This window comes from Novosphingobium kalidii (genome assembly GCF_040534015.1).
Lineage (GTDB): Bacteria > Pseudomonadota > Alphaproteobacteria > Sphingomonadales > Sphingomonadaceae > Novosphingobium > Novosphingobium kalidii.
In genome coordinates this window covers 1-57,228 of record NZ_JBEWLY010000012.1, presented here as the reverse complement: position 1 = coordinate 57,228, position 57,228 = coordinate 1, and the positions used below count along the sequence as shown (strand labels likewise).

General features: G+C 63.6%; 51 protein-coding genes (1 of these 51 only partly in view). 36 read left to right on the top strand and 15 right to left on the bottom strand.

Translation table 11 applies throughout. From position 1 onward, the window contains the following. The 10 genes from ABVV53_RS06570 to cobA all read left to right on the top strand — a co-directional run. A protein-coding gene (locus ABVV53_RS06570) for a CmpA/NrtA family ABC transporter substrate-binding protein (RefSeq protein ID WP_353983593.1) crosses the window boundary here: on the top strand, window positions 1-803 show its 3' portion. Its footprint begins 619 nt before the window's first position; 803 of the gene's 1,422 nt are visible here — the last part of the coding sequence; its start codon lies off the left edge, out of view; it ends in the stop codon at window positions 801-803. Between the two features lie 22 nt (window positions 804-825). Next, on the top strand, window positions 826-1,860 hold the full coding sequence (locus ABVV53_RS06565) for an ABC transporter permease (RefSeq protein WP_353983592.1): 1,035 nt from the start codon (window positions 826-828) through the stop codon (window positions 1,858-1,860). A gap of 12 nt (window positions 1,861-1,872) precedes the next feature. Continuing rightward, on the top strand, window positions 1,873-3,555 hold the full coding sequence (locus tag ABVV53_RS06560; protein WP_353983591.1) for an ABC transporter ATP-binding protein: 1,683 nt from the start codon (window positions 1,873-1,875) through the stop codon (window positions 3,553-3,555). Between the two features lie 162 nt (window positions 3,556-3,717). Continuing rightward, complete coding sequence (locus tag ABVV53_RS06555) at window positions 3,718-4,959, top strand: alginate export family protein (protein ID WP_353983590.1); 1,242 nt, start codon at window positions 3,718-3,720, stop codon at window positions 4,957-4,959. A gap of 14 nt (window positions 4,960-4,973) precedes the next feature. Next, a complete protein-coding gene (locus ABVV53_RS06550; protein WP_353983589.1) occupies window positions 4,974-5,810 on the top strand; it encodes a formate/nitrite transporter family protein in 837 nt (278 codons plus the stop codon). Window positions 5,811-5,869: 59 nt separating this feature from the next. After that, window positions 5,870-6,313 carry a cyanase gene (gene cynS / locus ABVV53_RS06545; RefSeq protein WP_353983588.1) on the top strand — a complete coding sequence of 148 codons (444 nt, stop codon included), beginning with the start codon at window positions 5,870-5,872 and terminating at the stop codon, window positions 6,311-6,313. A 226-nt stretch (window positions 6,314-6,539) separates the two neighbouring features. Beyond that, window positions 6,540-9,041 carry a nitrite reductase large subunit NirB gene (gene nirB / locus ABVV53_RS06540; protein ID WP_353983615.1) on the top strand — a complete coding sequence of 834 codons (2,502 nt, stop codon included), beginning with the start codon at window positions 6,540-6,542 and terminating at the stop codon, window positions 9,039-9,041. Continuing rightward, window positions 9,041-9,397: a nitrite reductase small subunit NirD gene (gene nirD / locus ABVV53_RS06535; protein WP_353983587.1), complete on the top strand. Its 357-nt coding sequence runs from the start codon at window positions 9,041-9,043 to the stop codon at window positions 9,395-9,397. Before nirB ends, nirD begins: the two co-directional genes overlap by 1 nt. Beyond that, entirely contained in the window at window positions 9,394-11,970 is a 2,577-nt protein-coding gene (locus ABVV53_RS06530; protein WP_353983586.1) for a nitrate reductase, read from the top strand. Before nirD ends, ABVV53_RS06530 begins: the two co-directional genes overlap by 4 nt. Then, on the top strand, window positions 11,967-12,770 hold the full coding sequence (gene cobA / locus ABVV53_RS06525) for a uroporphyrinogen-III C-methyltransferase (RefSeq protein WP_353983585.1): 804 nt from the start codon (window positions 11,967-11,969) through the stop codon (window positions 12,768-12,770). Before ABVV53_RS06530 ends, cobA begins: the two co-directional genes overlap by 4 nt. Here the strand turns inward: cobA and galU are convergent. After that, window positions 12,759-13,643, bottom strand: a complete 885-nt coding sequence (gene galU, locus ABVV53_RS06520) for a UTP--glucose-1-phosphate uridylyltransferase GalU (RefSeq protein ID WP_353983584.1) — start codon at window positions 13,641-13,643, stop codon at window positions 12,759-12,761. The two genes, cobA and galU, sit on opposite strands and share 12 nt — an antisense overlap. Before the next feature lie 196 nt (window positions 13,644-13,839). On the opposite strand from galU, the gene murA reads away from it, so the two are divergent. Both murA and ABVV53_RS06510 read left to right on the top strand, forming a co-directional pair. Beyond that, entirely contained in the window at window positions 13,840-15,123 is a 1,284-nt protein-coding gene (gene murA, locus ABVV53_RS06515; RefSeq protein WP_353983583.1) for a UDP-N-acetylglucosamine 1-carboxyvinyltransferase, read from the top strand. 67 nt (window positions 15,124-15,190) lie between these two features. Continuing rightward, window positions 15,191-15,430, top strand: a complete 240-nt coding sequence (locus ABVV53_RS06510; protein WP_353983582.1) for a hypothetical protein — start codon at window positions 15,191-15,193, stop codon at window positions 15,428-15,430. A gap of 116 nt (window positions 15,431-15,546) precedes the next feature. On the opposite strand, the gene katG is transcribed toward ABVV53_RS06510, so the two are convergent. From katG to ABVV53_RS06490, 4 genes are all read right to left on the bottom strand, one after another. Then, window positions 15,547-17,829 carry a catalase/peroxidase HPI gene (katG, locus tag ABVV53_RS06505; protein ID WP_353983581.1) on the bottom strand — a complete coding sequence of 761 codons (2,283 nt, stop codon included), beginning with the start codon at window positions 17,827-17,829 and terminating at the stop codon, window positions 15,547-15,549. 182 nt (window positions 17,830-18,011) lie between these two features. After that, window positions 18,012-18,236, bottom strand: coding sequence for a ribbon-helix-helix domain-containing protein (locus ABVV53_RS06500; RefSeq protein ID WP_353983580.1), 225 nt, complete (start codon window positions 18,234-18,236; stop codon window positions 18,012-18,014). Between the two features lie 50 nt (window positions 18,237-18,286). Next, window positions 18,287-19,009 (bottom strand): acetoacetyl-CoA reductase, encoded by a 723-nt coding sequence (phbB, locus tag ABVV53_RS06495; protein ID WP_353983579.1) that lies wholly within the window; start codon window positions 19,007-19,009, stop codon window positions 18,287-18,289. Window positions 19,010-19,146: 137 nt separating this feature from the next. Next, entirely contained in the window at window positions 19,147-19,896 is a 750-nt protein-coding gene (locus ABVV53_RS06490) for a hypothetical protein (RefSeq protein WP_353983578.1), read from the bottom strand. A 230-nt stretch (window positions 19,897-20,126) separates the two neighbouring features. On the opposite strand from ABVV53_RS06490, the gene ABVV53_RS06485 reads away from it, so the two are divergent. The 5 genes from ABVV53_RS06485 (at window position 20,127) to ABVV53_RS06465 (ending at window position 26,285) form a co-directional block, all read left to right on the top strand. Beyond that, window positions 20,127-20,609, top strand: coding sequence for a DUF3576 domain-containing protein (locus ABVV53_RS06485; protein ID WP_419956756.1), 483 nt, complete (start codon window positions 20,127-20,129; stop codon window positions 20,607-20,609). Between the two features lie 40 nt (window positions 20,610-20,649). After that, window positions 20,650-23,172 (top strand): leucine--tRNA ligase, encoded by a 2,523-nt coding sequence (gene leuS, locus ABVV53_RS06480; protein ID WP_353983576.1) that lies wholly within the window; start codon window positions 20,650-20,652, stop codon window positions 23,170-23,172. Further along, entirely contained in the window at window positions 23,169-23,693 is a 525-nt protein-coding gene (gene lptE / locus ABVV53_RS06475) for an LPS assembly lipoprotein LptE (protein ID WP_419956754.1), read from the top strand. Before leuS ends, lptE begins: the two co-directional genes overlap by 4 nt. A 10-nt stretch (window positions 23,694-23,703) precedes the next feature. Next, entirely contained in the window at window positions 23,704-24,741 is a 1,038-nt protein-coding gene (holA, locus tag ABVV53_RS06470) for a DNA polymerase III subunit delta (protein WP_353983575.1), read from the top strand. Window positions 24,742-24,884: 143 nt separating this feature from the next. Continuing rightward, complete coding sequence (locus ABVV53_RS06465; protein ID WP_353983574.1) at window positions 24,885-26,285, top strand: sugar transferase; 1,401 nt, start codon at window positions 24,885-24,887, stop codon at window positions 26,283-26,285. Window positions 26,286-26,409: 124 nt separating this feature from the next. Here ABVV53_RS06465 and ABVV53_RS06460 read toward each other — a convergent pair whose 3' ends face one another. The 3 genes from ABVV53_RS06460 to ABVV53_RS06450 are packed head-to-tail and all read right to left on the bottom strand — an operon-like array spanning window position 26,410 to window position 28,214. Next, window positions 26,410-26,940 (bottom strand): LptA/OstA family protein, encoded by a 531-nt coding sequence (locus tag ABVV53_RS06460; RefSeq protein ID WP_419956753.1) that lies wholly within the window; start codon window positions 26,938-26,940, stop codon window positions 26,410-26,412. Then, window positions 26,937-27,584, bottom strand: a complete 648-nt coding sequence (locus ABVV53_RS06455) for an LPS export ABC transporter periplasmic protein LptC (RefSeq protein ID WP_353983573.1) — start codon at window positions 27,582-27,584, stop codon at window positions 26,937-26,939. The genes ABVV53_RS06460 and ABVV53_RS06455 overlap by 4 nt, the downstream gene beginning before the upstream one ends. Before the next feature lie 6 nt (window positions 27,585-27,590). Continuing rightward, a complete protein-coding gene (locus ABVV53_RS06450) occupies window positions 27,591-28,214 on the bottom strand; it encodes a ribonuclease D (protein WP_353983612.1) in 624 nt (207 codons plus the stop codon). Window positions 28,215-28,266: 52 nt separating this feature from the next. On the opposite strand from ABVV53_RS06450, the gene ABVV53_RS06445 reads away from it, so the two are divergent. Beyond that, the gene (locus ABVV53_RS06445; RefSeq protein WP_353983572.1) at window positions 28,267-28,968 is read left to right on the top strand and encodes a uracil-DNA glycosylase; all 702 of its coding nucleotides are present in this window, start codon (window positions 28,267-28,269) and stop codon (window positions 28,966-28,968) included. A 31-nt stretch (window positions 28,969-28,999) separates the two neighbouring features. On the opposite strand, the gene ABVV53_RS06440 is transcribed toward ABVV53_RS06445, so the two are convergent. The 5 genes from ABVV53_RS06440 to ABVV53_RS06420 form a co-directional block, all read right to left on the bottom strand. Then, a complete protein-coding gene (locus tag ABVV53_RS06440; RefSeq protein ID WP_353983571.1) occupies window positions 29,000-29,308 on the bottom strand; it encodes a putative quinol monooxygenase in 309 nt (102 codons plus the stop codon). 60 nt (window positions 29,309-29,368) lie between these two features. Next, window positions 29,369-30,802 carry a glutamate synthase subunit beta gene (locus ABVV53_RS06435; RefSeq protein WP_353983570.1) on the bottom strand — a complete coding sequence of 478 codons (1,434 nt, stop codon included), beginning with the start codon at window positions 30,800-30,802 and terminating at the stop codon, window positions 29,369-29,371. A gap of 111 nt (window positions 30,803-30,913) precedes the next feature. Continuing rightward, window positions 30,914-35,551, bottom strand: coding sequence for a glutamate synthase large subunit (gene gltB / locus ABVV53_RS06430; protein WP_353983569.1), 4,638 nt, complete (start codon window positions 35,549-35,551; stop codon window positions 30,914-30,916). A gap of 241 nt (window positions 35,552-35,792) precedes the next feature. After that, complete coding sequence (locus ABVV53_RS06425; RefSeq protein ID WP_353983568.1) at window positions 35,793-37,268, bottom strand: hypothetical protein; 1,476 nt, start codon at window positions 37,266-37,268, stop codon at window positions 35,793-35,795. Between the two features lie 50 nt (window positions 37,269-37,318). Next, window positions 37,319-38,563, bottom strand: coding sequence for a TIGR04063 family PEP-CTERM/XrtA system glycosyltransferase (locus ABVV53_RS06420; RefSeq protein ID WP_353983567.1), 1,245 nt, complete (start codon window positions 38,561-38,563; stop codon window positions 37,319-37,321). Window positions 38,564-38,628: 65 nt separating this feature from the next. Between ABVV53_RS06420 and ABVV53_RS06415 the strand changes: the two genes are divergently transcribed. From ABVV53_RS06415 to ABVV53_RS06360, 12 genes are all read left to right on the top strand, one after another. After that, window positions 38,629-38,790 (top strand): hypothetical protein, encoded by a 162-nt coding sequence (locus ABVV53_RS06415; RefSeq protein WP_353983566.1) that lies wholly within the window; start codon window positions 38,629-38,631, stop codon window positions 38,788-38,790. Beyond that, on the top strand, window positions 38,787-40,157 hold the full coding sequence (locus ABVV53_RS06410) for a DUF5935 domain-containing protein (RefSeq protein ID WP_353983565.1): 1,371 nt from the start codon (window positions 38,787-38,789) through the stop codon (window positions 40,155-40,157). Before ABVV53_RS06415 ends, ABVV53_RS06410 begins: the two co-directional genes overlap by 4 nt. A gap of 160 nt (window positions 40,158-40,317) precedes the next feature. Then, window positions 40,318-41,013: a response regulator transcription factor CtrA gene (gene ctrA, locus ABVV53_RS06405; RefSeq protein ID WP_353983564.1), complete on the top strand. Its 696-nt coding sequence runs from the start codon at window positions 40,318-40,320 to the stop codon at window positions 41,011-41,013. A gap of 263 nt (window positions 41,014-41,276) precedes the next feature. Then, a complete protein-coding gene (gene rpmI, locus ABVV53_RS06400; RefSeq protein ID WP_007012839.1) occupies window positions 41,277-41,480 on the top strand; it encodes a 50S ribosomal protein L35 in 204 nt (67 codons plus the stop codon). A 13-nt stretch (window positions 41,481-41,493) separates the two neighbouring features. Further along, window positions 41,494-41,853: a 50S ribosomal protein L20 gene (gene rplT / locus ABVV53_RS06395; RefSeq protein WP_353983563.1), complete on the top strand. Its 360-nt coding sequence runs from the start codon at window positions 41,494-41,496 to the stop codon at window positions 41,851-41,853. Between the two features lie 142 nt (window positions 41,854-41,995). After that, window positions 41,996-43,078, top strand: coding sequence for a phenylalanine--tRNA ligase subunit alpha (gene pheS, locus ABVV53_RS06390; protein WP_353983562.1), 1,083 nt, complete (start codon window positions 41,996-41,998; stop codon window positions 43,076-43,078). Window positions 43,079-43,094: 16 nt separating this feature from the next. Beyond that, on the top strand, window positions 43,095-45,503 hold the full coding sequence (gene pheT, locus ABVV53_RS06385; RefSeq protein ID WP_353983561.1) for a phenylalanine--tRNA ligase subunit beta: 2,409 nt from the start codon (window positions 43,095-43,097) through the stop codon (window positions 45,501-45,503). A gap of 11 nt (window positions 45,504-45,514) precedes the next feature. After that, window positions 45,515-46,402 (top strand): aldose 1-epimerase family protein, encoded by an 888-nt coding sequence (locus ABVV53_RS06380; RefSeq protein WP_353983560.1) that lies wholly within the window; start codon window positions 45,515-45,517, stop codon window positions 46,400-46,402. Between the two features lie 87 nt (window positions 46,403-46,489). Further along, a complete protein-coding gene (locus tag ABVV53_RS06375) occupies window positions 46,490-48,019 on the top strand; it encodes a peptide chain release factor 3 (RefSeq protein WP_353983559.1) in 1,530 nt (509 codons plus the stop codon). 99 nt (window positions 48,020-48,118) lie between these two features. Continuing rightward, the gene (locus ABVV53_RS06370) at window positions 48,119-48,823 is read left to right on the top strand and encodes an endonuclease/exonuclease/phosphatase family protein (protein ID WP_353983558.1); all 705 of its coding nucleotides are present in this window, start codon (window positions 48,119-48,121) and stop codon (window positions 48,821-48,823) included. Between the two features lie 148 nt (window positions 48,824-48,971). Further along, window positions 48,972-49,310 (top strand): P-II family nitrogen regulator, encoded by a 339-nt coding sequence (locus ABVV53_RS06365; protein ID WP_353983557.1) that lies wholly within the window; start codon window positions 48,972-48,974, stop codon window positions 49,308-49,310. A 13-nt stretch (window positions 49,311-49,323) separates the two neighbouring features. Further along, window positions 49,324-50,682 carry an ammonium transporter gene (locus ABVV53_RS06360; protein WP_353983556.1) on the top strand — a complete coding sequence of 453 codons (1,359 nt, stop codon included), beginning with the start codon at window positions 49,324-49,326 and terminating at the stop codon, window positions 50,680-50,682. Window positions 50,683-50,826: 144 nt separating this feature from the next. On the opposite strand, the gene ABVV53_RS06355 is transcribed toward ABVV53_RS06360, so the two are convergent. Then, entirely contained in the window at window positions 50,827-51,258 is a 432-nt protein-coding gene (locus ABVV53_RS06355; RefSeq protein WP_353983555.1) for a protein tyrosine phosphatase family protein, read from the bottom strand. Between the two features lie 251 nt (window positions 51,259-51,509). On the opposite strand from ABVV53_RS06355, the gene ABVV53_RS06350 reads away from it, so the two are divergent. From ABVV53_RS06350 to queC, 6 genes are all read left to right on the top strand, one after another. Then, the gene (locus ABVV53_RS06350; protein ID WP_353983554.1) at window positions 51,510-52,280 is read left to right on the top strand and encodes a cold-shock protein; all 771 of its coding nucleotides are present in this window, start codon (window positions 51,510-51,512) and stop codon (window positions 52,278-52,280) included. 136 nt (window positions 52,281-52,416) lie between these two features. Continuing rightward, on the top strand, window positions 52,417-53,607 hold the full coding sequence (locus ABVV53_RS06345; protein ID WP_353983553.1) for an aspartate aminotransferase family protein: 1,191 nt from the start codon (window positions 52,417-52,419) through the stop codon (window positions 53,605-53,607). Next, entirely contained in the window at window positions 53,604-54,533 is a 930-nt protein-coding gene (gene argF / locus ABVV53_RS06340; RefSeq protein WP_353983552.1) for an ornithine carbamoyltransferase, read from the top strand. Before ABVV53_RS06345 ends, argF begins: the two co-directional genes overlap by 4 nt. Next, window positions 54,512-55,441, top strand: a complete 930-nt coding sequence (gene hslO / locus ABVV53_RS06335; RefSeq protein ID WP_353983551.1) for an Hsp33 family molecular chaperone HslO — start codon at window positions 54,512-54,514, stop codon at window positions 55,439-55,441. The genes argF and hslO overlap by 22 nt, the downstream gene beginning before the upstream one ends. 130 nt (window positions 55,442-55,571) lie before the next feature. Continuing rightward, a complete protein-coding gene (locus ABVV53_RS06330) occupies window positions 55,572-55,985 on the top strand; it encodes a DUF3617 domain-containing protein (RefSeq protein WP_353983550.1) in 414 nt (137 codons plus the stop codon). A 57-nt stretch (window positions 55,986-56,042) separates the two neighbouring features. Further along, window positions 56,043-56,738: a 7-cyano-7-deazaguanine synthase QueC gene (gene queC / locus ABVV53_RS06325; protein ID WP_353983549.1), complete on the top strand. Its 696-nt coding sequence runs from the start codon at window positions 56,043-56,045 to the stop codon at window positions 56,736-56,738. Window positions 56,739-56,860: 122 nt separating this feature from the next. Here the strand turns inward: queC and ABVV53_RS06320 are convergent. Further along, the coding region (locus ABVV53_RS06320; protein WP_353983548.1) for an OmpA family protein at window positions 56,861-57,228 on the bottom strand (368 nt) is incomplete at its 5' end.

Here is a 57,228-nt window from a genome sequence, read left to right as displayed (position 1 = left end):
GCTACTACACGCCCGGCGATACCGGCGGCACCGTCGGCGCGGACGTCCAGCTTTCCGTTACTCCGCCGCCGCAGATGCCTGCAACGCTCGAGGCGGGCACGATCGAGGGCTACAGCGTCGGCGAGCCGTGGAACCAAGCGGCCGTGCAGAAGAAGATCGGGGTGCCCGTCGTCACCGATGACCAGATCTGGCACGACAATCCCGAGAAGGTGCTGGGGCTGCGCGAAGACTTCGCTCAGAAGTACCCCGCCACGACCGCGGCCATGCTGCGCGCGATCATCAAGGCGCAGCAGTGGCTTGATGCTGACGGCGGCAAGAACCGGGCCGAAGCAGTCAAAATCCTCAGCCAGTCCAACTACGTAGGCGCGGACCCTGAAGTGATCGCCGCATCGATGACCGGCAAGTTCACCTTTGCGCCGGGCGACACGCGTGACGCGAAGGGCTTCAACATCTTCTTCGACAAGAACGCAGGCTACCCGTTCTACTCTGATGCGATCTGGACGATGACTCAGATGCGCCGCTGGGGCCAGATTCCTGCGGATCACGAAGACAGCTGGTATCTGGAGAAGGCCAAGGCGGTCTATCGCCCGGACCTCTACCTCGCCGCCGCCAAGCCGCTCGTTGAAAAGGGGGTGATCCCTGCCGAGGCGATCCCGCAGACCGATGGCTTCAAGCCGGTCGACAACGGCTTCATCGATAAGGTGCCCTACGATGGGCACAAACCCAACGCCTACATCCAGTCGCTCAAGATCGGCCTCAAGCAGGGCCAGAAGGTCACGGCTGCCGGCGTGACCGGCTCCTGAACGCGACCAGAGGAGAAAACTGATGGCAACCGCATACGCGAACATCGCCGAACCCGCCGACACCCAGGCGGCTCCGAGCGCTGCAAGCGCGCCCCAGACTGCGCGCGCGCCTGAGGCTGCGTCCTCCAGCGAGCCATCGGCGGCGCTGCAGGCGTTCGTCGCCCGGTTCGGCCTGACTCTGCTGGCGCCGCTGCTGGGAATCCTGGCCTTCTTAGGCCTGTGGGCCGCGCTGGCGCCGCAAGTCGACACATCGCTTGGCGCACTGCCCGGTCCGGTCGAAGTGGCCGAGCAGGGTGCCGTGCTGTTCGAGGAGTGGCAGGCGTCGCGCATCAACGCTGCGCAGTTCTATGCGGAACAAGACGCGCGCATCGCCGCGGGAACGCAGACGATGTCCTTCGATTACGCAGGGCCGCCCACGTTCCTCGATCAAGTCATCACATCGCTGGAGACCGTCGCGCTGGGCTTCGGGTTGGCCAGTCTGGTCGCGGTGCCGCTGGGCCTTGCCGCTGGCCTCTCGCCGATGTTCAGCGCCGCCATCAACCCGCTGGTGCAGATCATGAAGCCGGTCAGCCCGCTCGCCTGGCTGCCGATCGTAACCATGGTGGTCTCGGCCACCGTTTCCAGCGCCGACCCGATGCTCGCCAAGAGCTTCGTGATCTCGGCCATCGTTGTCATGCTCTGCTCGCTCTGGCCGACGCTGATCAACACTGCGATCGGCACCGCCTCGATCGACAAGGACTTGCTCAATGTCGGACGCGTGCTGAAGCTGGGCACGTTTGCCAAGCTGACCAAGCTCGTCCTGCCGAGCGCGCTGCCTTACATCTTCACCGGCATGCGCCTTTCGCTGGGCGTGGGCTGGATGGTGCTGATCGCAGCGGAAATGCTCGCGCAGAACCCGGGGCTCGGCAAGTTCGTGTGGGATGAGTTCCAGAACGGCAGTTCGCAGAGCCTCGCCCGCATCATGTTCGCGGTGATCGTGATCGGCCTGATCGGCTTCCTGCTCGATCGCCTGATGATGCTTTTGCAGAGCTTCGCCAGCCGCAACCGCGTAGCCTGAGGACAAACAACCATGGCCACGATCCTCTCGCTTCAGGGCGTCAGCAAGAGCTACATCGGAAACTCCGGCGCGGTCACCCGCGTGCTCGATGGCATCGACCTCGACGTGGAGGAGGGCGAGTTCATCGCTATCCTCGGCTTCTCCGGCGCGGGCAAGACGACGCTGATCTCGGCGATTGCCGGCCTGGTGAAGCCGGACGCGGGCACGATCCTGCTGCACGGCCAGCCCGTCGATGGGCCGGGCAAGGACCGGGGCCTCGTCTTCCAATCGTATTCGCTCTTCCCTTGGCTGACGGTGGAGAAGAACGTCGCGCTTGGCGTTGACGCCGTCCACAAGGACCGCTCCGCCGCCGAACGTGCCGCCCTCGTGAAGCAGAAGGTCGAGCTTGTCGGCCTTGGCCATGCGATGGACCGCAAGCCGGCGCAGCTTTCGGGCGGCATGCGCCAGCGCGTCTCGGTGGCGCGTGCTCTGGCGATGGAGCCGGAAATCCTGCTGCTGGACGAGCCGCTTTCGGCACTCGATGCGCTCACCCGCGCCAAGCTGCAGGATGAGATCGAGCGCATTCGCAAGGAAGAGAAGCGCACGATCATCCTCGTCACCAACGACGTGGACGAAGCGCTGCTTCTGGCTGATCGCGTAGCCATCCTGACACCGGCGCCGTCCGCACGGATCGGCCGTATCGTCACCGTCGACGTTGCGCGCCCCCGCGACCGCGAGGCTGTGAATGACGACGCGCACTTCCAGTCCTTGCGCCGCGAGATCGTGGGCTATCTTGGCATGCTGAACGCGGGCGGCACTGTTGGCGAGAGCGGCGTGCCACTGCCGCAAGTTACGCCCATCGATCTGTTCGCGGGCACTTTGCCCAAGGCCTATCAAGACGCGGCAAAGTCAGCCGTGGAGCGGCGCTACCTAGAGTTCTTCAAGCTCAACAAGGTCTATCCTACCCCGAAGGGACCGCTCACTGTGGTCGAGGATTTCAACTTGCTGATGGATAAAGGCGAGTTCGTTTCGCTCATCGGCCATTCCGGTTGCGGCAAGTCGACCGTGCTGACGATGGCTGCGGGGTTGAACCCCATCAGTTCCGGGGGCGTCGTGCTGGACAACCGCGAGATCAGCACGGCCGGGCCGGACAAGGCCGTGGTGTTCCAGGCGCCCAGCCTGATGCCCTGGCTCACCGCGCGTCAGAACGTGGCGCTCGGAGTGGAGCGGGTTTACCCCCACACGACGAAGGGTGAGCGGCGCGACATCGTCGATTACTACCTCGACCGCGTCGGCCTTTCCGATGCAAAGGACAAGCTGGCCGCCGAAATGTCGAACGGCATGCGCCAGCGCGTTGGCATCGCCCGCGCCTTCGCTCTCAGTCCAAGGCTGCTGCTGCTGGATGAGCCTTTCGGGATGCTCGACAGCCTGACGCGCTGGGACCTTCAGGACGTGCTGGTCGAAACCTGGAATCGCACGAAGGTGACAGCGATCATGGTCACGCACGATGTCGATGAAGCAATTCTGCTGGCTGATCGTGTGGTGATGATGACCAATGGTCCGAACGCCACCATCGGAAAGATCCTAAAGGTCGACTTGCCGCGCCCGCGTGATCGCAAGGCGCTGCTGGAGGATGACAGGTTCTACCAGTACCGCCAGGAAGTCCTGCGCTTCCTTGCCGAATACAATCATGGGCCCGCCGCGAAGGCGGCCTGAACAGGGATAAGCGCCGGGCGGGCAATGATGTCCGTCCATAAAGGCAGCCAAAATCGGGCGTGAGGGAGCGCCCGGACAGCGGCAGGCAAAGAAGTCTGCCTTCCGGTCCCATCCGGGACCTGGCGGTGCGTTCATGCGCCCGCCGTGAGGGAGGCAGTGTGTATGAGATCCATCCTGACCATGACTGCAGCGGCTGGCGCGCTGGCGCTTGCCACGCCCGCTTTCGCCCAGCCGGGAGACCCGGTGCAGGTGTCGGATGCGTTCAGCATCGACCCGATCATCGCGGGTAAGCTGCGGTACGAGCACGTCGATCAGCCCGATCTGGGCCTTTATGCCGATGCCGTGACGATGCGGCTGAGGGCAGGCGCCGAGTTCCGCTACCGCAACGTGTCGGTTCTGGCTGAGGGCGAGGGCACTCTGGCGATCGTCGACAACTACAACGCATTTCCCTTTCCAGTGCCCGGCTCCAGCCAGCGACGGCTGGGCTATTCGGTCGTGCCCGACCCGCAGAACGTGGAGCTGAACCGGCTGCAAGTGGCCTACAAGGTGGACGGCACCGGCGTCACCGCAGGGCGCCAACGCATCAACCTGGACGATCAGCGCTGGGTTGGCTCCGTCGACTGGCGGCAGAACGAGCAGACTTTCGATGCTGTACGGGGCGAGGGTAAGCTTGGCCCTGTCACTCTCGACGCGACTTATGCATGGAGCCAGCGCACGCTGTTCGGCACCGATGCCGGTCCGCGTCAGGCTTACGACGGCAACCTGATCTTCCTGAATGGCGGCGTGAAAGCAGGGCCTGTGCAGGTGAAAGCCTTTGCTTACCTGCTGGACTTCAACGATCCCCTGCAACTGGCGAATTCCACACAGACATACGGGCTGCGCGCTAATACCGTGCTGCCGGTCACGCCCCGGGTGAAGCTCGACCTCACCGGATCATACGCTCGCCAGTCCGACTGGCAGCGCAACCCGCGCGACTATGCCGTCGATTATGTGTTGGCGGACGGCGGCGTGACCTTCGCCGGGCTTCGCCTCGGCGGCGGCTGGGAGAAGCTGGGGTCGGACAATGGCGCCGCGCTGCAGACCCCGCTCGCCACACTGCACAAGTTCAACGGAACCGCCGACTTGTTCCTGACAACGCCCGCACAAGGGCTGCAGGATGCCTATGGCGCTGTGAGTTACGCGTTCACTCAGGTGAAGGCGCTGCCCGGCCTCAATGCAGCCGTCGTCTACCACCAGTTCGACAGTGACGTGGGCGACATCGAGTACGGCACCGAGTGGGATGCCCACGTCGCGTTCAAGCTCGGCCAGGTCGGCATTCTCGCCAAATACGCCAATTACCGCGCGGCCAATCCCCGCACCACCGACACCGAGAAGTTCTGGCTCCAAGCCGAATTTGCCCTCTGAGGGAGTAAGATCGCATGTCCTACCTCGCACCCGCCGAGTTCGTCACCAAGCTGATCGATGCTGGTGAATCCAAGATCATGATGTCCACCAAAGACACGCTAGTGCGTGCCTACATGGCGGGCGCGACGCTGGCGCTTGCCGCCGCCTTTGCCGTCACCATCAACGTGCAGACGGGGCAGCCGCTCGCGGGAGCGATCCTGTTCCCGGTCGGCTTCTGCATGCTTTACTTGCTGGGTTACGACTTGCTCACCGGGGTATTCGTCCTCGCGCCCTTGGCAATGTGGGACAAGCGCCCCGGTTGCACTTGGCGCGGCGTGTTCCGCAATTGGGGGCTGGTGTTCACCGGCAACTTCGCGGGCGCGCTGACCACGGCCTTCCTCATGGCCATCTACTTCACCAACGGCTTTTCCACCCCGCCCAGCGAAGTGGGCGCAAAGCTTGCCGGCACGGGCGTGGCGCGCACGCTGGGCTATGCCGAGTTCGGAGCCGCCGGCTGGATGACGATCTTCGTGCGCGGCATGCTGTGCAACTGGATGGTCTCGACCGGCGTCGTCGGCGCGCAGATCTCCACTTCGGTGAGCGGCAAGGTCATCGCCATGTGGATGCCGATCATGCTGTTCTTCTACATGGTCTTCGAGCACTCCGTGGTGAACATGTTCCTGTTCCCGACCGCGCTGATGCTGGGCGGTGACTTCACTGTAGGCGATTACTTCTGGTGGAACGAGGTGCCGACCGTGCTCGGCAACCTGGTGGGCGGCGTCACCTTCACCGGGCTGATGCTCTACAGCACCCACGCTCGCACTTCGCCGAAGCGCAGCGTCGGCAAGCCCGACATCAAGATCGCCGCCTGAGCTTGACGCTTCCGCCGGAGGCGCAGTGCCTCCGGCGCTCTTTCAAGGATGATTGCACGATGATGACCAAGGCCGACGTGACCGAGATGATCATGGAGAAAAAGCGCGCAGGCGGCACGACCTGGGCCGAGATCGCCAACATGGCGGGCTTGGGCGAAGTCTTCGTGACCTCCGCGTGCCTCGGCATGAACAGCCTGCCGCGTGACGTCGCGGAGAAAGTGGCAACGGGGCTGGGCCTGCCGCAGGAGGCGGCTGTGGTGCTGGCCGAATACCCCAAGAAGATGTTCGACCAGGCCGTTCCGACCGACCCGTGCATCTATCGCCTTTACGAGATCGTCGGTGTCTACGGCGAGACGATGAAGGAGCTGATCCAGGAGAAGGGCGGCGACGGGATCATGAGCGCGATCGACTTCGACATGCAGATCGAGAAGATCCCGAACGAGAAGGGCGATCGCATCGAGGTGACGATGTCGGGCAAGTTCCTGCCGTATCGAAGCTGGTAGTACGGCATATTCTTTTGCTGCACTGCAAAATCGCTTGCCGCTGAACCCGCGAATCGGTTACAAGATTCGCAAGCGATTGAGCGCCGTCCGACGAGGGACGATCAGCGCCTCGCCTACCAACTGACAGACGCGTGGCAATGAAGCCGCCCGTGTTCCCCACAGGGAACGCTGGCGGCTTTTTTCGTTGTGCGCGTCTCGGGAATGGAGACGTGATGTGAATGCACCGATGAACTTCGAGAAGGGGAAGCTTCCGGGCCAAGCTCGCGAGCGGCTCGTGGTGATCGGCAACGGCATGGCCGGATGCCGCGCCGTCGAGGAGATCCTTGCGCGCGATCGGGGTCGCTTCGACGTGACGATCTTCGGCGCCGAGCCGCGGGTGAACTACAACCGCATCATGCTCTCCCCCGTGCTTGCCGGCGACAAGAGCTTCGACGAGATCGTCATCAACACTGCCGAGTGGTACGCGGACAACGCGATCACTCTCGTCTCTGGCGATCGGGTCGACCACATCGACCGCGAGCACAAGTGCGTCGTCGCTCGCTCGGGGCGCGTAGAGCCTTACGATACCCTGCTGATCGCCACCGGCTCCGATCCCTTCATCATTCCGATCCCCGGTCACGATCTGGACGGCGTCGTCACGTTCCGCGACCTCGATGACGTCGACAAGATGCTGGCTGCCGCTGAGAAGGGTGGCGACGCTGTGGTGATCGGTGGTGGCTTACTGGGCCTCGAAGCAGCGCATGGCCTTGCGCTGCGCGGCATGAAGGTCACTGTCGTTCATCTCATGCCCACGCTCATGGAGCGCCAGCTGGATGAAGCTGCCGGGTATTTGCTCAAGACGGAGCTGGAACGCCGCGGCCAAACGATACTGACGGGTGCCAACACCAAGGCGATCCACGGCGTCGAGGGGCAGGTCGTTGGCATCGAGCTGGAGGACGGGACCCGTATCAAGGCAGACATCGTCGTCATGGCCGCAGGTATCCGCCCCTCGACCGGTCTCGCCAAAGCCGCCGGGCTGGAGTGCGAACGCGGCATCATGGTCGATGACCACATGGTCACTTCGGATTCGAGCGTGCTGGCTGTGGGCGAATGCGTGCAGCACCAGGGCCTTTGCTACGGCCTCGTCGCACCGCTGTGGGAAATGTGCCGCGCCTTGGCTGACCATGTGACGGGCGCGCCCAGCGGCTATCTTGGCTCTGTCACTTCGACCAAGCTCAAGGTCTCCGGCATCGACTTGTTCTCCGCCGGCGACTTCTCTGGCGGCGAGGGCTGCGAGGACATCGTCATGCGCGATGCCTCCCGCGGCGTGTACAAGCGCGTCGTCCTCAAGGAAGATAAGCTGATCGGCGCCGTCCTCTATGGCGATACCGCCGATGGGAACTGGTACTTCGACCTTCTTAAGAGGGGCGAAAGCGTATCGGATATTCGCGAAGGCCTCATCTTCGGACAAGCCTTCGCATCGGGGGGCGTTCTCTCGGACCCTAACGCCGCCGTTGCCGCCCTCTCGGACGAGGCCGAGGTTTGTGGGTGCAACGGCGTTTCCAAGGGCACGGTGGTCAAGTCCATCCTCGACGGTGCCTGCTCGCTCGATGCGGTGCGCTCGACCTGCAAGGCCTCCGGCTCCTGCGGCTCCTGCACGGGCATCGTGGAGTCGCTGCTCGCCCTCACCATGGGTGAGGACTACGGCGGCGCGCGTGAGGTGAAAACGCTCTGCAAGTGCACCAGCTTTGGCCATGACGATGTGCGGCGCCTGATCTTGGAGAAGGATCTGAAGGCGATCCCGCAAGTCATGCAGGAGCTGCACTGGTCGACGCCTGACGGCTGTGCCTCGTGCCGGCCCGCGCTCAACTACTACCTGCTCTGCGCCTGGCCGGGCGAGTACGTGGACGATCAGAAGAGCCGCTTCGTGAACGAGCGCATGCATGCCAACATCCAGAAGGACGGCACCTATTCCGTGGTTCCGCGCATGTGGGGCGGCCTCACTAATCCGCGCGAGTTGCGGGCCATCGCCGACGTGGTGGAGAAGTACGACGCCCCCATGGTCAAGGTCACCGGCGGCCAGCGGCTCGACATCTTTGGGATCAAGAAGGAAGACCTGCCCGCCGTATGGGCCGATCTCAACGCCGCCGGGATGGTTTCGGGCCATGCCTACGGCAAGTCGCTACGCACCGTGAAGACGTGCGTAGGTTCGGAATGGTGTCGCTTCGGTACCCAGGACTCGACGGGGCTGGGTGTCAAGCTGGAGCAGATGACCTGGGGTTCATGGATGCCCCACAAGTTCAAGATCGCGGTCAGCGGCTGCCCCCGTAATTGCGCGGAGGCGACGATCAAGGACTTCGGCGTGGTCTGCGTAGACTCCGGATACGAACTGCACGTCGGCGGCAACGGCGGCATCAAGGTTCGCGCCACGGACTTCCTGTGCAAAGTCGGTACCGAGGAGGAGGCGATGGAGATGTGCGCCGCCTTTACCCAACTCTACCGCGAGGAAGCGCACTATCTGGAACGCACCGCGCCCTGGATCGAGCGCGTCGGCCTTGAGTACATCAAGGAAAAGCTGCTCACCGATCCCGACGCTGTGCGCCAGTACGCTGCACGCTTCCGCTACTCGCAGCAGTTCTCGCAGGACGACCCCTGGGCCAAGCGCGCCCAGGGCGATCGCCGCGACCTTCACGCCCACATCGCGACTGTCCGCCCGATGGTCGTCGCACCAGAGATGGAGAACGCCTGATGATTGGCGATTGGCTCGACATTGGCCCCAAGACGCAGATCGAACCCGGCACTGCGCGCACTCTGCCCGTTGAAGGCGGTGAGGAAATCGCGGTGTTCCATACGATGCGGGGCGAGTTCTTCGCGCTGGTGAATTCCTGCCCGCACAAGCAGGGTCCGCTCAGCCAGGGCATTGTCCACGGCGACGTGGTGACCTGTCCGCTGCACAACTGGAACATCTCGTTGCGCAGCGGGAATGCGCTGGGCTCTGACGAGGGCTGTGTTCCGACGATCCCGCTCAAGGTCGATGCCGGGCGGATCTACCTCAAGCGCTCGGCGGTCCTTTCGCCCCGCGCGCTGGCGGTGCAAGCGGCGTGAAGCAGCCGATCCGCACCACTTGCGCCTATTGCGGCGTCGGTTGCGGGATCAGCGCGACCGTCACGGGCGAGCGCTCGGTGCGGATCGCCGGAGACAGCGAACACCCCGCCAACGCAGGGCGCTTGTGCTCGAAAGGCACGCACCTGGGCGAAACGGTCGGGCTGGAAGGTCGCTTGCTCCACCCGATGATTGGGGAGGAGCAGGCGGACTGGGACGATGCGCTGGATCTCGTTGCGGGGAAGATGCGCGATTGCATCGACCAGCACGGGCCAGATTCGGTGGCGTTCTACGTCTCGGGCCAGCTTCTCACCGAAGATTATTACGCCGCGAACAAGCTGATGAAAGGTTTCATCGGCTCGGGCAACATCGACACCAATTCGCGGCTCTGCATGGCGAGCGCGGTTGCCGCCCACAACCGCGCCTTTGGCGAGGATGTGGTGCCGTGCTCTTACTCCGACCTGGACGAGGCGGACCTGATCCTGCTGGTCGGGTCGAACACGGCGTGGTGTCATCCGGTGGTGTGGCAGCGGATCGAGGCCGCGCGCGAGAAGCGCGGGACCAAGCTTGTCGTCATCGACCCGCGCCGGACCGAGACGGCCGAGCAGGCAGACTTGCACGTGGCCGTTGCGCCCGACGGTGACGTTGCCCTGTTCAACGCTCTGCTGGCGACAATGCGTGAGCGGGGCCTCGTGGACGAGGCCTACCTTTCCGAGCGCGTGAACATAGACGACGGCTTCTGGGCCAGCCTACCCCGCGGCGCTGGCATGCCGGATGCGATCTTCTCGCAGCTTACCGAACTTGTCGCGGCCCATCCGCGTATGGTCACTCTGTTCAGTCAAGGCGCGAACCAGTCGGTGTGTGGCACCGACAAGGGCAACGCGATCATCAATCTCCACCTCGCCACGGGGCGCATCAACACGCCGGGCGCAGGGCCGTTCTCGATCACCGGCCAGCCCAACGCCATGGGCGGGCGGGAAGTCGGTGGGCTCGCGAACATGCTCGCCTGCCACCTCGGCTTCTCGGACGAGGAGCGCGCCGCCGCTGCCGATTTCTGGCAGGCGCCGAACATCTGCACCGGCCCTGGCCTCAAGGCAGTCGAGATGTTCCGTGCTGTCCATCGCGGCGACATCAAGTTCCTCTGGGTCATGGCGACAAATCCCGCTGTTTCGATGCCCGACAGCGCCTTCGTGCGCGAAGCGCTGGCGCGTTGCCCGACCGTGGTCGTGTCCGACGTCATCGCGGACACCGACACGGGACGCTTCGCCCATGTCCGCCTACCCGCGCTGGCCTGGGGTGAGAAGGACGGCACTGTCACTAACTCCGAACGCCGCGTCAGCCGCCAGCGCGCCTTGTTCGCGGCGCCGGGAGAGGCGCGGCCGGACTGGCGGATCGTTGCCGACGTTGCGGCGCGGATGGGCTGGGGTGTGTCCTTCAAATGGAACACGCCTGCCGCAGTGTTCCGCGAGTTTGCCGCGATGACCAGCCTTGCGGGCCAACGAGGCAAGGCCCTCGACTTCACAGCCTGGGCCGACCTCTCCGACGTTGCATACGAGACCATGGCGCCATTCCAATGGGGCGGTGCTCGCCCGCTCGCGCAGGGATACCCTACGGCCAGCGGGCGGGCTCGACTGGTCGCGGTTACGCCACCCGCACGGACGACCGATGCCGCCTACCCATTGCGGCTCAACACCGCGCGTTACCGCGACCAGTGGCACACGATGACACGCACCGGTCTGTCTCCCACGCTCTCGCAGCATCGGCCTGAGCCTTTGCTGGAGATCCATCCGGACGATGCGCTGACGCACAGCCTCTCCAATGGCGGCCTCGCTCGCGTGGAGACCGCGAGCGGTGCAAGCGTGTTCCGCGTTCGCGTCACGCCTGCGCAGCGTCCCGGTGAAATCTGCGTGCCGATGCACTGGACCGACGTCATGGCCGGTGGAGCGCGTGCCAACCGGTTGCCGGGACAGGCTGCGGACCCGGTCTCGGGGCAGCCCGGCTTCAAGAACTCTGCCGCCCGCGTGATGCCGGTCGAACCTGAATGGCGCGCGTTCCTTGCCAGCCGCGAGGCGGCCGCGCCCGCTGGGCTGCTCTACTGGTGCCGCTCTCGCGTAGGTGGTGGTTGGCTGACGGAACTGGCCGGTGACGGTCCTGTCGATCTCGATGCTTTGCTGCCGGCGGGCGAGCGGCTGGAAGTTGTCGACCTCGCGCGTGGCATGCGCCGAATTGCGGTGCGTTCACCGGAGGGCACGTTACTTGCGGCCGTCTATCTGACGCGCTCGGGCGAGTTGCCACGGCGCGAGTGGGTGGCGGCGCAATTGGGCCAGGCCGCGCAGCCCATCGAACTGCTCGCTGGACGCCCTTCCACTCCGCTGCCGGATCGCGGTGCGATCGTATGCGTTTGCCATGGAGTGGGCGAGGCGGACATCGGGCTCGTCTGCCATGCTGGCGCCGCGACAGTGGCGGCGGTGGGAGCGGCGACCAAGGCCGGCACCAACTGCGGCAGCTGCCGCCCCGCCATCGCCCGCTTGCTGCAAGCCTTGAACGAAGAAGCCGCAATGGAGGCAGCCGAATGAAGCGCGATGATTTCCCCGCCGGTTCGGTCTGGCTCGTGGGCGCTGGCCCCGGCGATGCCGAACTTCTCACGCGCAAGGCAGAGCGACTGATCGGGGAGGCCAGTGTTGTGTTTTACGACGCGCTTGTCGGCCCGGAAATACTGGACATGGCGCGCCGGTCCGCACGTCTGGTGCATGTCGGCAAGCGCTCAGGCCGGCATTCGAAGGATCAGAAGACGATCGACAAGCTGATTGTCGAGGCGGCGCTTGCGGGCGAGAGAGTGGTGCGCCTGAAAGGCGGCGATCCCTCCATCTTCGGTCGTGCGACGGAGGAACTGGAGGCTTGCCGGGAGGCGGGGCTGACGGTGCAGGTCTGTCCTGGCGTCACTGCGGCGAGCGCGGCAGCCGCGAGTCTCGCAACGTCGCTGACCCTACGCGGACTTGCCCGCAAGCTGATCTTCGTCACCGCTCATGCGCGGGCAGGGGAGCCGCTGGACCTCGACTGGACACGGCTCGCCGATCCCGAAGCCACGTTGGCGGTCTACATGGGCAAGGCAGCCGCCGGCGAGGTTTCCAGTCGGCTGATGGCCGAGGGGCTCACGGCCGACACGCCCGTCGCGCTCGTCGAATCTGCCAGCTTGCCGGAGGAGCGCGTCTTCCTGACTCGGCTGGACCTGCTGGCGCTCAGCGCGAAGACCGCGCTGGGCGATGGTCCCGCGCTGCTGCTGATCGGCGAGGCGCTGAGAAGCGCCGCACCGGCGTCGCGCGCCGTTGCGGCTCTGGAGCAGAACCGCAACGGTCTGGCGGGATCAGTTTTTTAGCAGCTTTTCCGCGATTGCACGCACGTCGGAGCCCATGTCCTTCCGGTCGAGCGCGATCGCCAGCGTCGCTTCGACGAAGCCAAGCTTCGAGCCGCAGTCGAAACGGCGGCCCTTGAAGGTGACGGCGTGGAAGGGCTGCGTATCGATCAGCTTGGCCATCGAGTCAGTGAGCTGAATCTCGCCGCCTGCGCCTTTGCCCTGCGTCGCCAGCAGATCCATGACCTCGGGCTGAAGAATGTAGCGGCCGGACACGATGAGGTTGGAAGGCGCTTCTTCAACCTTCGGCTTCTCGACCAGACCCTTGACCTCGGTCAGTGCACCCTTGCTGGCGCCAGGCGCAATCACGCCGTAGCTGGAGACTTCCTCCTTGGGCACTTCGAGCACCGAGATCAGGTTGCCGCCCACTTCGTTGTAGGCTTCCACCATCTGCGCCATGCAGCCGGGCGAGCCGTACATCAGCTCATCGGGCAGGAAGATGGCGAAGGGATCGTTCCCCACCACTGCGCGGGCGCACCAGACCGCGTGTCCCAGGCCCATCGGAACCTGCTGGCGAACGGTGGTGAGATTGCCAGGCTGCATGCGCGTAGGCTCCAGCGGATCAAGCGACTTGCCGCGCTCGCGCATTGTCGCCTCAAGCTCATACGCAACGTCGAAGTGCTCGACGATAGCGGTCTTGCCCCGTCCGGTGACGAAAACGAACTCTTCGATTCCAGCTTCACGGGCCTCATCGACGGCGTACTGGATCAGCGGGCGATCGACGATCGGCAGCAATTCCTTCGGGATCGCCTTCGTAGCGGGCAGAAAGCGAGTGCCGAGGCCGGCGACGGGGAACACGGCCTTGCGGACAGGCTTGCGGAAATTGTTCTGAGACATCGGCTTTGGTTACCCCCTGATTGTGGCCGCCAGTTAAAGCGCCTTCGCACTTGCAGCGCAATCGCTGACATAGCTGGATTGCGATCGCATGAACGTGGCGCGGGTTCGTTCGTTAAGAGATATCGGCTGGTCGGTTGCAGGCGGATTGCGGTTGCCCCTTGCTTGCCGCTCAGGGGAAACCCGCTAAAGGGCGGCGATGGACAAGATTATCATCCGGGGCGGCACGCGCCTCTCGGGCACGATTCCCGTTTCCGGCGCCAAGAACGCGGCGCTGACTCTGCTTCCCTGCGCACTGCTGACTGACGAGCCTTTGACGCTGCGCAACCTGCCGCGCCTGGCTGACATCGACGGCTTCCAGCATCTGATGAATCAGTTTGGCGTCTCCACCACCATCGCGGGCTCGCGGCCCGAAGACTTCGGTCGGGTGATGACGCTGGCGGCGACTCGCATCACCAGCAACGTCGCGCCGTACGATCTGGTGCGCAAGATGCGCGCCTCGATTCTTGTGCTGGGCCCGATGCTCGCGCGCATGGGCGAAGCAACGGTGTCGCTGCCGGGCGGTTGCGCCATCGGCAATCGGCCCATCGACTTGCATCTCAAGGCCCTGGAGGCGCTGGGCGCCACCATCGAAATGGCGGCAGGCTATGTGCGTGCGATCGCGCCTGATGGCGGGCTGCCCGGCGGGCGTTACTCGTTCCCGGTCGTGTCTGTGGGGGCGACCGAGAACGCACTGATGGCGGCGGTGACCGCCAAGGGCAAATCGACGCTCCACAACGCGGCGCGCGAGCCGGAGATCGTTGACTTGTGCAACCTGCTGGTCGCGATGGGCGCGCAGATCCAAGGGATCGGCACCAGCGAACTCACCATCCACGGGGTGCCTCGCCTGCACGGAGCCACGTACCGGGTCATGCCCGATCGCATCGAAGCGGGCAGCTATGCCTGTGCCGCGGCGATCACCGGCGGCGAGGTGACTCTGGCCGGTACCCGGATCGAGGAAATGGACGCAACCGTCCAGGCGCTGCGCAGCGCTGGAGTGCACGTTGAGCCGCGCGGGGATGACTTGCACGTCGCCGCCGACGGAAAATTGCGGCCGGTTACTCTGGCCACTGCGCCTTACCCGGGGTTCGCCACCGACATGCAGGCGCAACTCATGGCTTTGTTGTGTCGCGCCGAAGGTTCGAGCGTGCTGACCGAGACCATCTTCGAGAACCGCTACATGCACGTGCCGGAACTCAACCGCATGGGTGCGCGGATCGAGACTTCGGGCCGCACCGCCATTGTTCATGGCGTCTCGCGAATGAATGGCGCGGAAGTCATGGCAACCGATCTGCGCGCGTCCATGAGCCTGGTGATCGCCGGCCTCGCAGCAGAAGGCGAAACGCAAGTGCACCGCCTCTACCATCTCGACCGAGGCTATGAGCGGCTTGAGGAGAAACTTTCGCTGCTCGGCGCACAAGTGGAGCGCGTCGGCGGCGATTGAGACCCTCTCGGAAACTCACTCTCGGCTGGCGCGTTGAGCGCCTGTAATCCCGAGAGGAGCATTCAAGATGGGTTTGATCAGGTTGGCTGCGGTCGGCGCCGCTGGATACGCGTTCTACAAATATGCGACCCGGGACAGTGAGTCTCAGGCCGCTTTCGCAAGCCACGCAAAGGGTCCGAACGAGAACTTTTCAAAGGTGCGGGACGCTGGCGCAGACCAGATGGCGAATGCACCCAAGTCCTGGAACAAGGTCGACGAGGCCAGCGACGAGAGTTTCCCCGCCAGCGATCCGCCGGCAACTTACTGAGCCCTGTGGTTCGCTAACAAGAGGGCGGTGGGCGCGTATCCGCCGCCTTTTTTGCATGCGGCGCCAAGGGGAAAGGCGGCGCATGTTTGTGCGCCGCCTTCCTTTTTGCGTCAGCCTTAGAACCGGTCGGAGTTCATCACCTTCGCCCAAGCTGCAACGAAGTCGCTCACGAACTTCTGCTTGGCATCATCCGACGCGTAGACTTCCGAAACCGCCCGCAGTTCCGAGTTGGAGCCGAAGACGAGATCGACCGGGGTTGCTGTCCAGCGTAGCTGGCCGCTCGCACGGTCCTTGCCTTCGTACAGCCCCGGCGTTGCGCTCTTCGACCAGACGTTGTCCATGGAGAGCAGGTTGACAAAGTAGTCGTTCGTCAGCTGCCCCGGCCGCGTGGTGAAGACGCCCGCCTTTGAACTCCCGCTGTTAGCGTTTAGCGCGCGCATGCCGCCAACTAGAACGGTCATCTCCGGCACGGTGAGGTCAAGCGCATCGGCTTTGTCCACCAGTGCCGAAGCCGGGTCGATCTCCGCCTTGGCCGTGTAGTAGTTGCGGAAGCCGTCAGCCTTGGGCTCCAGGTAGGCGAACGACGCGACGTCCGTTTGCTCCTGAGCGGCATCCACGCGACCCGGCGTGAACGGCACCTTTGCCGCGTAGCCGGCCTTGGCTGCCGCCTGCTCGATGGCTGCATTGCCAGCCAGTATGATGAGATCCGCCATCGAGACCTGCCTGCCTGATTTCGCGAAGTCCTTTCGCACCGTTTCAAGCTTCGCCAGAACCTTGGAGAGCTCTGCCGGGTTGTTGACCGCCCAGCTACGCTGCGGATGGAGCCGCAAGCGCGCGCCGTTCGCACCGCCCCGCATGTCCGTGCTGCGGAAAGTCGAGGCGGAAGCCCAGGCCGTGCGCACGAGTTCAGGAACGGTGAGACCCGTCGCCAGGATCTTCGTCTTGAGCTGCGCCGCATCGGCTTCTCCGACAGGAGCGAAGCTCGCCTTGGGGAGGGGGTCCTGCCACGAGTACGTCTCGCTCGGGATATCCTTTCCGCGGTAACGGGCCTGCGGTCCGAGGTCGCGGTGAGTCAGCTTGAACCATGCGCGGGCGAACGCCTTTGCGAACAGGTCCGGGTTCTTCTTCCAGCTCTCCAGAATCTTGCGGAAGCCAGGGTCCTCCTTCAGCGCGATGTCCGTGGTGAACATGATCGGCGCGTGGAACTTGCCTTGGATGTGTGCGTCCGGAACTTGGGGCGCCATGCTCGGATCGGCAGGCACCCATTGCGTTGCACCAGCCGGGCTCTTCGCTTTCACCCAATCGAAGTTCAGCAGGTTGTCGATGTACTGCGTGGTGAAGCGCGTGGGTGCAGCGGACCATGCACCTTCGAGGCCGGAGGTGATCGTGTCTTCCGAATGGCCCTTGCCGCACTTGTTGGCCCAGCCAAGGCCCTGTGCCTCCACCGTGGCTGCGGTCGGCTCAGCGCCCATGCAGGCGTCTGGTTTGTGGGCGCCGTGGGCTTTACCGAAGGTGTGGCCACCCGCGATCAGAGCCAGCGTCTCTTCGTCGTCCATGGCCATATTGCCGAAGGCGCGGCGGATATCGGCGGCAGCGCCGATCGGATCGTGGTTGCCGTTCGGGCCTTCGGGATTGACGTAGATCAGGCCCATGGTCGTTGCCGCGAGTGAGCGCTTGAGCGTGCCATCGGGATTGCTCCGCTCTGCGCCCATCATCTTGGTTTCGGGCCCCCAGTAGACGAGATCAGGCTGCCAGGCATCCACGCGCCCGCCAGCGAAGCCGACGGTCTTGAAGCCCATGTCCTCCAGCGCGACATTGCCGGATAGGACCATCAGGTCGCCCCAGGACAGCTTGCGACCGTACTTCTGCTTGATCGGCCAAACCAGGCGGCGCGCCTTGTCGAGGCTGACGTTGTCGGGCCAGGAGTTGAGCGGGTCGAACCGCTGCTCACCACCGTCGGAGCCGCCCCGGCCATCGCCGACGCGGTACGTGCCGGCGCTGTGCCATGCCATGCGGATGAAGAAGGGGCCGTAGTGCCCATAGTCCGAGGGCCACCAGGGTTGAGACGTCGTCAGAACTTTCCGGATATCCGCTTTGACTGCTTCAAGGTCGAGGGAAGCGAACTCTTTGGCGTAGTCGTAATCGGCACCGTAGGGGTTTGACTGTGCCTCGTGCTGACGCAGTGCAGTCAAATCTAGTCGGTTTGGCCACCAGTCGCTGTTGCTCATCCCGCCCGGCTTCGCGGTGTCTGGCCGCGTCGGCTTCTCGGTGACTGTTTCTGCCTCGGTCGCGTGTGTCTTGTTCGGCTTCGTGTCGGTCGCGCTGAATGCGGGTGTCGCGAGCGCGCAGCACGCTGCACTCAACAGCAGCGCCAAATTTCGTGAGGTGATTTGGGTCATGATGTTTCCTCCTGCTTGTTTTTAGCCCCGGATCAGCTTCTGCTACTTCTGCAGGAGGGTCAGAGAGAAGCAGGGTTGAGTACACACAGATATCGAATGAACCGATTAATCCTGTCGTTAAAGTTGGCTCAGGCGATCAAACCATTAACCCATTGTAGAAAATCAGCGCGTGCCGGTGTCGCTCAGGCAGAGACCAGCCAGACGCGTATGGCGCCTGCCAGACCTGGTGGTGTTTCGGCTTCTAGTCGTGCGGCGTCGATTCGAGCGATTAGAGCGTTGATCGGCATGCTTTCCGCTGCCGCACGCGCCTTCAGCATGTCCCAGAACACGGGTTCCAGGCTGATCGAGGTCTTGTGCCCCGCGATTTCGACCGAGCGTTTGACGGGGGGGTGGAAGGGAATGGCCATGCCGAAAATTGAAGTTCGCTCCACCTCGCCCCGTCGTTAAACAGGCTAAGTCAGTACATGTGCTGGCCGCCGTTGATGCTGAGGGTGGAGCCCGTGATGAACCCCGCATTCTCGCTCGCGAGGAAGGCGACGCCGCGGGCGATCTCATAGGCGCTTCCAAGGCGGCCCACAGGGATCTTGGCTACGATCTTCTCCAGGACTGGCTCCGGCACCGCGGCGACCATGTCGGTGTCGATGTAACCGGGCGCAATCGCGTTCACCAGGACACCGAACTTGGCGCCTTCCTGGGCCAACGCCTTGGTGAAACCGTGAATGCCCGACTTGGCGGCGGCGTAGTTCACTTGCCCGTACTGTCCCGCTTGGCCGTTGATCGAGCCGATGTTGATGATCCTGCCCCAGCCGCGATCGCGCATGCCGGGGAACGTGGCCTTCGCCATGTTGAAGCATCCGCCCAGATTGATGCGCATGACCTCGTTCCAGTCGTCGAAGGTCATCTTGTGGAGGGTACCGTCACGGGTGACGCCCGCGTTATTCACAAGGATGTCTACCGGCCCGACATCCTGCTCCACCTGCTTGCAGCCAGCGATGCAGGCCTCATGATCGCCCACGTCCCACTTATAGGCGGGAATACCGTGCTCGGCGGTGAAGGCCTTCGCCTTTTCGTCGTTGCCTCCATAGTTGGCGACGACTGTGTGGCCGCGATCTCGAAGCGCGAGCGAAATTGCCGCGCCAATCCCGCGCGTGCCTCCCGTTACGATTGCTACACGTGCCATGGCGCTGCCTTTCATTCGGTGGTTCTCTCCGTCCCCTTGCTAGGAAATGGGAGAGGCTGGCACAAGCCGCCTGAATGGCCAGTCACGCAAACTTACTGGCGCGACACGCCATGAAGTTGCCGCCACAGCGAAGCGGCTCAGAAATTGAACTGGGTTCCCACGTACACGGCTTGGCTATCCTGCTTGCCGTCGGTGGTGAGAGGGGTGAGTCTTTCGCGCTCCTGCGAATAGCGCACGCCTGCAGTGACGTTCAGATTTTCGGTCACCCGGTAAGCGCCGCCAAGGTCTACCTCGCCGCCGTCGATCGCGAAAGTGCGTGGTGCCCGACCAGTGGGGGACCGCTCCTCCAAGCTGATCCTTGGCGAAAAGCGCGAATCTTCTGACCGGCGCGAAGGAGTCAGGCTGTACTCCCGCAGTTCAGGCAGCTCGTTTACGGCGGCCCGGGGTGCGTTCTGCGCAATCTCTTGTGCGAAGTTGTGGTAACCGCGAGAAACGCCAAGGCTGAAACCGGTCGGCGCAATCCGCAGTTTGCCGCTCTCATTCTCTTGCTGAGCAAGCTTCGGCCGGCCGTGCACGGTTATAGCCCGGGCGGCGACAGAATCGACCCGCACCGCGACTGTCACGGCGCGGTCCGCCTGGGACGGCGTACCCGCCGGGGTGAAGGGAAACAGCTTGCCCTTCGCGAGCGACCTGAGTGTAAGCGTCTTGCTGAAGCCGAGGGATGCGGCATCATCCACTGCCGCTTCGATCTGCGATGTCGCCGCTTCACCGTTCGAGAAGTCGGCCGTGAACGCCAGTACGGCGCTGGGAAGTGCAAGCAGGCTCACCGATCCGGCGAGCATCACACTGGCGGCAGTCCCGCTTTTGCGATCGTGCTGGCCCGTCATCCGAAAGTTCCCTGTTTGCTCCCGTGCATCCGAATCAAAAAGTGCCCTGTGCCAGCGCACCGTTTCGATCGGTCATGGCACCTTAACATAGGCTTGTGGAGGATGACAGAGGGCGGCAGGCCAGAGCCAGCAGCGGGTCACACTTGCCGCGGGACTGAGGCGGCGATAGAGGCAGAGCAACGCTGATGCTGCGTACGGGCATTCGCATGGAACAGGAACTGGGAACGACGATGACAGTCAGCACCGACATCGCGCTTGGCGCAAGGAGCGGATCGCGCGATCGGGGCCGCGCGGCAGTGCGGGTGGGGCTGGGCGTCGCTCTAGTGCTGTCGCTCGCCGCTTGTGGTGGCAAGAAAGAGATGCGTTCGCAAATGGCGGGCACGCAGGTCACTACGATCGGCGTGAACAGCTACTTATGGCGTGCGAGCCTCGATGCGATTTCGTTCATGCCGCTGCTCCAGACCGATAGCAACGGCGGCGTCATTGTGACGGACTGGTACGCCAACCCCAAAAATCCGGGCGAGCGCGTGAAGGTCTCTGTGACGATTCTCGACGCAGATTTGCGCGCCGATGCCTTGCGCGTTGCCGCCAGCCGCGAAGTCAACCAGGGCGGAACCTGGGTCGCCGCACCGGTGCAGGCGGCAACCGTGCAGAAGCTGGAAGACATCATTCTCACCCGCGCTCGCGACCTGCGGCGCAACTCAGTCGGTTGATTTTTGGCGGCTAGGTCCGCCGCAGGAGTAGACAAGCAAGATGAGCGAGCGGTTCGACCCCGCCACCGCAGACACGCGCTGGCAGCGTGTCTGGGACGAGCGCGCCTGCTTCAAGGCTGACGACTCCAGCCCGAAGCCGCGCAGCTATGTGCTGGAGATGTTCCCCTACCCCTCGGGGCGCATCCACATCGGCCACGTGCGCAACTACACGATGGGCGACGTGTTGGCGCGCTACAAGCGCATGACCGGGCACGAGGTGCTCCATCCGATGGGTTGGGACGCCTTCGGCATGCCGGCCGAGAATGCGGCGATGGAGAAGGGGGTCCACCCTGGCGGATGGACTCGCGAGAACATCGCCAACATGAAGACGCAGTTGAAGCGCCTTGGCTTCGCGCTCGACTGGAGCCGCGAATTGGCGACCTGCGAGCCGGAATACTACGGCCACGAACAGGCGCTGTTCCTCGACCTGTATGAGGCGGGGCTGGTCTATCGCAAGGAAAGCTCGGTCAACTGGGACCCGGTCGACCAGACCGTGCTCGCCAACGAGCAGGTCATCGACGGGCGCGGCTGGCGCTCGGGCGCGCTGGTTGAGAAGCGCAAGCTCAGCCAGTGGTTCCTGAAGATTACCGACTTCGCCGAGGAACTGCTCGAAGGCGTACAGAGTCTTGAGCACTGGCCAGACAAGGTCAAGCTGATGCAGGAGAACTGGATCGGCAAGAGCCGCGGCCTGCAGTTCCGCTTCGCGCCGGTGAACTTTGACGAGGAGATCGAAGTCTATTCCACGCGGCCCGACACGATCTTCGGCGCTAGCTTCGTCGCCGTTGCCGCCGAGCATCCGGTGGCGCAGGCGGTGGCCGCCACATCCGCCGAGGCGCAGGCTTTCGTCGAAAAGTGCAAGCAGGGCGGCACCACTGCAGCCGAGCTGGAAACAGCGGAAAAGCTGGGCTTCGACACCGGCCTCAAGGTCCGCCACCCCTTCACCGGCGCAGACTTGCCGGTGTGGATCGCGAACTTCGTGCTGATGGACTACGGCACCGGCGCGGTCATGGGCGTGCCCGGACACGACCAGCGCGATTTCGAGTTCTCGACCAAGTACGGCTTGCCGATCATCCGTGTGGTCGCAGCCGACTCGGCCGACGCCGACAGGCCTTTTGCCGGTGAGGCAGAGGCGGGCGATGGCGTGCTGGTGAACTCCGACTTCCTCACCGGCATGAGCGTGGCCGACGCCAACGCGCAGGTCATCGGCCGCGCCGAGAGCGAAGGCTGGGGCGAGGGCAAGACGGTGTGGCGCCTGCGCGACTGGGGCGTCAGCCGTCAGCGGTACTGGGGAACGCCGATTCCGTTCATCCACTGCGAGGCTTGTGGCGTCGTGCCGGTCCCCAAAGAGCAGCTGCCGGTCGTGCTGCCCGAGGACGTCGACTTCAAGACACCCGGCAACCCGCTGGTGCGCCATCCCACATGGAAGCAGGTCGAATGCCCAGGCTGCGGGAAGCCGGCGGTGCGCGAGACCGATACGCTCGACACCTTCGTCGACTCGTCTTGGTACTTCCTGCGCTTCGCCAGCCAGCCCGCGGACAAGGCGTTTGATCCGGAGGTCATCGCGAAGTGGCTGCCGGTCGAGCAGTACATTGGCGGCATCGAGCATGCGATCCTGCACTTGCTCTATGCTCGCTTCTGGACCCGCGCACTCGCTCGCATCGGCAAGATTGACGTGAAGGAGCCCTTCGCCAGCTTGTTCACGCAAGGCATGGTGACGCACGAGACGTACTCGCGCCTCGACGAGGGTAACGGGCAGCCGCTCTACTTCTCGCCTGCCGAGATCGACCGGACCGGCGATGGCGCGACTCTCAAGGCAGATGGGGCCCCGGTGGAAGTCGGCCGCGTCATCAAGATGTCGAAGTCGAAGAAGAACGTCGTCGATCCCGACGCGATCGTCGCGACGTACGGCGCCGATGCGATCCGCTGGTTCATGCTCTCCGACAGCCCGCCAGAGCGCGACCTTCCCTGGTCCGAGGCCGGTATCGAGGGCTGCGCCCGCTTCGCGCAGCGCTTGTGGCGGCTGTTCGGCCAATTCGATGCCTCCGCCAGTGGCGAGGACAAGGCGGTCGATCGCAAGCGTGACCAGACCGTGGCGCTCGTAGCGGAGGACATCGAGGCGCTGTCTTTCAACAAGGCGGTCGCTCGCATTTACGAGCTAACCAGCGTCGTCGAAAAGGCTGCGCCTTCGGCCAGTCGCTCGGCCGCGATTCGCACGATCTTGCTGCTCATCGCACCGATGATGCCGCATCTCGCCGAAGAAGCCTGGTCCGTCGTTGGTGAGGGGCTGGTGGCGGAAGCCGCCTGGCCGCCGGTTGATCCGGCGCTGCTGGTAGAGGACGAGGTCACCGTCGCCGTGCAGGTCAAAGGCAAGTTGCGCGACACTCTGACGGTGGCGAAGGGCACGAGCAAGGAAGAGCTGGAGGCGCTTGCGCTCGCCAGTGACAAGGTGCAGCGTGCGCTCGATGGGGCCGAGATAAGGAAAGTCATCGTGGTGCCCGACCGTTTGGTCAATCTCGTCGTATGATGCGCATCGTTCGTGCAGGCGCTTTTCGGGCGGTCGTGCTGGCCTGCTCCTTGCCGCTTGCCGGCTGCGGATTGCAGCCGATGTATGCGGGCGGTGGCGATGGCGCTGTGGCACGCGGCCTTTCCGCCATCCAGGTCGCCACGATCGAAGGCCGCGCAGGCTGGCTGGTGCGCAATGCACTGCTCGATAAGCTTTCCTTTCCTGAAGGAAGTGCGCCGCGCTACCGCCTGGATGTGCGCCTGGATGACCAGCTTGAAGCATTTGGCCTTCTGCGCGACGATACCGTTGGCCGTGAACGGCGCACTTTGCGTGCTCGCTATCAACTCGTCGACCTCGAGACCGACGCCATTCTTTTGGACGCCACGGCCGGTTCCGATGCCGGTATCGACGTGATCTCGTCTGATTACGCGACGATTGCGGCCGAACAGACGGCGCTGGAGAATCTTGCCAAGGACGTGGCGAGTCAAATCGTTACCGACGTCGCGCTGCAGCTTCGCAAGGGCGCGGCGACCAGCCCCTGATCTTCGGCCTGTGAAAGCCACTCAAAAGGATTTCGCCGGTCTCGCCGCCCGCGCAGCCGCCACTGCAAAAGTCTTCTTCTTCTGCGGTCCGGATGAGTCCGGCGCAGCAGACGCGGCACTGCGAATCATCTCGCTCCTTCCCGACCCGGGCGAGCGCATCGACTTCGCCGGCGCGGACTTGCGCAAGGATCCGGTGCGGCTCAGCGACGAAGCTCGCTCGACATCCTTGTTCGGCGGTGCCCGCCACATCTGGGTTCGTGCCTCCGGCGATGAAGCGCACGATGCTGTATCAAATCTCCTCGAGGGCGAGGTGGAGCCGTGCCCGGTGCTTATCTTGGCGACCGGCGCAACGGACAAGTCCCGTACAGCGAAGCTGCTGGCTGCGCGCGCCGATGCCTTGGTTGCGATGTTTCATCCGCCTGACCTTGGAGCCATCACAGCCGCAGTGCGCACGGAAGCCGGCGTGGCCGGCCTGCGCCTCAGCAGTGAGCTGGCGGAGCGAATCGCCCGGGGTGCAGGTCTGGACACGCGGATCGCGCGGTCAGAAATTGCAAAGCTGGCGTTGTACTGCGATGCAGCGCCCGAGAGCCCGCGCACGGTCACAGCTACCGAACTCGATGCGGTGGCGGCGCAAACTGCAGATGATGACTTTACCCCCATTGTCGATGCGGTCCTCAGCGGGCGCCGGGGGTTACTTGCGGCCGAACTGAATCGCATGCGGGCGACTCAGATCAACCCTGTAGGGCTGCTCCTGGCGTTGGAGCGCCGGACCGCCCAACTCGCGGCATTGGCCGCACGGATGTCTCCCGGCGAAAACCTGGCCCGCTTTCTCGATTCGGAAGCGAATGCTCGCCGCATCTTTTGGAGGGACAAGGCCGTGCTGGCCGAGCAGTTGCGCAATTGGCGCGGCCACAGGCTGGAGCGCCTCGCGCAGCGGCTCATGGCACTGCACCAGACAATGCTGAGTAACAGCGCCGACGGAGAGCTCTTTCTCGCGCAAGAACTCGTGACAATTACCCGTATGGCCTGTTCCACTTCGACACGCTGATCAACCGTTCCGTCGCCAGCGTCTTGAGCATTGCGTAATACTTGCTAGGTACCTATACGTGTTGCATTGCAGCATAACGGTCCCGCTTGAAATGCAGAGGCGGGGGTGTGCACGGTGAAGTTGGATTAGGGAGCCGCAAGCGAATGAACGCGCCTTTCGCAGTGCGACCCCTCGCGGGTCTCAGAAACGATGCCGGTGAACTCCTGGTAGCGCCATCGCTGGAGCGTCGCCGGCTTCAATGTTACGTCGCTCTCATGCTCGGCGACATCTTCGCGATCTTCGCGGGTTTCTGCCTGGCAGGCTATCTGGTTGCGGGACCGAGAGGCTGGTCTGATGCTCTGATCCAGAGTCAGCTGCTGCTGCCGATCTTCCTGACCATCGCCCTTTACAACGGGTCTTATTCAGTTGCGGCTCTGCTCAACTCCTGGGTCGGCATTGCTCGCTCCAATGCGGCGCTGCTTCTTGCCGTGGCCGCGGTGGTGTTCATTGCTTTCTTCGCGAAGGCATCTTCCGAGTTCTCGCGGCTCGGCTTTGGTAGCGGCACCGTATGCACGATGCTGCTGCTCACGCTCGCACGGCTGCAGATCCGCCGCTTCACCGCGTGGCATTGTGGCGCCAATCCATACAATCAATTGGTGATCGACGATGGCGGTCCGCGTGTCGACCTGCCTGGGGCAATCCGCCTATCCGCCAGTGCAATGGAGTTGCGCCCCAACTTGAACGATCCGCATGCGCTGGATCGACTCGGGTTGGCGCTGCGCAATATCGATCGTGTGATCGTGAGTTGCCCTGCGTCGCGGCGGGTTGAATGGGCGATGATGCTCAAGGGCGCCAACGTCGATGGCGAAGTGCTTGACGACGAAGTGGCGCGACTCGGCGCCCAGGGAGCCCGCGTATCGGCGGGACACGGCCTTCTGCTGGTCTCGGCAGGACCGCTGGGGTTGCGCGACAGGATCATCAAACGCCTGTTGGACGTGAGCTTCGCGGGCGCGGCAATCCTGGCATTGTCACCCCTGCTGATCGTGGTGGCACTTGCCATCAAACTGCAGGATCGGGGGCCGATTTTCTTCGTCCAGCGCAGAATGGGGCGCGGCAACCGCTTCTTCAACATGTACAAGTTCCGCAGCATGACGGTCAGCCTGTGCGACAAGGAGGGCAATGTCTCGGCCTCCAAGGACGACCAGCGCATTACCCGCGTCGGCAGGTTCATCCGCTCCACCAGCATCGATGAACTGCCGCAGCTGTTCAACGTGCTGCTGGGCGACATGAGTCTCGTCGGGCCGCGCCCTCATGCGATCGGGTCGCAGGCGGGTTCCAAGCTCTTCTGGGAAGTGGACTTGCGCTACTGGCAGCGCCACAGCCTCAAGCCGGGCCTCAGCGGCTTGGCCCAAGTCCGTGGGTTTCGCGGCGCCACCGAGAAAGAGTCGGATCTGGTCCACCGCTTGCAGTCTGACCTTGAGTATCTAGAAGGTTGGACGATCCTGCGCGACATCAAGATTATCTTCCTGACCCTCCGCGTACTGGTGCACGACCGGGCATTTTGATGGCCGGATCCGCTCTGGCAAGCGCGTGAGGGGGGCAGTGTCAGAGCAGACGGACCCCGAAGGTAGAATAGGGGCAACACCGCTCTGCGTCGAGCGGCTACCCCGGCTACACCACTTGTTCGTCTCAGTTTTGCCTTGGGACGCTGAACGTGCCGGTCACTCTGCCCTCGGCTGATGAGACGCCGCTGTTCAGATCAACGACGAAGCGATTGCCCCTAAGCGTGTCGCCATTGCGCTTGAGCGAGGCATTGCCGACCATGGTGATGATCCGCCGATTGAAGTCGTAGATTGCGACGTCGCCAGTGGCGACTTCGTTGCTCCGAGTCACCGTAACCCCGCCACTGGCTGTGATGCGCTGGATCTGCAGCGAGCCGCCGGCGTCGGTGAATTCTACAATCGTACGGGCAGCGCGCAGGCGCAAATCTCCTTGCCGGATATCGACATTACCGGCGAGAATCACGCGGTTCTGGCGGTCTTGCAACTCGATGCGGTCAGCCGCGTAATCGACGGGAGCATTGGTGTTGTGCCCCGAGAGCGCCTGCGCGCCGAGCTGCTGCGCACCGACCAGGGCGAGAGCCGCTGCCGCGCCGCTCAGCATTGCTCTCCGCAGCCGGAGCGACCGGAAGAAGAAAGGGCGCGCGCGGGTCGGCGTCATTGCGGTATCCTCAGCTTGCCTGGCGTCATCCGCAGCCGGGCGTTACCTTCAAGTTTTACGGTGCGGCCCTCCAAGTCCGCGACGATGCGGTCGGCGCTGAAGGTGCCAGTGGGCACGGCACCCGAGACGCCGCCGGAGCCTACCGCGGTCTGAGACCCAATGTCGATCGCCACGTCCTGAGTCTGCATTCGATAGCCGTCCGCAGCAACAAAATTGACTGGGCCATTCACCGCAAGCTTCTCGGCATCGTAGTTGTAGGCGCCTGACGGCGCGCGGATCTCAGCAGGGCCGTCTTCAAGTTTCATTCTGGCCACCAAGTCGTTCATCTGCACCACCGGCACTCGTGCAGTGCGCTGAACGGCATCACCTGCCATGACAACGAACGGTCGCCCCTTGTTGTCGGCCCCACGGTAGGCCGCGTCCGCCACTTGTACACGCTCTTTTGTAACTGCAACCTTATTGCGATCGAGCAGGAAGCTGATCTCGCCGCGGGGTGAGAGCGGAACCAGAATCATCACCGCGGCCAGCAACCCGATCGCCGCCGGCAGCGCCTTGGCGAGGAAGGCGATCATGCGATCGTGCCTGCCGCCGGGTGCTGCGAAGTGGCGGCGCTGGCTGCGGATCTGGGTGGCTTCCAGCGACATTGCGCGTCAGGCGGCTTCGTGGCTGAAGATGTCGTGGTCGGGCCAGCCCGCCAGATCAAGCCGGGCACGATGCGGGAGGAAGTCGAAACAGGCTTGAGCCAGCTCTGCACGGCCCTCGCGGGCGAGGCGCTCGACGAAGATGCCGTGCATGGCGTGCAGGTAGCGCACATCGGAGGCGGCATATTCCCGCTGCGGTTCAGTCAGCTCGGGAGCGCCCCAGTCGCTCGACTGTTGCTGCTTGGAAATTTCTTTTCCAAGCAGCTCGCGAACCAGGTCCTTGAGGCCATGGCGGTCCGTGTACGTACGCACCAGCTTGCTGGCGATCTTAGTGCAGAAGACCGGCGCGGCGGTGACGCCGATGTAGTGCTCGATCGCCGCAAGGTCGAAACGCGCGAAGTGGTACAGCTTAAGTCGCGCAGGATCGGCGAGCACCGCCCGCAGGTTCGGAGCGGCATAATCGCTCCCGACCTTGAAGCGGACGAGGTGCTCGTCTCCCTTGCCATCTGAGATCTGGACCAGGCAAAGCCGGTCGCGCGGAGTGATCAGTCCCATCGTTTCGGTGTCGACAGCGACAGCGCCGGGCGCGAGCACGCCCTCGGGGAGATCTTCTTCATGAAGGTGGACAGCCATAAGCCACAGATGCTTAGGCATTGCACCGGGACTTCGCAATGGGCGCGCACGAATGAGCACAGTCGATTCCGTCAGTCCGGATGCCACTTCGGTCCCGGCGAGTTGGCGCGCCGCGCTATCCGGGGTGTTAGAGACGCGAGAGGCCCGGCGCCTCGGCGGCTTCCTTAAGGCCGAGGAGGCAGCAGGCAAACGGATCTATCCACCGCAGGGCAGCCGCCTGCGCGCGCTGGAACTCACACCCCTGGACGCCGTCAAGGTCGTTATCCTCGGACAGGACCCGTATCACGGCGCGGGACAGGCCCACGGCCTTGCCTTTTCGGTGCCGGAGGGGGTGAGAGTGCCTCCGTCGTTGGTGAACATCTACAAGGAAATTGCCAGCGACTGCGGTGCGCCGGCGCCAGGGCATGGCAACCTGGAGCGCTGGGCGCGCCAAGGGGTGCTTCTGCTCAACAATGCCCTGACTGTAGAGGAGGGCCGGGCCGGCTCGCACCAGAAGGTCGGGTGGGAAGCACTCACGGACGCCGCGGTGGCTGCAGTTGCAGCCCGGGCAGAGCCGACCGCATTCATGCTGTGGGGTAACCATGCGCGCAAGAAGGCGGAGCGGGTGCCGGGTCTGACAGGTGGACCTCATCTGGTCCTGACCGCGCCGCACCCCAGCCCGCTTTCCGCGCACGCCGGTTTCTTTGGATGCCGCCATTTCAGCCAAGCCAATGACTTTCTGGAGGCGAACGGGCGAGGCGCGATCGAGTGGTAGAGCGGTTCTGCAAGCGGCGGGAAAGAGTGACTCAGGCCGATGCGCCGGGGACTGGCGTATCCATGACGTAGTGGCACATGGCGCCCCCGCAAGTGAGGTCACCCATGGCGGAACGGAAGGTCCCGAAGCTTTCGAGTTCGCGCGCCGCCGTGTGTGCTTCCAACGACGTCCACACGACGTTGAAGGTGAACTTGCTGGGATTCTCCACCCCACGCCCGAATGCCACGGAAACGACGCCCTCACACGCGGCCAACGCGGGCACGCCCGTTTCGCGCATGGCGGTCGCGAAGGCGTCTTCCTTACCTGCGCGCACTTCGATCTCTGCAATTTCCAGCAGCATTCGTCGCCTCCCGATCGCTCACCACCCAGTCGAGCCGGATGATGAGCGTCTTTTGAGTTACTAGCGTGGCAGGACGGATGCGCCCATCAGCGCCTCGTCGACGGCGCGCGCGCACTGGCGGCCTTCGCGAATTGCCCATACGACGAGGCTCTGGCCCCGACGCATATCGCCGCATGACCAGATCTTCTCATCGCTGCTCTGGTATTTGTCCGTATCTGCTTTGACGTTTCCGCGCGCGTCGAGCTCAACAGCGGACTGGTTCAGCATGCCGGCCTTAAGGGGGCCAGTAAAGCCCATGGCCAACAGGATCAGGTCGGCCTGCAGCGTGAACTCGCTGCCCGCGATCTCCTGCATCTTGCCGTCCTTCCACTCGACGCGGACGCATTCCAGACCTTTGACGTCATTGTCGCCGACGACGCGCTTGGTCAGAACGGCCCAATCGCGCTCGCAGCCTTCCTCGTGACTAGACGACGTGCGCAGCCGGAGCGGCCAGAAGGGCCAGCTGAGAGCCTTGTCTTCCTTCTCGGGCGGCTTGGGCATGATCTCTAGCTGCGTGACCGAAGCCGCGCCCTGCCGATTCGACGTGCCCACGCAGTCCGACCCGGTGTCGCCACCGCCGATGACCAGAACGTGCTTGCCGGTCGCCGTCAGCGAGCCGCGCGGTGCGGCGCGCAACTCGTCATCGCCCGCATTGCGCTTGTTCTGCTGCGTCAGAAACTCCATCGCGAAACGCACGCCCGGCAACTCTGCGCCTGGGATGTCGAGCCGCCGCGCTTCCTCGGCGCCGCCTGCCAAGACGATCGCGTCGAAGTTTTCCTTCAGCGAGTTGACCGAGACGGTCACGCCGACTTCGGTGCTGGTGCGGAACGTGACACCTTCGGCTTCCATCTGCACGGCGCGCCGATTGATGAGGTGCTTCTCCATCTTGAAGTCGGGGATGCCGTACCGCATCAGTCCGCCCAGACGGTCGTTCTTCTCGAACACTGTGACCGAGTGCCCCGCGCGGGCCAGCTGCTGCGCGCAGGCGAGGCCCGCCGGCCCGGAGCCGACCACCGCGACCGTCTTGCCGGTGCGCTGGGCAGGTACCTGCGGCGGAATCCAACCGTTCGCCCATCCCTTGTCGACGATCGCACATTCCACCGACTTGATGGTGACGGGCTGGTCGATGATGTTCAGCGTGCAGGCCGCTTCGCAAGGCGCAGGGCAGATGCGGCCGGTGAACTCAGGGAAGTTGTTGGTGGAGTGCAACACCTCGAGCGCGGTTTTCCAGTCGCTCTCGTAAACGAGGTGATTCCAGTCCGGGATCATGTTGTTGACCGGACAGCCCGTGTGGCAGTGCGGCACACCGCAGTTCATGCAGCGCGAGGCTTGCGCTTTGAGTTTCGCCTCCGGCAGCGGCACGACGAACTCCTTGTAGTTCTTCAGCCGCGCCTGAGGATCCTCGTAAGTCCGGTCATGCCGGTCGAGTTCCAGGAACCCAGTTTCCTTGCCCATATTCCATTACTCCCCGCGTCGTGCCGGCTCTAGCTTATGGAGCGGCGGCACCCGGTATCCGGGCACGAGCCCGATCTGGTGAGCCCCGGCCGAAGCCGGGGCGAATGCGATTTACTCTGCTGCGACCGAAGCCGCCTCCAGCCGTTCCGCCTCAAGCTGCTTGAGCGCCTTGGCATAGTCGCGCGGCATGACCTTGAGGAACTTGGGCAGTGCATTGGCCCAGTCGTCCAACAGCGCGCGAGCCCGCGTCGAACCGGTATGCAGGTGATGCCGTTCCAGCAGCACGCGCAGGCGATCGGCGTCGTGGCGCAGCATGTCGCCCATTCCGGCATCGTCGACCCCGTTGGTGCGTTGCTGCGGACGGCCCGCACCGTCATCCTCGTCACGCTCAGCCGAAATCGGCAGCAGATCGACCATTGCCTTGTTGGCGAGCTGATCGAACACGCCGTCCTCGTCGTAGACGTAGGCAACGCCGCCCGACATGCCTGCCGCGAAGTTGCGGCCGGTCTTGCCAAGCACCGCCACCACGCCTCCGGTCATGTACTCGCAACCATGGTCGCCGCAGCCCTCGACCACCGCAACGGCGCCCGAATTGCGCACCGCAAAGCGTTCGCCGGCGACGCCGTTGAAGAACGCCTCGCCCGCGATCGCACCATAGAGCACGGTGTTGCCGACGATGATGTTCTGCGTGGGCTCACGGTTCACGTGGCTGGGCTGGCGCACGATTACGCGGCCGCCGGAAAGGCCCTTGCCGACGTAATCGTTGGCATCGCCTGTCAGGTCCAGCGTGACGCCGTGGGCGAGCCAGGCGCCGAAGCTCTGGCCGGCGACACCGGTGAGCTTCACGTTGATCGTGTTGTCGGGCAGGCCAGCATGGCCATACCGCTTGGCCACTTCGCCCGAAAGCATGGCGCCCACGGTACGGTTGACGTTGATGACGGTCTTCTCGATCCGTACCGCCTGGCGGCTTTGCAACGAATCGGAAGAGAGCGCGATGAGCTCGTTATCCAGCGCGTTTTCCAGACCGTGGTCCTGCGTTCCCGACCAGTTGAGGCTGGGGCTGTCGCCCTTGCCAGGGTTGTAGAGGATCTTTGACAGATCAACGCCCTTGGCCTTCCAGTGTGCGACGACCTTGCGCGTGTCTAGCCGGTCGACCCGGCCCACCATTTCCGCGACGGTCCGGAAGCCGAGTTCGGCCATGATCGCGCGCAGCTCTTCGGCGACGAAGAAGAAGTAGTTCACCACGTGCTCGGGCTGACCGGTGAAGCGTGCGCGCAGGACCGGGTCCTGAGTCGCGACGCCAACCGGGCAGGTGTTGAGGTGACACTTGCGCATCATGATGCAGCCGGCCGCGATCAGCGGGGCGGTCGCGAAGCCGAACTCGTCCGCGCCCAGCAGCGCCGCAACAGCGACGTCGCGCCCGGTGCGCAAGCCACCGTCGGCCTGTACCGCGATGCGGCTGCGCAGATTGTTGAGCAGCAGCGTCTGCTGTGTTTCGGCCAAACCGATTTCCCATGGCGAACCGGCGTGGGTGAGCGACGTCAACGGCGAAGCGCCAGTGCCGCCTTCATAGCCCGAGATCGTGACGTGATCCGCGCGCGCCTTGGAAACGCCCGCGGCGACCGTGCCGACACCCACTTCGGACACCAGCTTGACCGAGATACGCGCCACCGGGTTCACGTTCTTGAGATCGTGAATGAGCTGCGCAAGGTCTTCGATCGAGTAGATGTCGTGGTGCGGCGGAGGGCTGATAAGGCCTACGCCCGGCGTCGAGTGACGCACCTTGCCGATGGTCTTGTTGACCTTGTCACCCGGAAGCTGGCCACCTTCGCCGGGCTTGGCGCCCTGGGCCATCTTGATCTGGATGTCGTCGGCGTTGACGAGGTACTCGGTGGTGACGCCGAAGCGGCCCGAAGCCACCTGCTTGATTGCCGAGCGCATCGAATCGCCGTTGGGCAGCGGCGTGAAGCGATCCACTTCCTCACCGCCCTCACCGGTGTTCGACTTGCCGCCGATCCGGTTCATGGCCAGCGCCAGCGTGGTGTGTGCTTCACGGCTGATCGACCCGAAGCTCATCGCACCCGTGGCGAAGCGCTTCACGATCTCGCTGGCCGGCTCGACCTGCTCCAGCGGGATCGGGTTGCCGGGCACGAAATCCATCAGGCCGCGGATGGTCAGCATCCGCTCCGACTGATCGTTGATGGTGCGTGCGAAAGCTGCGTACTTCTCGGGAATGTTGCCGCGTACGGCATGCTGGAGGTTGCCGATGTTCTCGGACGTCCAGGCATGCTCTTCGCCGCGAACGCGCACGCCGTAGATGCCGCCTACGTCGAGCATGTTCTTGTAGACCGGGCTGTCGCCGTAAGCCGCGGCATGGCGTGCTACGGTCTCCTGCGCCACTTCGAGCAGGCCGGCGCCTTCGATCGTCGTCGCGGTGCCCGTGAAGTACTTCTCGATGAAAGCCGAGGACAGGCCGACAGCGTCGAAGATCTGCGCGCCGCAGTAGGATTGATAGGTCGAGATGCCCATCTTGGACATGACCTTCCGGATGCCCTTGCCGACGGCGTAGATGTAGTTCTTCTGCGCCTGCTTGGGATTGATCGGCAGGCCCTTCCGGACGCGGATGTCCTCGATCGTCTCGAACGCGAGGTAAGGATTGATCGCTTCGGCGCCATAGCCCGCAAGCACGCAGAAGTGGTGGACTTCACGCGCTTCGCCGGTCTCGACCACGAGGCCGGTCTGCATGCGCAGGCCCTGCCGTACCAGGTGGTGGTGCACGGCCGCAGTTGCCAGCAGAGCCGGCATCGGGATGCGGTCCGGGCCTTGGGCGCGGTCGGACAGGATCAGGATGTTCTTGTCCGCCAGGACGGCTTCGGTGGCCGTCCAGCACATCTCCTTGATCGCGAGTTCCAGGCCCTCGGCCCCGGTGCTCGCGTCCCAAGTGATGTCGATCGTCTCTGTGCGGAAAGCGCCATCGAGCCCGGCTTCGACCGAGCGGATCTTGGCCATGTCCTCGTTGGTGAGGATCGGCTGGCTGACTTCCAGGCGCTTGTGCGAGCCCGCGACATGGCCCAGCAAGTTCGGGCGCGGGCCGATCATGGAGACCAGGCTCATCACCAGTTCCTCGCGGATCGGGTCGATCGGGGGGTTGGTGACCTGTGCGAAGTTCTGCTTGAAGTAGTCGTACAGCAGGCGCGACTTCTTCGAGAGCACCGGGATCGGCGTGTCCGTGCCCATGGAGCCGATGGGATCGTCGGCATTCACCGCCATCGGCTCCAGGAACTTGCCGACGTCTTCCTGCGTGTACCCGAAGGTCTGCTGGCGATCGAGCAGTGTCCCGGTGGGGCTGGGAAGCTCCGCCAGTTCAGGCTCGACGACGTCGAGGTCTTCGAGCTTGTACTGCGCCTGGTCGAGCCACTGCTGGTAGGGCTCCTCGGCAGCGAGCTGGGCCTTGAGTTCTTCGTCCTCGATGATGCGGCCTTGCTCGAAGTCGATCAGCAGCATGCGGCCAGGCTGGAGGCGCCACTTGCGCACGATGTTGTCTTCCTTGATCGGCAGCACGCCGCTTTCGGAAGCCATGACGCACAAGTCATCGTCGGTCACAAGGAAGCGGGCGGGCCTGAGGCCGTTACGGTCCAGGGTGGCGCCGATCTGCCGGCCATCGGTGAAGGCCACGGCCGCAGGGCCGTCCCATGGCTCCATCAGCGCGGCGTGGTACTCGTAGAAGGCGCGCCGTTCCGGGGTCATCAGCGGATTGCCCGCCCAAGCCTCGGGGATCAGCATCATCATCGCGTGACTGATGCTGTAGCCGCCGGCGAGCAGCAGTTCGAAGGCGTTGTCGAGGCAGGCGGTGTCCGACTGGCCGTGCGGGATCAGCGGCCACATCTTGTCGAGATCGGCACCGAGCAGCGGCGATTCGAGCGTGCGGCGGCGCGCGTTCATCCAGTTCACGTTGCCCCGTACGGTGTTGATCTCACCATTGTGCGCCATGAACCGATAGGGGTGCGCCAGCTTCCAGCTGGGGAAAGTGTTGGTGGAAAAGCGCTGGTGCACAAGGCCGAGCGCCGAGACGCAATCGGGGTCGCGCAAGTCGTCGTAGAAGCTGCCCACTTGCGTAGCCAGCAACAGGCCCTTGTAGACGATCGTGCGGGTCGAGAAGCTCGGCATATAGAGCTCGGTGAGGCCGGGCAAGCCGTGCTTCTCTGCCATTTGCGCCAGCGGGTTCTGCGTCTGCTTGCGGATCGCCAGCAGCTTGCGCTCGAAGGCGTCCTGATCGGCGCAGTTCGATCCACGCGCGATGAAGCACTGGCGAACGACCGGCATCGACTTGATAACGGCTTGGCCGAGACCATCGAGCGTGACGGGAACGTCGCGCCAGCCAATCAGGCTCTGGCCTTCCTTCTCGATAAACTTCTCGAACGTCTGGGTGACGAGGTCGCGGGCGGCTTCGTCCTGGGGCATGAAGCACATGGCGACGCCGTAGTCGCCCGGCTGCGGCAGCGTCAGGCCCTTGCCGTCCGCCCACTTGCGGAACAGAGCATCGGGCATCTGGATAAGGATGCCGGCGCCGTCACCCATCAGCGGGTCGGCGCCCACCGCACCGCGGTGGTCGAGGTTTTTCAGGATCTCCAGTGCCTGGCTAATGATGGCGTGCGATTTGGCGCCTTTAATGTGAGCGACAAAGCCCACACCGCAGGAGTCATGTTCGTTGCGCGCATCGTAGAGGCCCTGGGGCTCCGGAAATCCCATCGATAAATACCCGTGCTGTCATTTGCCGGCCGTCCTTGCTTGCGAATGACCAGAATGGTCGCTCGCAATGAACGCGAATCGCACGGTGCGATACGCGGCAAGTCGGTCCGAGAGTTCCCCATGACAATTGCGGGTAATATTTGCAACCAAGAAGCCCTCTTTACGCGCATGATCCGCAAAGAAGGGTAGGTAGGATAAGCGTTTTCTTGCCCAAAGGGCAGCGGGAGCTGGCGGGCGAGTTTCAGGCGGCTCCGCTCATCCGCTGCAGCTTGGCAAGAGCGTCCTGCAAGGCGCGCTCCGTCTCGTCTGGCTCTTGGTTCAATGCGCGAGGGGCGTCAAAGGAGCGCGGTGCAGCTGCAGCTGGATGTAGAGGGCTTCTGCTTTCAGGCACGCATGTGACCTGATGTGCGGGGAACATCACTACCGGCTCGGGCGTCTCGGTGCCATCGAGGCCCTCGCTCTGCACGAGCGGACGGGCAACCATACGCATGGAGAGGTCGAGCAGCGAGGAATAGCCGCCGCCTGGGCGCTGATCCACGTTCTCGTCGTCCTCTTCCTCTGCCGCATCGAACCCGAACGGAGCGGCGGCATAAGGAGCAGCGGCTGCAAGCCGCGCATAGACTGCGCGACGCCGTTCCAGCGCAAGCGCAAGGCGTTCGAGCAGTTCCAGGTGGGATAGTTCCTCAAGGGGCGCCGAGGCGATGCGCTCCGCTGCGGTGCTAGGAGTGGCCAGACGAAAGTCGTTGGACGATTGCGTAGTGGGATCCGTGCCCCCGTCGTCGAAGCGTGCCAGATTGCTTTCGTCGTGCATTGCCGCTGCTCGCCGCGCTTTGTCCACGTGAGTATCCGGCTCCGGGGTCACCCTCGTTGAATCCACATCTGGCGCATCCTGGACCAAAGAGGCGAAGCCCGGCGCCGGCGTGCTGTCCTCGGCGGTATTGGTCTGCAGGTCCGGACGCACTCTCTTGGCGCCGGCATATGCATCGAACAAGCGGTTGCGCTTGGCCTCCGATTGCTTCGCTTTGGAGGCATCATCTGCCCCGGGGAATTGAAGCGGTCCGTGGCCGGACGCAGAAGTATGGGCCGATTCGCCACCGGCGACGACGTCCTCTGGTTCCAGGAGTCGTGACACACCGGATTCCGACCGTCGGAAGGGAGACGCCCACACGTCCTCGTCGCCGTCGAATTCCAGTTCGGGACCAAGGTCGGCCACATTGAGGACTTGCGGACCGGCGCGCAGCGGAGCGTTGCCCCCGACTTCCCCATCTTTGGTGTCGGGTGCGAGCTGCCGCTGAAGGACTTTGTGCGAGGGAAGCAGGTCCTCGGTCTCCTGTTTGCCCTCGACGCTCGACCGTGAGCCGAACGAAGTGACCGGGCTTCCGGGCTCCGCTTCGGCTACAGCCCGGCGGCGGCGGGCGCCCGCTGCGGGGCGGCGGGTCCCAAATACGCGAGCCATTAATGCACCGATGAGGCAGCCCAGAGTGGTCATCAGGAGTGCCAGCAGGATGCGCGTGGTCGTGCCGAGCGGCGGGGCGGCCATCGGGATGAAGCGGTCAATCGTGGTCAGGTGAACGAGCCGCTCGATCAGGGTGGGGTGAATAGCCAGGCTGACCAGCCCGAACAGGGCTCCGAACCAAAGCACGACAACGGCGGGAAATAGCGGATGGCTTGTGATCGGCTGGCGGGCTGCCGGTTTCCTGCGCGTATTGTCGGCCAAGATCTCACCCCAATTTAAGCGTCACGCCCGCAGGCAGCGATGCAAAAGAATCATGCGGCTGCCCCCAGCCTCGATTGCGTTAAAAGGCCTAAGAGGGTTTGGTAAACAAGTTCATAACGGCTTGCATTGCACGCCCAGTCATGGCTGTTCTGGACGTGTAAACGCCCGGCTTCGCGCAGCGCGGGCCACTGCTCGCGGTGCGTGAGAAGAGAGGAAAGGGCGCCTGCGCATGCCTGCGGATCGTCGGGTGTGAACAGTTTTCCGGTGACGCCGTCCCGTATCAGCTCGCGGTGGCCACCCACGTCCGAAGCACACACAAGCTTGCCTTGCGCCATCGACTCCAGAGGTTTTAGGGGGGTGACGAGGTCGGTGAGCCGGCTGTGCTTGCGCGGATAAGCAAGAATGTCGGTGAGGGCATAATAGCGCTCCACGTGATCGTGCGGCACACGGCCCGCGAAACGAATTGCATCGCGGGCTCGCGAGGCCTGAGCCTGCCGCCGAAGCGCGTCTTCGCAAGGGCCGCCGCCAACCAGCAAGAGCTTTGCTGCCGGATGGTAGCGTACGAGCAGCTCCATTGCCTGGATCAGAACGTCGAGGCCTTCATAATCGTAAAAGCTGCCGATGAACCCGATTACCGGTTGGAGCTCTCCTCCTGCGCCCAGCAGGTTCAACTCGCGCGCCAGCGTGAGATCGGGTGGAGGTGGTGCGCCGAACAGCGAGAGGTCAACGCCGTTGGGAACGACAGTGATCTTCTCTGGCGCCGTGCCGCGGGCGATCAGATCGCCGCGCATTCCCTCACAGATCGTGACGACGGCGTCAGCTTGCGCAACCACGTGATTCTCGAGCTGGCGGGTAAGCCGGTACCGCAAGGAGCCTGCTTTGGTGGCACCATTACCTACCGCCGCATCTTCCCAGAAAGCGCGAATTTCGTACACCAGCGGAATACGATGACGCCGCGCCACTCGAAGCGCTGCCTGCCCGCACAAGGCCGGCGAGTGCGCGTGGAGTACGTCAGGCTGCCAGTCGGTTACGACTTTCTCGATTGCGTCCGCAAATATGCCGATCTCGCGCCACTCGCGTAGGCCGCTCGGCCCCGCCGCCTGGCCGGTTGTGCGATGAAACAGCAGGCCATCCGCCTCCTCGGCTGCCAGACCGCGCTGGGTATGCCGCAGGCCGGTGATCCCCCGTACATCCATGCCGAGCTTTTGCTGTGCCTTGAGGATGGCGCGCGTGCGGAAGGTGTAGCCGCTGTGCATCGGCAGCGAGTGGTCGAGGACATGCAGGGCCCGTATCATGTGCCTTTCTTAGGCGCGTAAGGCTTAACGCGGCGTCAACTCGGCTGCGGTAGCAGCTGCAAGAGATGATCGACATCTTCGCCCTGTCTGTCGCGCATGGCCTGCTGGTGCTGGCTGCGATCCGCTTGTTCGGGCGGGACGAGCTCAACCAGGAGGGGGAGCCGCGACGGCCGTTCGGGGCGCGGCGCAGGCCGCCGCTCGACAGCAATCCGGGCGAGCGCCCATGATCGACCTGTGCCTGACCGCGTTCCTGGGCTTTTATCTCGCTCTTGGGTGCAAGCGGCCGTTCTTATGGGTGCTGGCCTATCTCTACGTCGACATCGTTGCGCCGCAGCTCATCTCGTGGGGCATCCTGTCCCACATTCCGACGTCGCTGATCTTCTTCGCGGCAGCATTCACGGGCTGGCTGTTCTTCGACGACAAAAGCGACTCGCGCTTTACCCTACGGCAGGGGCTGTTGCTGCTTTTGCTGCTTTACTGCGGCTACACGACGATGACGGCTGACTTCCCGGAGGCCGCAGCAGAGAAATGGGGCTGGGTCTGGAAAGCGCTGGTGTTCGCCGTGTTCCTCCCTCTGACGCTGCGAACCCGATTGAGGATCGAAGCGGTGGTTCTTGTCATGGTATTGTCCGCCAGCGCGATCATCATCGATGGCGCCGTGAAGACGCTGGCGGGCGGCGGCGGCTATGGCACGCTGCGCTTCTTCGTCGACAACAACACCGGGCTTTATGAAGGCTCGATCATCAGCTGCGTCGCAATCGCGATCATACCGCTGATCCTCTGGCTTGCCCGGCACGGCACGATCTTTCCTCCTGACTGGCGCGTGTGGAGCTTTGCGGGGGCGCTGATCTTTGCCTGCGCACTCATCCCAGTTGGCACGCAGGCCCGTACCGGCCTCGTCTGCCTCATGGTGTTGGCTTTGTTGATGCTGCGCACCGCCAAGCGGCGCCTGCTGATCGTCAGTTTGATGGCAGGCGCCGCCCTGGTGGCCGTCCCGTTCCTGCCCGATTCGTACACGGCGCGGATGAGCACGATCGAAAACAACAAGTCCGACCAATCCGCCAGCACAAGGCTCGCCGTTTGGAACTGGACGCTCGGCTATGTGCGCGAGCACCCCTTCGGCGGCGGCTTCGACGTGTATCTTGCCAACAACCTGAAGATCGAGACGGTGCAAGCCGAGACGGCGGGCAGTACGACCATTGTCAGCAAGCAGGTCATTCAGGACGGCAGCCGCGCGTTCCACTCCAGCTACTTCGAAATGCTGGGCGAACAAGGCGTGCCCGGCTTGTTGCTGTGGCTCACCATCCAGTTTCTGGGTCTTGCCCAGATGGAGGTGCTGCGGCGGCGCTGGCGTAAGTGTACGGGTGCTGACGAACAGTGGCAGGCGCCCCTTGCGGCGGCGCTTCAGCTTGCGCAGATCGTCTATCTGGTCGGCTCGATCTTTGTCGGCATCGCCTTCCAGCCGTTCATCCTTATGGTGATCGGTGTTCAGTGCGGGGTCTGGAGCTACTTGCGCCGAACCGAGCCGAAGTTGGCCCGCAGATTTGCCGGTGCCCGCCGTGTACCGGAACGGCCGAGTCTCGCTGCAGGCTAAAAGGAGCCTCGAGCCTCGCATCGAATCGCGTAGGTGCCGCAGGTAAGGATTTACGGCGGATTAACCTTTAAAGTTCATAGGACCTATGGTTAATTCGCGGCAGCATCCGATCAGCGACTCATCGGGCCGTGATCCTTCGGGGCAGTGAAAGGATAATCTGATGCGAGTGTTGTTGATCGAGGACGAGCCAACCACCGCGAGAGCCATCGAGCTCATGCTGACGGCCGAAGGGTTCAACGTCTACTCTACCGACCTTGGCGAAGAAGGCCTCGATCTAGGCAAGCTGTACGACTACGATATTATCCTCCTCGACCTGAACCTCCCCGATATGCATGGTTATGACGTGCTTAAGAAGCTGCGCGTGGCAAAGGTGCAGACTCCGGTGCTGATTCTCTCCGGTATTTCCGAAATGGATAGCAAGGTCCGCAGCTTCGGCTTCGGCGCTGACGATTACGTCACCAAGCCGTTCCACCGTGAAGAGCTGATCGCGCGCATCCACGCCGTTGTGCGCCGCTCCAAGGGCCATTCGCAGTCAGTCATCAAGACCGGCAAGCTTATCGTCAACCTCGACGCGAAGACGGTCGAGGTCGACAGCGCCCGTGTGCACCTCACCGGCAAGGAATACGCGATGCTCGAGCTGCTCTCGCTGCGCAAGGGCACGACGCTGACCAAGGAAATGTTCCTGAACCACCTTTACGGCGGCATGGACGAACCTGAGCTCAAGATCATCGACGTGTTCATCTGCAAGCTGCGCAAGAAGCTCGCGCATGCCTGCGGTGGAGCTAACTACATCGAGACCGTCTGGGGCCGCGGCTATGTGCTGCGCGATCCCGACGATCAGGCGGAAGCTGCCTGACACTCGAACTTCACGTAAATCGGTTGCGGGTAACGTGAGCGGCTCGTCCAATTAAGACGGCGGGCCGCTTTCGTTTGTTTGAAGTTCAGTGCGGCTAAAGCTCGCTCGATCCGCACTCGATCCTTGCGTTTCCCCCCAGTTGTCGCTAAGCGCGCGCCCTTCAATCGGCACGGTTGGATCTTCCACAAAGAGATTCGCGCGCTGGCCTGGCTAACTAGGGCTGCCATGGCCGGTCGAACGTGTCCCCGACCAAGGAGACGAAAATGCCCAAGCTCAAGACCAAGAGCGGCGTGAAGAAGCGCTTCAAGCTCACTGCCACCGGCAAGGTGAAGCACGGCGTTGCCGGCAAGCGCCACCGCCTGATCAGCCATAACGGCAAGTACATCCGCCAGAATCGCGGCACCGAAGTCATTTCCGACGCCGATGCCAAGACGATCAAGAAGTGGGCGCCCTACGGGCTGAACTGAGGAGCGCTAGCACATGAGCCGTATCAAGAGGGGTGTAACCACCCGCGCCAAGCACAAGCGGATTCTGGACCAGGCCAAGGGCTACCGGGGTCGTCGCAAGAACACCATCCGCGTCGCGCGTCAGGCCGTCGAAAAGGCCGGCCAGTACGCGTACCGCGACCGCAAGGTTAAGAAGCGGACCTTCCGTGCGCTGTGGATCCAGCGCATCAACGCTGCCGTCCGCAACGAAGGCCTGACCTACTCGCAGTTCATCCACGGCGTGAAGCTCGCCGGGATCGAACTCGACCGCAAGACCATGGCGGACCTCGCCATGAACGAAGGCGGCGTGTTCAGCGCGGTGATCGCTCAGGCCAAGGCCGCGCTTCCCGCGTAAGCGCGCACTGCAGCGAAACACAGGAAAGGGCGCGGGCGGCGATAGCTTCCCGCGCCCTTTCTCTTTTTCCCTCACCATTTGCGATTCGGCCGCACCGGGCTAAGGACCGCGGCTCGCGACAGAACCAATCAGGCGGATGACAGTGGACCACGCAGCAACCGGGCAGGACGCGCTTACGCGGATCGCCGCAGCAGATGACCTCGACACTCTCGAGAGCTTGCGTGTGGCGTTCCTTGGCAAGCAAGGCAGCATCTCCAGCCTGCTCAAGACGCTCGGTTCTATGAGCCCGGACGAGCGCAAGGTGGAAGGCCCGGAGATCCACGCCTTGCGCGAGAGTGTTACGGAAGCGCTCGCCACCCGCAAGGCCGCGCTGGAGAATGCTGCGCTCGAAAAGCAACTTGCGTCCGAAACCATCGACCTGACTCTTCCTGCGCCGGAGGCCCCGCGCGGCACCGTCCACCCGATCTCGCAAGTCATGGACGAACTCGCCGAAGTCTTCGCCGATCTCGGGTTCGCTGTCGCGACCGGACCCGAGATCGAGGACGACTGGCACAACTTCACCGCCCTCAACATGCCCGAGAGCCATCCGGCGCGCGCGATGCATGACACATTCTATTTCCCCGATCGCGACGAGCAGGGCCGCGAAATGCTGCTGCGCACGCACACGTCGCCCGTGCAGATCCGCGCCATGCTGGAGCGCGGGGCGCCCTTGCGCGTCATCGCGCCGGGCCGCGTCTACCGCTCCGACAGCGACGCCACTCACACGCCGATGTTCCACCAGATCGAGGGCCTCGTCATCGACAAGGGCATCCACCTCGGTCACCTGAAGTGGACGCTGGAGACCTTCCTCAAGGCCTATTTCGAGCGTGACGACATCGTCCTGCGCCTGCGTCCCAGCTACTTCCCCTTCACCGAGCCTTCGGTGGAAGTCGATGTTGGCTACACGCTCGTGAACGGCAAGCGCGTGGTCGGCGGCTCCGAAGGCTGGATGGAAGTGCTGGGCAGCGGCATGGTCAACCGCAAGGTGATCGAGGCCGCTGGGCTCGATCCAGACGAATGGCAGGGCTTCGCCTTTGGCACCGGCGTCGATCGCCTCGCCATGCTGAAGTACGGCATCGATGACTTGCGCGCCTTCTTCGATGGCGATGTGCGCTGGCTCTCACACTACGGCTTCTCCGCGCTCGACGTGCCGACTTTGTCGGCCGGCGTCGGCACCGCGGCTTGATCAGGAGCGAACAGACATGAAATTTCCGCTCTCCTGGCTGCGCAAGTACCTCGACACGCAAGCGACCGTTGAAGAAATCAGCGATGCGCTGAACGCCATCGGCATCGAAGTCGAAGGCATAGAGGATCCGTCCGCAAAGCTTGCCGGCTTCCGCGTGGCGAAGGTGCTGACGGCTGCCCGCCATCCTGACGCCGACAAGCTGCAGGTCCTCAGCGTTGACACGGGTGAGGGTGAGCCGCTGCAAGTGGTGTGCGGTGCGCCGAATGCGCGCGCAGGCCTCGTCGGCGTGCTCGGACTGCCGGGCGCGACGGTGCCGGCAAACGGGCTGGTGCTGAAGAAGTCCGCGATCCGCGGTGTCGAATCGAACGGCATGATGTGCTCGACTCGCGAGCTGGAGCTGGGCGAGGATCACGACGGCATCATCGAACTGCCCGAAGATGCTCCGGTGGGCACCGCCTTTGCCGATTACCGAGGATCGGACCCGGTGATCGAGGTGGCGATCACGCCGAACCGCCCGGACTGCATGGGCATCTACGGCATCGCTCGCGACCTGGCAGCCAAGGGCACTGGCACGCTGATCCCGCTTTCGGACGTCGCCATTGCGGAGAGCTTCCCGTGTCCGGTCGAGATCCGAACCGAGGACCCTGATGGCTGCCCGGCATTCTACGGCCGTGTCATTCGGGGCGTGAAGAACGGGCCCTCGCCGCAGTGGCTGCAAGAGGCGCTGAATGCGGCAGGTCAGCGGCCGATCTCGGCGCTTGTCGATGCCACGAACTACGTGATGCTCTCGTATGGACGCCCCGCGCACGCCTATGACCTTGCTCGGTTGACCGGCGCAGTCGTCGCTCGCCGTGCGCGCGACGGTGAGCAGGTGACGGCGCTTAACGGCAAGACCTACACGCTCGACCCGGAAATGACTGTCATCGCGGATGAAGCAGGCGTCCACGACATCGCGGGCATCATGGGCGGTGAGCATTCCGGCTGCCAGGACGACACGACCGACGTCCTGCTCGAGATCGCCTACTTCGACCCAGAGCGGATTGCCCGCACCGGCCGCAAGCTCAACCTGACTTCAGACGCCCGCAGCCGCTTCGAGCGCGGCATTGATCCGGGCTTCCTCGACATGGGCCTGGCGCACCTCACGGGCATGATCCAGCACTTGTGCGGCGGCGAGGCCTCGGAAGCAGTCCGCGCGGGCGCAGCGCCTTCCATGCCCAGAACCGTGCACTTCGAGCCCTCCTTGACCGAGCGACTGGGCGGTGTGGCCATTCCCCATGCGCGGCAGCAGAGCATCCTCGAGAGCCTCGGCTTCAAGATCGTGGCGAACGAGGTTAATTTCGAGAGCGCCTGGGCCATCACGGTTCCCGGTTGGCGCCCCGACATCGACGGCGCCCCGGATATCGTCGAGGAAGTGGTGCGCATTCACGGGCTGGATGCGGTGGAGAGCGTTTACTTGCCGCGTGCGGAAGGTGTGGCGCTGCCGACCGCCACGCCTGCGCAGAAGCTGGAGCGCCGCGTCCGCCGCGCCGCAGCCGCGCGTGGTCTGAACGAGGCGGTGACCTGGTCATTCCTGCCGGTGGCCGAGGCTGAAGCCTTTGAGGACGGCCCGCTCTGGACCCTAGCCAATCCCATCAGCGAGGACATGAAGGCGATGCGCCCCTCGCTGCTGCCGGGCCTCCTCTCGGCGGTGCGGCGCAACCTCGATCGCGGCGCCAAGAGCCTGCGCCTGTTCGAAGTCGGGCGCCGCTACTTGCGTGGCAAGGCCGGTGCCAGCGATGAGCGCCTGACGCTGGGTGTCGTGCTTGCGGGTGAGAAGGTGCTGCGCGGCTGGTCCTCCGGCAAGGCGGTCAGCTTCGATGCCTACGACGCCAAGGCCGAGGCGATGGCGCTGCTCGCGGAAGCCGGAGCACCGGTGGACAAGCTGCAGGTCATGGGAGAGGCCGGGCCTCAGTTCCATCCCGGCCAGTCCGCCACCTTGCGGCTGGGCCCCAAGACGGTGCTGGCGCGCTTCGGAATGTTGCATCCTGCGACCGCGAAGCAGTTCGATATCGAAGGCCCTGTCGCGATGGTCGAATTGTTCCTGGACGCGATTCCGCCGCGCAAGGCTGCCGCTGGGTTCGCCCGGAGCTCTTATGCGCCGCCAGCTTTGCAGGCAGTGATGCGCGACTTTGCCTTCCTGGTGCCGACGACCGTCCCCGCGGGCGACCTCGTGCGCACCGTACAGGGCGCGGACAAGGTGAACATTGTCGCGGCTCGCGTCTTCGACGATTTCCGGGGTGCGGGTGTACCGGAGGGGCAGAAGTCGCTGGCCGTCGAGGTCACGCTGCAGCCCGGCGAGAAGAGCTATGGCGAGGCGGAGCTGAAGACGATTGCCGATAAGGTGACCGCTGCCGCCGCCAAGCTGGGCGCGACGCTGCGCGGGTAGGGAGGGCTGCCATGGCCGAACTCGTTTCTCTTGCATCCGATGTCCTGAGCGCGCGCATCAATCCGCTCGGAGCCGAGCTCTGGTCGCTCACCGACCGGCAAGGCCGCGAGTACATGACCAATGCCGACCCGGAGTTCTGGACCGGTCATGCGCCGCTGCTGTTTCCCATCGTCGGCATGCTGAAGGACGGGCGCTATCGGCTTGGTGAGAACAGCTACGCGCTGCCCAAGCATGGTTTCGCCCGACACTCGCGCTTTGATGTGGTGGCGAGCGGACCGGACTTCGTGCAGTTCCAATTGACGGACGATGCCGAAACGCGTGCGTCCTACCCCTTCAGCTTCGTTCTCGACGTGACGTTTCGCTTAGAGGCGTCGACGCTGCATGTGGAAGCGCAAGTGAGCAACACGGGCGACGAGCCGCTGCCGTTCAGCTTCGGCTACCACCCCGCTTTCGCCTGGCCCTTGCCCGGCAGTGGCGCCAAGGAGGATCACCGCGTGATCTTCGAGGCGGCCGAGCCGCAGCCGATCCGCCGTATCGATCCCGAAACCGGCTTACTGCTGGCTGACACATTCCCGTCGCCTGTTGAAGGGAGCCAGCTTGCACCTGACGCCGCACTGTTTGAACCGGACGCGCTGATCTGGGATCAGCTTGCCAGCCGTTCGGTCCGCTTTGAGGCGCCCGCGTCCGCCTCGATCACGGTCACCTTTCCAGACACTCCCATGCTGGGAATCTGGCAGAAGCCGGGTGCCGCGTTTCTGTGCATCGAGCCGTGGCAAGGCATCGCCGATCCTGTCGGCTTCGAGTGCGACTTCCGCGACAAACCTGGCGTGATCTCCCTTGCGCGCGGCGAAGCGCGCACGTTCCGAATGGACGTGACCGTCAGCCAACCGGCATCATGACGATGGCGGCTGTCATCAGGTAGCCTTCATCGCTCCGGCCTAACTGCTGACGTTGCGGGAGAGGCGCCGCGCTCGTATGGCGCGCTTATGAGTTCCCACGATAGCCGGCGTACGTTCGCCATCATCTCGCACCCTGACGCGGGCAAGACGACCCTCACCGAGAAGCTGCTGCTGCAAGGCGGCGCGATCCATCTCGCCGGCCAAGTAAAGGCCCGCGGCGCAGCGCGGCGCGCCCGGTCCGACTGGATGAAGATCGAGCAGCAGCGCGGCATTTCCGTCACCAGCTCGGTCATGACGTTCGAGCGCGAGGGTATTACCTTCAACTTGCTCGATACCCCGGGTCACGAGGACTTCTCGGAAGACACCTACCGCACGCTCACCGCCGTCGACTCGGCCATCATGGTGATCGACGCTGCAAAGGGTATCGAGCCGCAGACCCGCAAGCTGTTCGAAGTCTGCCGCTTGCGTTCGGTACCGATCATCACCTTCATCAACAAGGTCGATCGCGAGGGCCGCGCCTGCTTCGACCTGATGGACGAGGTGGCGGACATGCTGGCGCTCGATGTATGCCCGATGTCATGGCCAGTCGGCATGGGCGGCGTGTTCGAGGGCATCTACGATATCGCGACCGGGAAGGTCAGCCGCCCGGAAGGGCCGAGCCGCGAGTTCCTCGGCAAAGTAGACGAGGACGTGACTCTGCCGGTCGAAGTCGCCGACGAAATGGAACTGGCGCAGGGCGGCTATCCTGAGTTCAATCTCGAGGACTACCGGGCCGGCAACCTGACGCCGGTCTACTTTGGCTCCGCACTCAAGAACTTTGGCGTTGCCGAACTGATCGATGCCATCTCCCGCTACGCGCCGCCGCCCCGGCCGCAGCCGAGTGAGCAGGGCACGATCGAGCCAGGTCACGACGAGGTCACCGGCTTCATCTTCAAGGTGCAGGCCAACATGGATCCGCAGCACCGCGACCGCATCGCGTTCATGCGGCTGGTCTCGGGCACGTTCAAGCGTGGCATGAAGCTGACGCCCTCCGGACTGGGCAAGCCGATCGCGGTGCACTCGCCGATCCTCTTCTTCGCGCAGGATCGCGAAATTGCCGACATTGCCGAGCCCGGCGATATCATCGGCATCCCCAATCACGGCACCTTGCGGGTTGGAGATACGCTTTCCGAGAAGAACGACGTGCGCTTTACCGGGCTGCCCAACTTCGCGCCCGAAATCCTGCGCCGCGTAGCCTTGAAGGACCCGACGAAGACCAAGCAGCTTCGCAAGGCGCTCGACGATCTGTCCGAAGAGGGCGTGATCCAGGTGTTCTACCCGGAGATCGGCTCGCAATGGATCGTCGGCGTGGTCGGCCAGCTGCAGCTGGAAGTGCTGATTTCGCGCTTGGAGGCCGAGTACAAGGTTGAGGCCATGCTCGAGCCCGCCCCATTCGACACGGCGCGTTGGCTGAAAGGTCCCGAACAGGCCCTCCGGTCATTTGGCGACTTCAACAAGATGAACCTGGCGCGTGACCGTGATGGCGATCCGGTGTTCATGGCCCGCTCGGCCTGGGACGTGAACTACCAGCAGGAGCGGAACCCCGAGCTTGCTTTCAGCGCCACCAAGGAGCGTTGAGGGAACCGGGAAGGGAGCTGAGGACTTACGTAACCCGTTGGTCTTGCGAGTGCATTCTCGCTTCCTCACCCATGTCCCTCAAATAGCCAGCGGCTGACCGTGCAGATTACTTTCGCCAGCTACAACATCCGTAAGGCCGTCGGGCTGGATCGCCGTCGGGACTCCGACCGCATCCTGTCGATCCTGCGCGAGATGAATGCAGACGTGGTGGCGCTGCAGGAAGTCGACCGCCGTTACGGCCGGCGGATGAGCGTGCTGCCGCTCGAAGCGATTCACGAGCACACGGGGTATCGGCCGGTCCCGTTGTCGATGAAACCCGATAGCCTGGGCTGGCACGGCAACGCGCTGCTGGTGCGACGTGACTTCGAGCTGGTCGAGGCGGCTCCGGTCCCGCTCCCGGTGCTTGAGCCGCGCGGTGCGATCCGGGCAGATTTGCGGATCGAGGGGCATCTGCTGCGGGTCATCGGAATGCATCTAGATCTGTCAGGTCTGCGCCGGCGTCATCAGGTGAGATCGGTCCTCTCGCACGTGGCAGCCTGCTCTGACCCAATGCCCACGGTGCTGATGGGTGACATGAACGAGTGGGCGCTTCACGGCGGCTGCTTCCGCGAGTTCGATGGGAGCTGGCAAGTGTTGGCGCCGGGCCGGAGCTTTCCGTCGCGCCGGCCGGTTGCCGCGCTCGATCGGATCATCGTGTCGCGTGAATGCCAAGTGCTGGGAACCGGAGTACACCGTAGCGCTTTGTCCGCTGTAGGCTCCGACCATCTTCCGGTATTCGCCAATCTGGATCTGCCTAAAAAATAAGCAACCTGCTCGCTAATCGGGCGAGGCGCGCTGAGCCCGCACGCTGCGGTGCAGCAGCAGCTGCTGTTTTCCTGACCGAACATCATTTGGCACGCCTCTTGCTTCTGTGAGGCTACCGGCATGTCGCCGGGGCTAACAGGGGATAGGCATGAAGTTCATCATCGCCATCATCAAGCCGTTCAAGCTCGACGAGGTCAGGGAAGCCCTGGGCGCTATCGGCGTGGCCGGCATGACCGTGTCCGAGGTGAAGGGCTTCGGGCGGCAGAAGGGGCAGACTGAGATCTACCGGGGCGCCGAGTACTCGACCAACATGCTTCCCAAGGTGAAGATCGAGGTCGCGGCCTCGGACGATATGGCCGCCAAGATCGTCGAGACGATCCAGCAGGTCGCCAGCACCGAAGCGATCGGCGACGGCAAGGTCTTCGTTCTCGATCTCGCATCTGCCGTGCGCATCCGCACCGGCGAGTCCGGCGATACCGCGCTTTGAGGGGGTACTCATGATGAACCGCAAGCTTATCTGCGGCGGCGGCACTCTTGCCGCGTCGCTCTTTGCCGCTCTGCCGGCTTGGGCGCAGGAGGCTGTTGAAGCCGCCTCGCCGATTGCCGCCGCTACCACCGAAACGGTGGCTGTCGCTGTGCCGAACCCGGGCAACAATGCCTGGATGATGACTTGCACCCTGCTGGTCCTCCTGATGATCCTTCCGGGGCTGGCACTGTTCTACGGCGGTCTGACCCGCTCGAAGAACATGCTGTCGACCATGACCCAGATCGGCAGCGTCACAGCTCTCGCCATGCTCATGTGGGTAATGTTCGGCTACGGCCTCGCTTTCGGTCCCGAAGGCAACCAGTTCATCAGCTGGGGCAAATTCTTCCTGGCTGGTGTGACGCCGGAATCCACTGCGGCGACGTTCACTGATGAAGTGATCTCGGAATACATCTTTATCGCATTCCAGATGACGTTCTCGGCCATCACCATCGCGCTGGTTCTCGGATCGGTCGTGGAGCGCATGAAGTTTTCGGCGGTGATGGTATTTGCGATCGTTTGGCTGCTGATAGTCTACTATCCGATTGCGCACATGGTCTGGGAAGCGCGCGGCGTGTTCTTTGCGATGGGTGCGCTCGACTTTGCCGGCGGTACTGTTGTCCACATCAATGCGGGCGTATCGGCTCTGGTTGCGGCAATAATCCTCGGCAAGCGGCGTGGCTTCCCGCATGAGGCCATGCCTCCGCACTCCCTGACGCTCACGATGGTCGGCACCGGCCTGCTGTGGGTGGGCTGGTTCGGCTTCAACGCCGGCTCGGCGCTTGAGGCGAACGGCTCTGCTGCGCTCGCGATGATGAACACGTTCGTCGCAACTGCTGCAGGCGCGCTCTTCTGGATGCTCGCTGAGCGTCTGGGCGGCCACAAGGGTTCGGCACTCGGCTGGTGCTCGGGCGTCATCGCCGGCCTGGTCGCGGTCACTCCGGCGGCGGGTAACTCGGGTCCGTTCGGCGCCATCATTCTGGGTGCCGTTGCTTCGGTCATCTGCTTCTTCTGTGTCTCGAAGCTCAAGCCCGCGTTCGGCTACGACGACTCGCTGGACGCTTTCGGCATCCACGGCGTAGGCGGCATCGTTGGCGCCATTGGCACCGCCATCGTCTGCGCTCCGTCCCTGGGTGGGCCAGGAGCAGAGGACTTCTCGATCGGCGGCCAGCTCGTGACTCAGGTCCTGGCGGTTGTTGCCACCATAGTCCTGTCGGTCGTCGGCACCGTCATTGCCATGTTCATCGCCAAGGCTGTCACCGGTCTGCGGGTCACTCCCGAGGTGGAGCACGACGGTCTCGACATCGGCGAACACGGCGAGCGCGCCTACAACTAACAATATTGAGATTGGCGGGAGCGAGTACTTCTTTCCTCTCCTCCTATTCGCCCCGCCCTCCGTTGTTCCTCCTGCGAACATAACCTTAAAGGGCCGGAGCCGCTGCTCCGGCCCTCCTTTCGTCCGCACGCGAAGAAACTTGGCTCAGCCGCGTTCGGAGGCGAGCATATCCATCACCTGACGGACCGCCGACACGTCATATCCCGCGGCCGCCGCTTGTTCGGCCAAGCGCGCCGGGTCCTCACCCGCTTTGGCGCGAGCCAAGGCCCATAACAGCGTGGAACGAGTGCCCGAGCGGCAGTACGCCAAGACGGGTCCGGTTGCCCGGTCGAGCGCGTCCGCCATGGCTGCCACCTGGTTCTGAGCGAAGCCGGCGTGCGACACAGGGATAGCTACGTATTCTATGCCCACGGCATTGGCGGCCGCAGCGATGTCCGATCCCGGAACCTGATCGTCGCTCTCGCCCTCGGGCCGATTGTTGACGATCAAGGTAATGCCAAGTTCCCGTGCTTTGGCGACGGCGGCGATGTCGATCTGAGGACTGGCGTAGACGCTGTCGGTAAGTTGGCGAAACATGGCTGTACTCGCTCCTGAGAAACGCCCCGGGCGGGGCCTGGCGGCTTGCCTCTAGCACAGACGTGCCGAAATCCGACACGTTTGGGCGATAGACCGCGTATTTGTATTCGCCAATTCGCCAGAATTCGTATAAGACTCGGAACTGCAGGAAAGGGCTGTGTGGAATGCCAGTCATTGCCTGACGCCCGGCGCGATTCGTCCAAGCGGCCGGGCAAGTGCTTATGGGGCGGAGCGAAGGTGCGTTCGTAGAGATGGGTTTTGACAGAGGACGTCGCGGTAGGGGTCGCGACAAGCGCGATCGGTTCGGCGGCGAGGAAGATTTCGATCCGTTCTTTGCAGGTCAGGATCGTGGCGGCGGCGGCGGCGGTGACCGCTTCGGCGGCGGCGGCGGTGATCGCTTCGGTGGCGGTGGCGGCTTCGGTGGCGGCGGCGCACCTCGCAGCGGCGGTTTCGGCGGCGGCGCACCCCGAAGTGGCGGTTTCGGCGGCGGCGCACCTCGCAGCGGCGGCTTTGGCGGCGGTGGCGGGATGCCCGCTCAGGTTGTCGGCCAGGGCAAGGGTGTGGTCAAATTCTTCAACGCGGCGAAGGGCTTCGGCTTCATTCAGCGCGAAGAAGGTGGCGATGACGTGTTCGTCCACATCAGCTCGGTAGAACGCGCCGGCCTTGAGGGCCTTGCCGAAGGTCAGCAGCTCGAATTCCAGCTGGTTGATCGCGGCGGTAAGGTTTCGGCGACGGACCTGCAGGTCGTCGGCGACGTAATCGCAGTGGAAAAGCGCGAGCCGGCTCCGCAGCGTCAGCTGACGGGTGATCGCGCTACCGGTACGGTCAAGTTCTTCAATTCGATGAAGGGCTTCGGCTTCATCACTCGTGACGATGGCCAGCCAGACGCGTTCGTGCACATCAGCGCGGTAGAGCGCTCGGGGATGTCAGGCCTCAATGAGGGTGACCAGCTCGAGTTTGACATCGAAGTGGATCGACGAGGCAAGTACTCGGCGGTCAACCTCGTTCCGCGCCAGGGTTGATACTGCCGGCACTGCCTTCGGTTGTTTGACCGAGGGGCTGCGACAGTCTAAATGCGCGCAAATGGCGGTCCGGTAGGGCCGCCATTTGTCGTTTGCCATTCCCGATGAACCTCGATCTTTTCCAGGAACAACGACCATGTCGATCACGCCGCTGATGCCTGTGTACCCTCGGTGCGACGTTCGCCCCGTGCGCGGAGACCATTGCCACCTGATCAGCGAAGACGGTCGTCGTTTTCTCGACTTCGCGAGCGGCATCGCGGTCAACGCCCTCGGCCACTCGCATGAGGGGCTGATCGCCGCAATTCAGAAGCAGGCTGCGACGCTGATGCATGTGTCGAACCTTTATGGCAGTCCTCAGGGCGAGCGGGTGGCACAGCGCTTGGTGGACCGAACGTTCGCCGACACGGTGTTCTTCACCAATTCGGGCGCCGAAGCGGTAGAGTGTGCCATTAAAACGGCCCGCGCCTATCACCAGCATGCCGGCAATGCCGAGCGGTACGAACTCATCACTTTCAACAACGCCTTCCATGGCCGTACCCTGGCCACGATCAGCGCCTCCAGCCAGGACAAGATGCACAAGGGGTTCTTGCCCTTGTTGCCTGGCTTTAGCTACGTCGAGTTCAATGATCTGAATGCCGCCAAGGCCGCTGTTGGGCCGCACACGGCAGGCTTCCTCGTCGAGCCTATCCAAGGTGAGGGCGGTATTCGCGTCGCTGATGAGGCTTTCCTGAAGGGGCTGCGTGCGCTTTGCGACGAGCAGGACCTCATGCTGGTCCTTGATGAAGTGCAAAGCGGTGTCGGTCGCGCCGGCACGTTCTATGCCTACGAACAGTATGGCATCGAGCCAGACATTCTGGCTACGGCAAAGGCTATCGGCGGCGGGTTCCCGCTTGGAGCATGCCTGGCTACCGAAAAGGCGGCGCGAGGAATGGTGTTCGGCACTCACGGCTCCACCTATGGTGGCAATCCGCTGGCGATGGCCGCGGCTGATGCCGTTCTCGACGTGATCGCCGACGATGCGTTTCTCGCCGATGTCCGCGCGAAGGGCGATCGGCTGCGGGCGCGCATTGAGCAGTTCCTTGGCAACTACCCCGGTCTCTTTGAGCTTGTTCGTGGGCGTGGCTTGTTCATCGGCATAAAGATGAAGGTCGAGCCCCGCGGCTTCGTTGCGCATATGCGCGACAACCACGGTCTGCTGACAGTCTCCGCGGGCGACAACGTTGTTCGCGTGCTGCCGCCGCTCGTCATCGACGACAGTCACATGGATGAGTTCATGGAGAAGCTGTCTGCAGCGGCCGCGACTTACCAGCCGGCAGAAGCAGCATGACCGTGCGGCACTTCCTCGGCCTAGCCGATGCGGGTGGCGAGGCGATTGCCGCGATGATCGCGGATGCGCTCGACAGAAAGGCTGCCCGTCGCAGCTGGCCCAAAGGGCAGGCCGATGCCGATGCGCCGTTGGCGGGCCGCGTGCTCGCCATGATCTTTGAGAAGAACTCAACCCGCACGCGAGTTTCCTTCGATATGGCGATGCGCCAGCTCGGAGGCAGTGCACTGATCATGGAGTCGGGCAGCACCCAGCTCGGACGTGGTGAGACCGTCGCCGATACCGCCTGCGTGCTGAGCCGGATGGTGGATGCGATCATGATCCGCACAGACGACCACGCGAAGATCGAGGAACTGGCGCACTACGCGCAAGTGCCAGTCATCAACGGTCTCACGGACTTGTCACACCCCTGTCAGATCCTGGCTGATCTGCTGACGGTGATCGAGCGCGGGTTTGCTCTTCCGGGGTTGCAGGTCGCCTGGCTCGGCGACGGCAACAACGTCGCCAACTCGCTGATCGAGGCCGCCGGGCTGATGAAGTTCACTGTCCGCGTCGGCGGGCCTGCAAACTACGAGCCGAATGCTGGGATCACCGCTGCGGCGAAGGAGGCGGGCGGCTCCGTCATCCTCACACGCGATGCGAAAGAAGCAGTGCGCGGCGCGCAGGTCGTCGTCACCGACACTTGGGTGTCGATGGGCCAGGCAGGCGGCGAAGCGCACCTCCAGGCGATGCAGCCGTACCAGGTCGATGCGGAGTTGATGGCGCTCGCCGCACCGGGCGCCGTCTTCCTTCACTGCCTTCCGGCGCACCGCGGCGAGGAAGTCACTGCCGAGGTCATCGACGGGCCGCAATCTGCCATCTGGGACGAGGCGGAAAATCGCATTCACGCGCAGAAGTCGATACTGCGATGGGCTATGGGACAGTTGTGAGCGCAGATAACCCCGCGGTTCGTTCGGAGCGCACCGGTTTCGACCGCGTGCTGGGCTTCACTATCCCTGACCGGCACGCGCGCGGGCGAATAGTGCGTCTGGGACCGGCGCTGGAGACGGTGCTGTCTGCCCATAATTATCCCCCAGCGATCAAGCACTTGCTGGCCGAAGCGCTAATGCTCACAGCGTTGATGGGATCCTTGCTGAAGGAAGAAGACAGCCAACTTACGCTACAGGCACAGGCGCAAGGCGGTCCGGTGGACCTGCTGGTGTGCGATTACTTGCGGGGTGAACTGCGCGGCTATGTCAGCCATGATCCCGAAATGGCCAAGGCGGCGTCAACGAGTTCACGGCTGGAGAGCCTTTTTGGCGAAGGCTATCTAGCCATTACTTTCGACCTCGGTGCGAGCGGTGAGCGCTACCAGGGCGTCGTGGCGCTGGAAGGTAACTCTCTAACGCAAACGTGCGAGGCATACTTTGCGCGATCGGAGCAGGTGCCTACGCTGCTGCGAGTAGCGGTGCGTACCGAAGGAACACATTGCATCGCAGGCGGCTTGCTCGTGCAGCACTTTCCCGAAGGCGAAGAAGGGCGTGAACGCCTGCACGTGAAGGACGAGCATCCCGAGTGGGAGCACGTCGCGATCATGGCGGGAAGTACTCGCCACGAAGAGCTCGTCGACCCGGAGCTTTCGCTGGAGGGTCTGCTCATCCGTCTGTTTCACGAAGAGCGGGAAGTGCGGGTGGAGCCGCTTGCTCCTCTTTCACGCGGCTGCCGGTGCAGCGTCGAATATTACCAGTCTCTTCTCTCGCGGTTTCCTGAAGAGCAGAGGGCGGATATGCGGGACGAGGACGGGACCATCCCTGTTGATTGTGCGTTTTGCTCAAAGGTCATCCCTGTCCGCGTCTGAGCGGACGCGAAGCAATTTTGCAGTTCAGCGACGTCAGTGCATCTTTGGACGAGTGTGGAAGGCGGACCATACGCGCCCGTGCGATCCGGTGCTCTAGCCCGCATCAGGTCACCCGAAGGATCGTTCAGCGATGAAATTCCGTTTTCTACTGACATGTACAGGTATCGCCGCGAGCATGATGGTGGCCGGTTCAGCTGCCATGGTGGCACAGGCGCAGTCGCTCACTTTGCTTAACCGATTCCAAGCAGGGCAGTGGGAAATGCGCAGTCGCGGCGAGCCGGTGGAGCTGCAGCGGATTTGCGTCCGCGACGCCCGGAGGTTCATCCAGATGCGGCACCCCGGACAGAATTGCACGCACACCGTCATCGAAGACAAGATGGATGAAGTGACGGTGCAGTATACCTGCCGGGGCAGCGGTTATGGCAGGACCCACATTCGACGTGAGTCTGACGGACTTTGGCAGATCGACAGCCAAGGGATCGCCAAGGGACTGCCCTTCACCTTTGATGCCGAGGTCCGGCGCCTAGGGGATTGCTCTCACTGAGTTTGGACACGTCCGCCGTGCCTTTCCTCTGACTGGCGCACACCTTACAGCGGACTTATGACAAACAACCAAGACAATCCTCGGCGCGCTGCTGTGGTCCTGCTTTCCGGCGGCCTCGATTCGATGGTGGCCGCTGCGCTTGCTCGTGAAGCCGGCTATGCAGTTCATGCGCTTACAATCGACTACAACCAGCGCCATCGGTGCGAGATAGATGCTGCGCGGAGAATTGCAGCGCGGCTGCATGCTGTCCGGCACATCATCCTGCCATTGGATCTGCGGCAGTTCGGTGGCTCTGCTCTTACGGACGAGATCGCTGTGCCCAAAGAGGGACCGGGAGCAGATATCCCGGTCACTTATGTGCCGGCTCGGAACCTCGTATTTCTCTCCCTGACGCTGGCTTGGGCTGAAGCCTTGGGCGCGCGAGATATATTTATCGGCGTGAACGCACTGGATTATTCAGGCTACCCGGATTGTCGTCCTGAGTTCATCGCGGGCTTTCAGGGCCTTGCGGAGCTTGCCACCAAAGCAGGTGATGAGGGCAAGCCGTTTGCGATCCAGGCTCCTCTTCAGTTCATGAGCAAGGCGCAGATAGCGGCCGAGGCGGAGCGCCTTGGTCTCGACCCAGCTTTAAGCTGGTCTTGCTACGATCCCACGGATGAAGGGCTGGCTTGCGGACTTTGTGACAGCTGCAGACTTCGCAAGGCGGGGTTTGCAGAAGCAGGCGTTATCGACCGTACCGCTTACGCCGCATAACGAGAACGGCTGCCACCACACGCCCGTCGGTCTCGAAAGCTCGCACGGCTTGGGCAGACGCCGCAAAAAAGAAAAGGGGCCGGATTGCTCCGGCCCCTAATCCACTACCGTTGCCGGTTCGCTTACATGCCCGAACCTGGACCGTAAGTGATCTCAACACGGCGGTTCTGCAGTTCGCGAACGCCATCCGCGGTCGGAACGCGCGGGTTGTTTTCGCCGAACGCTTCGCTCGAGATCGTGGCACCGGGGATGCCGCGGCTCGTGAGGTAAGCGCGAACCGAGTCATTACGGCGAGCCGAAAGACCAAGGTTGTACTGCGCCGAACCCGAACGGTCGGTGTAGCCGGCCAGCATGATCGGCACGCTCGCGCAATTGCCGTAAGCGCTGACAGCGCTATCAAGGATCGTAGCTGCCTCGGGCGTGATTTCCGACTTATCCCAGTCGAAGAACACGATGTACGGACCCTTGTTGCAAACCGGAGCCGGCGGGG

What these genes read in the sequence shown, in the direction of transcription:
- ABVV53_RS06565 (WP_353983592.1), top strand. Translation starts at nt 826, where the DNA reads ATGGCAACCGCATACGCGAACATCGCCGAACCCGCCGACACCCAGGCG.
- ABVV53_RS06560 (WP_353983591.1), top strand. Translation starts at nt 1,873, where the DNA reads ATGGCCACGATCCTCTCGCTTCAGGGCGTCAGCAAGAGCTACATCGGA.
- ABVV53_RS06555 (WP_353983590.1), top strand. Translation starts at nt 3,718, where the DNA reads ATGAGATCCATCCTGACCATGACTGCAGCGGCTGGCGCGCTGGCGCTT.
- ABVV53_RS06550 (WP_353983589.1), top strand. Translation starts at nt 4,974, where the DNA reads ATGTCCTACCTCGCACCCGCCGAGTTCGTCACCAAGCTGATCGATGCT.
- cynS (WP_353983588.1), top strand. Translation starts at nt 5,870, where the DNA reads ATGATGACCAAGGCCGACGTGACCGAGATGATCATGGAGAAAAAGCGC.
- nirB (WP_353983615.1), top strand. Translation starts at nt 6,540, where the DNA reads ATGAACTTCGAGAAGGGGAAGCTTCCGGGCCAAGCTCGCGAGCGGCTC.
- nirD (WP_353983587.1), top strand. Translation starts at nt 9,041, where the DNA reads ATGATTGGCGATTGGCTCGACATTGGCCCCAAGACGCAGATCGAACCC.
- cobA (WP_353983585.1), top strand. Translation starts at nt 11,967, where the DNA reads ATGAAGCGCGATGATTTCCCCGCCGGTTCGGTCTGGCTCGTGGGCGCT.
- galU (WP_353983584.1), bottom strand. Translation starts at nt 13,643, where the DNA reads ATGTCTCAGAACAATTTCCGCAAGCCTGTCCGCAAGGCCGTGTTCCCC.
- murA (WP_353983583.1), top strand. Translation starts at nt 13,840, where the DNA reads ATGGACAAGATTATCATCCGGGGCGGCACGCGCCTCTCGGGCACGATT.
- ABVV53_RS06510 (WP_353983582.1), top strand. Translation starts at nt 15,191, where the DNA reads ATGGGTTTGATCAGGTTGGCTGCGGTCGGCGCCGCTGGATACGCGTTC.
- katG (WP_353983581.1), bottom strand. Translation starts at nt 17,829, where the DNA reads ATGACCCAAATCACCTCACGAAATTTGGCGCTGCTGTTGAGTGCAGCG.
- ABVV53_RS06500 (WP_353983580.1), bottom strand. Translation starts at nt 18,236, where the DNA reads ATGGCCATTCCCTTCCACCCCCCCGTCAAACGCTCGGTCGAAATCGCG.
- phbB (WP_353983579.1), bottom strand. Translation starts at nt 19,009, where the DNA reads ATGGCACGTGTAGCAATCGTAACGGGAGGCACGCGCGGGATTGGCGCG.
- ABVV53_RS06490 (WP_353983578.1), bottom strand. Translation starts at nt 19,896, where the DNA reads ATGACGGGCCAGCACGATCGCAAAAGCGGGACTGCCGCCAGTGTGATG.
- ABVV53_RS06485 (WP_419956756.1), top strand. Translation starts at nt 20,127, where the DNA reads ATGACAGTCAGCACCGACATCGCGCTTGGCGCAAGGAGCGGATCGCGC.
- leuS (WP_353983576.1), top strand. Translation starts at nt 20,650, where the DNA reads ATGAGCGAGCGGTTCGACCCCGCCACCGCAGACACGCGCTGGCAGCGT.
- lptE (WP_419956754.1), top strand. Translation starts at nt 23,169, where the DNA reads ATGATGCGCATCGTTCGTGCAGGCGCTTTTCGGGCGGTCGTGCTGGCC.
- ABVV53_RS06465 (WP_353983574.1), top strand. Translation starts at nt 24,885, where the DNA reads ATGAACGCGCCTTTCGCAGTGCGACCCCTCGCGGGTCTCAGAAACGAT.
- ABVV53_RS06460 (WP_419956753.1), bottom strand. Translation starts at nt 26,940, where the DNA reads ATGACGCCGACCCGCGCGCGCCCTTTCTTCTTCCGGTCGCTCCGGCTG.
- ABVV53_RS06455 (WP_353983573.1), bottom strand. Translation starts at nt 27,584, where the DNA reads ATGTCGCTGGAAGCCACCCAGATCCGCAGCCAGCGCCGCCACTTCGCA.
- ABVV53_RS06450 (WP_353983612.1), bottom strand. Translation starts at nt 28,214, where the DNA reads ATGGCTGTCCACCTTCATGAAGAAGATCTCCCCGAGGGCGTGCTCGCG.
- ABVV53_RS06445 (WP_353983572.1), top strand. Translation starts at nt 28,267, where the DNA reads ATGAGCACAGTCGATTCCGTCAGTCCGGATGCCACTTCGGTCCCGGCG.
- ABVV53_RS06440 (WP_353983571.1), bottom strand. Translation starts at nt 29,308, where the DNA reads ATGCTGCTGGAAATTGCAGAGATCGAAGTGCGCGCAGGTAAGGAAGAC.
- ABVV53_RS06435 (WP_353983570.1), bottom strand. Translation starts at nt 30,802, where the DNA reads ATGGGCAAGGAAACTGGGTTCCTGGAACTCGACCGGCATGACCGGACT.
- gltB (WP_353983569.1), bottom strand. Translation starts at nt 35,551, where the DNA reads ATGGGATTTCCGGAGCCCCAGGGCCTCTACGATGCGCGCAACGAACAT.
- ABVV53_RS06420 (WP_353983567.1), bottom strand. Translation starts at nt 38,563, where the DNA reads ATGATACGGGCCCTGCATGTCCTCGACCACTCGCTGCCGATGCACAGC.
- ABVV53_RS06415 (WP_353983566.1), top strand. Translation starts at nt 38,629, where the DNA reads ATGATCGACATCTTCGCCCTGTCTGTCGCGCATGGCCTGCTGGTGCTG.
- ABVV53_RS06410 (WP_353983565.1), top strand. Translation starts at nt 38,787, where the DNA reads ATGATCGACCTGTGCCTGACCGCGTTCCTGGGCTTTTATCTCGCTCTT.
- ctrA (WP_353983564.1), top strand. Translation starts at nt 40,318, where the DNA reads ATGCGAGTGTTGTTGATCGAGGACGAGCCAACCACCGCGAGAGCCATC.
- rpmI (WP_007012839.1), top strand. Translation starts at nt 41,277, where the DNA reads ATGCCCAAGCTCAAGACCAAGAGCGGCGTGAAGAAGCGCTTCAAGCTC.
- rplT (WP_353983563.1), top strand. Translation starts at nt 41,494, where the DNA reads ATGAGCCGTATCAAGAGGGGTGTAACCACCCGCGCCAAGCACAAGCGG.
- pheT (WP_353983561.1), top strand. Translation starts at nt 43,095, where the DNA reads ATGAAATTTCCGCTCTCCTGGCTGCGCAAGTACCTCGACACGCAAGCG.
- ABVV53_RS06380 (WP_353983560.1), top strand. Translation starts at nt 45,515, where the DNA reads ATGGCCGAACTCGTTTCTCTTGCATCCGATGTCCTGAGCGCGCGCATC.
- ABVV53_RS06375 (WP_353983559.1), top strand. Translation starts at nt 46,490, where the DNA reads ATGAGTTCCCACGATAGCCGGCGTACGTTCGCCATCATCTCGCACCCT.
- ABVV53_RS06365 (WP_353983557.1), top strand. Translation starts at nt 48,972, where the DNA reads ATGAAGTTCATCATCGCCATCATCAAGCCGTTCAAGCTCGACGAGGTC.
- ABVV53_RS06360 (WP_353983556.1), top strand. Translation starts at nt 49,324, where the DNA reads ATGAACCGCAAGCTTATCTGCGGCGGCGGCACTCTTGCCGCGTCGCTC.
- ABVV53_RS06355 (WP_353983555.1), bottom strand. Translation starts at nt 51,258, where the DNA reads ATGTTTCGCCAACTTACCGACAGCGTCTACGCCAGTCCTCAGATCGAC.
- ABVV53_RS06350 (WP_353983554.1), top strand. Translation starts at nt 51,510, where the DNA reads ATGGGTTTTGACAGAGGACGTCGCGGTAGGGGTCGCGACAAGCGCGAT.
- ABVV53_RS06345 (WP_353983553.1), top strand. Translation starts at nt 52,417, where the DNA reads ATGTCGATCACGCCGCTGATGCCTGTGTACCCTCGGTGCGACGTTCGC.
- argF (WP_353983552.1), top strand. Translation starts at nt 53,604, where the DNA reads ATGACCGTGCGGCACTTCCTCGGCCTAGCCGATGCGGGTGGCGAGGCG.
- hslO (WP_353983551.1), top strand. Translation starts at nt 54,512, where the DNA reads ATGGGCTATGGGACAGTTGTGAGCGCAGATAACCCCGCGGTTCGTTCG.
- ABVV53_RS06330 (WP_353983550.1), top strand. Translation starts at nt 55,572, where the DNA reads ATGAAATTCCGTTTTCTACTGACATGTACAGGTATCGCCGCGAGCATG.
- queC (WP_353983549.1), top strand. Translation starts at nt 56,043, where the DNA reads ATGACAAACAACCAAGACAATCCTCGGCGCGCTGCTGTGGTCCTGCTT.